Origin of the sequence: Bradyrhizobium sp. LB14.3, assembly GCF_040547985.1 — a bacterium.
GTDB lineage: Bacteria > Pseudomonadota > Alphaproteobacteria > Rhizobiales > Xanthobacteraceae > Bradyrhizobium.
Genome location: NZ_JBEPQT010000030.1, coordinates 1 through 56,293, shown reverse-complemented (window position 1 = coordinate 56,293; position 56,293 = coordinate 1). Strand labels below are relative to the sequence as shown.

Sequence of the window (56,293 nt, the reverse complement as noted above, 5' to 3'; positions counted from 1 at the left end):
GAGCTCGGCGCAGCGGTGCAGGGTCGGAAACACCTTTCCGGGATTGAGCAGCCCCTGCGCGTCGAAGGCGCATTTCAGGCGCTGCTGCTGGTTGAGGTCGATCTCGCTGAACATCTCCGGCATCAGATCGCGCTTCTCGATGCCGACGCCGTGCTCGCCGGTGAGCACGCCGCCGAACTCGACGCAGGCGCGCAGGATGTCGGCGCCGAAGGCTTCGGCGCGCTCGATCTCGCCGGGCTTGTTGGCGTCATAGAGGATCAGCGGATGCAGATTGCCGTCGCCGGCATGGAACACATTGGCGCAACCGAGCTGATATTTTTCCGATAGCTCGCGGATGCGCGCCAGCGCCTTCGGCAGCGCACCGCGTGGGATGGTGCCGTCCATGCAGAGATAGTCGGGGGAGATGCGGCCGACGGCGGGGAACGCAGCTTTCCGGCCGGCCCAGAACAGATTGCGCTCGGCCTCCGAGGTCGAGATCTGGCAGGTGGTCGAGCCGCAAGCATTCGCAATCGTCTCGACGCGCGTGATCAGCTCGTCGACCTCGATCCTGGGACCGTCGAGCTCGATGATGAGGAGCGCCTCGACATCGAGCGGATAGCCGGCATGGACGAAGGCCTCCGCGGCGTGGATCGCAGGCTTGTCCATCATCTCCATGCCGCCGGGAATGATGCCCGCGCCGATGATGCGCGCCACGCATTCGCCGGCCGCCTCGACTTGCGCGAACCCGACCATCAGCGCGCGCGCCGTCTCCGGCTTTTGCAGGATGCGCACCGTGATCTCGGTGATGACCCCGAGCAGCCCTTCGGAGCCGGTGATGACGCCCATCAAGTCATAGCCGGTGTTCTCCGCCGACTTGCCGCCGATGCGCAGGATCTCGCCGCTCATCAGCACGATCTCGCAGCCGAGCACGTTGTTGGTGGTCATGCCGTATTTCAGGCAGTGCACGCCGCCGGAATTCTCCGCGACATTGCCGCCGATCGAGCAGGCGATCTGCGAGGACGGATCCGGCGCGTAGTAGAACCCGGCATGGGCGACGGCCTGGCTGATCGCGAGGTTGGTGACGCCGGGTTCGGTGACGACGGCGCGGTTGTCGAAATCGATCTCGCGGATGCGCTTGAACTTGCCGAGGCCCAAGAGCACGCCGTCTTCCAGCGGCAGCGCGCCGCCGGACAGTGAGGTGCCGGAACCGCGCGGCACCACCTTGATGCCCTGCCCTGCACAATATTTCAGGACGAGCGAAACCTGCTCGGTCGTGTCGGGCAGCACCACGACCATCGGCGGCTGCCGATAGGCCGTCAGCCCGTCGGATTCATAGGCCCGCATCTCGGCGGCGCTGTCGATCACGCCTTCGCCTGGGACGATTGCGCGCAATGCAGCCACGATCTCAGCGCGGCGCGCGAGCACGGCTTGGTCGCTCGCAGGCATCATGATGGCCATATCACATCCTTCATGGCGTATCCTTCCCGCTGACGCCGCACGATCGATTTGTCGCGACAAATCAACCACGTCCGCGGTGGTTTGGGTAGGCCATCCGAAAGTCGGATCGACGATCTTGCGCGAGTTCGCTCTGGGACAAGTAGGAAATCGTGAAACCTGTCATGGTTTGGCGGCTTGTCCAAGCCGGGCAGGCCTGCCAAAACCGGCAGGTCCGACGATTGCCGATCAGGCAAGTAACTGACCAGACCCCCAGGGAAGAGACGAAGAGCACCCGATGACAAAACTGATTTTTGGCGCACTGACCATCCTCACCGCGATTGCCACCGCACCTGCCGCGATGGCGCAGGATGCCGCGGCCGGCAAGTCGTCGTTCAACAAATGCCTGGCCTGCCACGCGATCGGCGAAGGCGCCAAGAACAAGGTCGGCCCCGAGCTCAACGGCCTCGACGGCCGCAAGTCCGGTACCGCGCCGGACTACAATTACTCCGACGCGAACAAGAATTCGGGCATTACCTGGAACGAGGCCCAGTTCAAGGAATACATCAAGGACCCCAAGGCCAAGATCCCAGGTACCAAGATGGCGTTCGCCGGCATCAAGAACCAGACCGAGATCAACAATCTCTGGACCTATGTGTCGCAGTTCGACAAGGACGGGAAGATCAAGCAGTAAGCGCGTGAACGGCGGCGTCCTCGCCGCTAAATCCAGGGCATTTTCCTGAAAGAAGCCCCGCCGGTTATGAGCATTGCCATTGTACCACTATGTGGTACAATGCCTCAATCGGCGGGGCTTGTTGATGATCTCGAGTTTCCGTGACGAATGGCTGCGCGCCTTCTTCGTTGACGACGTCAGATCGAGACGGATTCCCGCCGATATCGAGGACAGACTTTTTCGCAAGCTTCAGATGCTCGACGACGCGACGTCGGATCAGGACCTTCGGGTGCCCCCAAGCAATCATTTCGAGAAGCTGCGCGGCAATCTGGTGGGACTGCATTCGATCCGCATCAACAGGCAATGGCGGCTGGTCTTTCGATGGTCCAGCAGCCGGGGCGAGGCCGAAGAAGTCTATTTGGACGATCACAGCTACAGATAGGCAGACCGCATGCTGATGACCAAGCGCAAGCCTGCAACGGTCGGGCAAATTCTAACCGAAGAGTTCATGGATCCCTTTGGCCTGACTCAGGGAGCACTCGCTGAGGCCATGGGCGTGCAGCGCAAGCACGTCAACGAGCTTTGCAACGATCGCCGGAACGTGACCGCGGCAACGGCCCTCATTCTCGCGCGCGTCTTTGGGAATAGTCCCGATTTCTGGCTGAACGTTCAGCGCCGCACAGATCTTTGGGAAGCAATGAATTCGCCGAGGGAGCGCAAGCGGATCGAGCGTGCCAGGCCTCTCGCGGAGAAGGCTGCCTAGCCGCTTACCGCGTTTACGGAAGCTATTTTCCCGATCATCGCCTCGATCTCCGTCTTCACGAGATCCGGCACCGCGTTCTGCACCATGTGGCCAAGATCAGGCAGCACGATCAGCTTCGCATTCTGGACAGTCGCGGCGAACGGGCGCGCGTGGATGTTGGTCTTCACCGTCTTGTCGGTTTCGCCGGCGATGATCGTGACGGGCGCCGATATCTCGCCGTAGCGGGCGACTTGCGCGGCGACCGCTTCCTTCAGCGTCACCAGATCATAGGCATTGGCGATGAACTCGCGCGGGCGCAGCAGCAGTGGCGTCGCGGAGTCATGCACGAAACCATCCGGCATCGTCTGTGGCAGGAAGACGCTGCGCGCGCCGGCCTCGGCAACGAAATACCCTAGCGGCAGCGTGACGGTGTAGGCGAGCAGCGGGCCGATCACGGGCGTTGCGATGATCTCGTTGTAGCGCCCGACGCCGCCGCGCCAGGGATGGGTGACGGGCGCGAGCATCACGAGGCCCGCAACGCGGGCGGGATGATCGAGCGCCAACCGCGCGCCGAGCGCGCCGCTCCAGGAATGCACCACGAAGACCGCGCGATCGATCCCGAGCTTGCCGAGCGCCTCATCGATCATCCGCGCCTGGACTTCCGGCGTCGAATCCTGCCGCCGCGCGCGGGTGCTCCAGCCATGGCCGGGACGGTCGATCAGGATGACGCGATGGTTCTGGGCGAGGAGATCGCCCAGCGGCCGCCGCATCACTTCCAGGTTGGAGCTCGCGCCGTGCAACATCACGATCGGCAGGCCCGAATCGCGCGGGCCGATATCGACGGCGTGAAGCACAGCACCATCGACCTCGATCATCCGGCCTTGCGGTGGGAAGGCGCGTTGCAGGACGAGGACGCCGGCCTGCGTAACCAGCGCCAGCAGAACCAGCGCGGTCACGACTGACATCACGATCATGGAGAGAATCCGGGCGATCGAGGGCACAGGGCAGTTACGGGGCTTGGGGGCGGCAGTTTCGCCCAGGGAGACCCGGCGCTCCACTGGAAATGCCGGGGCTGTGGATATGTGCATAATTCCAGCGGGAAAAACGCAACGAAATCAATGCTACTCCCCGCAGCGCGCAAGCTTCGAAACAGCTTCATGCACTCGTCATCGCGGCTTCCATATAATCGCCACGGTCGGTTCCGCCATTTGGACGCGGGTGGGCGCCGATCCTGCTCGCAACCCGAGGGGATGCGGGAAAGACCGGCAGGATTTGTCCTGATTTGAACCGGAGAATTTCGATGAGCTTGAGATCCAAAGACACTCCGATCGACGAGATCGTGGCAAGCTGCAACGGCGACCTGCGCGGTGCCGTGCGCGCGCTGCTGCTGATCAACGAGCACCTCGAGACGGAGCTTGCAAAGGCCTACGCCGCAGCGGTCGATCACGGCCTCGCCGAGCGCGAAGGCAGCGTTTTGCACTAGGTCGCTGTCGACCTAGTTCGTGCTGTCCTCGTCCTTTTGCTCGTCTGATGTGAGCGCGGGACAAGCGCGGATCGTCGAACGGGCAAGCTTGGCATCGGCCTTGGACTTGTAGGGGCCGTCACCGAACCAGACGTCGCCGATGATCACGGGATTACTGGTGACGATGCTGCATTTTCCGGTGGCGTTGTTGCCGACCACCCAGAACAGCCCGTCGGCGAGGCTCATCGTCCCCGACGCCAGCAGCAATATACCTGCAAAGATCAAACGCTTCATGGCTGTGCTCCCGCCGTGAAGGTAGGCCTGCGGCGGTGTCACCCATACCCCTCGTAACGCGGCGCGTGTCATCGTGGTTAATCCGCCTGCGCCGAATTCGCTCGAGCAATGATCGACTTGTCCGCTAAATATCGCGGCCTTCGACCTTCTCGGTTAGCGCCTTGACCTGATCGGGGATCTTCTCGAGATGCGGATTGACGGCGAGCGCCTTGCGGTAGGCCTCGAGCGCGCGCTTCTCGTCGCCGACCTCCTGCATGATCATGCCGAGGCCTGCGAGCGCGCCGAAATGGCGGGGCTCGCGGATCAGCACCTCGCGGATGTCGGCGAGCGAGCGGCCATAATCGTTCTGCATGTAATAGAGCGTCGCGCGCCGATTCCAGGCCTCGATGTAATCGGGCCTGAGCTTGACGACCGAATCCAGCAGCTTGATCGCGACCTCGATCTTCTTTGCGTCGACCGCGGTCTTGGCCCGCGCCATCAGCAGCGCCGCGGTGTCGCTCGGGGTCTGGATCCAGATCGCCCAGATCCGCGCCTCGACATGCTTGGCGCTGACTTCGTCGGGCGCAGCTTTCAGCGCGCCGAACAGGAAATCGAGATTCTTGGTGCGGTCGACCTTGGGCAACTTGGCCGGCGCTTCCGGAAGCTTCTTCTGCTTGCCGGGCGGAGGCGGCGGATCAATCTGCTGCGCCAGCGCCGGAGCGAGGCCGGCGGCTCCCAGCACAAGAGCCAGACAAAGGGTGCGCGCGAAGAGGAATCTCACTGCCATGATTGAAGTGTAAACGCGCAAAGCCGCCCTTGCATAGCAGGGGCGGCGTCAAACTCGTGTGAGGCCGTGGTCTTGCGGGCGCCGCTCGGGCGTCCGGCAGGGCAATATCAGCCGCCCAGATCAGCCTTGGCGAGCCTTGAAGCGGCGCTGCACCTTGTTGATCACATAGACCCGGCCCTTGCGGCGGACCAGGCGGTTGGCGCGATGGCGACCGCGCAGTGATTTCAGCGAGTTACGGACCTTCATGGCAGAATCCTGAACGTTCGAAAGGCCGTGTTCGGCACTACCGTTTCGGCACGCGCGAATGTGGCAAAATGAGATCTTTCCCGCTGGCGGACGACCGCCCGGGACGGGGCGGTTTCTAAGGCATCGCGGGACTGGATGTCAATGTTAACTGCCATGTTCCGAACCAGCAAATTCTGGAAAACAACCCCATGCAAAGTAAAAACGGCCGGATCGGCCTCAATCTAGTCGCTTGCCGGCCTCGCTTTTCACGACGCCTTGCCAATTTCGTTATATCATATAATCAATTCGGCCACCCGTCGGGAGGAAACCAATGCCGAAGCTGAAGCTGCCGAACATCGACGACGTCGTCGCCATCGACATCCACACCCATGCCGAGGAGCCCTGCGGCACCCATCCCGACGACGGCTATGACGACTTCCAGGCCCAGATGGCGGATTACTTCAAGTCGCCGCACAAGCATCCGCCGACCGTGCCGGAGACCGCGGCGTATTACCGCTCGAAGAACATCGCGGCCGTAATCTTCCCGGTCGACGCCGAGCGCGAGACCGGCTTCCGCCGCTACAAGAATGAGGAGATGCTGGAGATCGCCTCCGACCATCTCGACGTCCTGATCCCCTTCGTCTCGATTGATCCGCACAAGGGCAAGCTCGGCGTCCGCGAGGCGCGCAAGCTGATCGAGGAATACGGGGTGCGCGGCTTCAAATTCCATCCGACCATGCAGGGCTTCTACGCCAACGACCGCATGGCCTATCCGCTCTACGAAGAGATCAACAATGGCGGCGCGATCGCGCTGTTCCACACCGGCCAGACCGGCGTCGGATCGGGCATGCCCGGCGGTATGGGCATGCGGCTGAAATTTTCCAACCCGATGTACATGGACGACGTCGCGGCTGACTTCCCGGACCTCAAGATCATCCTCGCCCACCCATCCTTCCCCTGGCAGGAAGAGGCGCTGTCGGTCGCGACCCACAAGCCGAACGTCTATATCGACCTGTCCGGCTGGTCGCCGAAATATTTCCCGCCGATCCTGGTCCGCTACATCAACTCGATCCTGCAGGACAAGATGCTGTTCGGCTCGGACTGGCCGGTGATCACGCCGGACCGCTGGCTGTCGGACTTCGCCAAGATCGACATCCGCGACGACATCCGGCCGAAGGTGTTGAAGGCCAACGCGCGCAAGCTGCTAGGGATCTAGGCGCGTATTCGTCAGCGCATTGAGGGCTTCGGCGCTGCTATCGAAGCCCTCACGCTCAGGCCCTCAAGGCCTCAGACGGCGGATGGCGGCCTTGGCGCGGTGAATCCGATGGCCGCGTTGCGTGCGATCAGTTCACGCGACGAGATCCCCGAAGCATATGCTCATCTCCGGACCGGCTCACACTTCGGCAAGATCGTTGTAAAGCTTTAGAAGCCGAGGCCCCAATTCGCGTTTCCCCCTTGGATCGATACAGCTGCGCCGAGTATAGTCCATGCGCCCGCAGCGATCCGGAGGACCGGTCAATTGAGCCTGAAAGCCGTTATCTTCGACGCCTACGGAACGCTTTACGACATCCAGTCGGTCGCGGAGACAACCGAGGATGCGTTTCCGGGCTACGGCGAGATCATCACGCAGATCTGGCGCATCAAGCAGCTCGAATACACCTGGTTGCGCTCGCTGATGCGGCGCTACCAGGATTTTAACGCCGCCACGCGCGACTCGCTTGCCTATACGCTGCGCGTGCTCGGGCTCGCCTATGACAGCGATGCGTTCGAGCGGGTGATCGAGAAATACCTGCATCTCGATCTCTATCCGGATGCGGCAGCCACGCTCGCGGCGTTGAAACCGCGAAAACTAGCGATCCTCTCCAATGGCAGTCCGAACATGCTGGGTGCGCTCGTACGCAATTCCGGGCTCGACGCTCTGCTTGATGCCACGATCAGCGTCGATGCGAAGAAGATCTTCAAGCCGAGCCCGGAAGCTTACATGCTGATCGGCGAGGCACTCGGCACCGCACCTGACGAGGTGCTGTTCGTCTCCTCCAACCCCTGGGACGTCGCGGGCGCGAAGGCGTTCGGGCTGAATGTCGCCTGGATCGAACGGGTGACACCCGAGGCGATGGCGCTGGCTTGCGTCGAGAATGAACTCGTGGCACCGCTGACAATGTTCAAGGCGATCCGCACCCAGATGGATGAGCTCGGCTTCGCGCCGGACCACCGCGTCCGTTCGCTCTCCGAGCTGCCAAGGATCGCCGAAGGATCGCCCAAGGATCGCCGCCCGCCCGTGAGACCTGAATGAGCCTTCAATCCGTTCGCGATTTCTTCGCTGAAAAAGCCCCCGACATCACCGTCATCGAATCCCCGATCAGCTCCGCGACTGTGCCGCTGGCCGCCGAGGCCTATGGCGTCGAGCCTGGAATGATCGCCAAGACGCTGTCGTTGCGGATCGGCGAGCGCGTGCTCCTGATCGTCGCGGCCGGCACCTCACGCATGGACAACAAGAAGGTGAAGGCGGCGTTCGGCGGCAAGCCGAAGATGCTCGGTCTGGAAGAGGTCGCCGAGATCACCGGGCACGAGGTCGGCGGCGTCTGTCCGTTCGGGCTGAAGTCGCCGCTGCCGATTTACTGCGATGTGTCCTTAAAGGCGTTCGACATGGTGGTGCCGGCCGCAGGCTCGACCCATAGCGCGGTGCGCATCACGCCGGACCGCATGGCCGAGCTGACGGCGGCCGAATGGGTCGATGTCTGCGAGGTCAGGCCGTAAGGCAGCTGCGGGATGCCTGATGCATTTGCCAGTCAAGGAGGCTAATGTATGAACCATGCCCGACGATAAGGTAAAACGACGGCTGACCACCGTGCTGTGCGCTGATGTGCACGGCTATTCTCGCCTCATGGAAGCCGACGAGGCGGGAACGCTGGAGACACTCCGCCGCTACCGCACGGCCATTGCGGGATTGGTGGAGCGCCATGACGGGCGGATCGTGAATACCTGGGGTGATGCTGTCATCGCCGAATTCGCCAGCGTCGTCGAGGCCGTGCAATGTGCGGTTGAGATTCAGCAGGAAATTTCCAACCAGGATTCGGACCCACCTCCCCCGATGCGTTTTCGCATCGGCATCAATCTCGGCGATGTGATGGTGGATGGTTCCGATCTTTATGGAGACGGGGTCAATATCGCGGCGCGTCTGCAAGAGCTTGCCGAACCCGGGGGCATCGTGATCTCCAGCTCCACCTATGATCAGGTGCACAACAAATTGTCTGTTGGCTTCGACTGCCTCGGCCAGCGTCCAATGAAAAACATTGCTCCCGTGACCAGTTATCGTGTGACCATGAGCGGCCAAACCGCTCAAGCACGAAGCTTTCCGCCTGGCGAACGCCTGACTTCTCGGGGCGCAATTGCTGGCTCGCAAACTGACGCCGTACACCGCGACCGATACGAGTCATCCACGTGGATGGGCTTCGTTTCAGATGGACTAGCGAAGCTTCCCCGCCCGGTTGCAGCGGCCCTCACGGTGTCAGCCTTTCTGATTCTGATCAATATTTTCACCGGCATGCACAAGATCTGGTTCCATTGGCCGGTCGCGGCTTTGCTCTTCGGCGCCATCCTGCGGACGGCGCTCCGACATCGACCTGAGTCGGACAGCAAGGGGGAGCGCTGAACGAGGCACCGGCAGCATCTTTGCGCCTACCGCCAACCGCGCTCCGATCGTGCGCTAATCATTGTCATCGTCGTAAGGCCGCGGCTGCGCTTGCGGAGGTGGTGGCGGCGCATTGTTATAGCGCGGCGGCGCTGCAGCTCGATTGTTCGGGACCTGCTGCTGCGGCTGCATCTGGTTGTTGGACTGGAACACCGCACGGCAGCCGCTGGAAAGCTGTGGTGTGTTCTGCCGCAAGCAGGCCGTGATGCGGCTCACGTCCGGGATCTGGTCGCTGCACAGCCGCCACACATCCGGCGTACAGGCCATCTGCTGTTCCATGGTTCCGCGATATTCTTCGGCGGACGCGGCACTGTGTGCGACGATGCCGCCGATCGCGAGCGCTACACCCAGCACAATCCGCTCTGTCCGCATGTCCCGATCCTTCTTGGGTTTCTTGAATTGTCTTCAATCAATGAGACGCGGGGAGGTTCTGGACCAACAAAAAAACGTGAAAGCGCGATTGGAACTTACTCCACTTTGCCGATCTTCTTCACCGCCGCGATCAGCCGCATGCTGTCGGTGGCGACGAACTCGGCAAACGCCGGCGCGTCCTGATAGGCGACAAGACTGCCCGAGACCTCGAACGACTTGAGCACGTCGGGGCTCGTCATCACCTGCGCCATCGCTTCGCGCAGGCGGCTCGCGACCGGCGCAGGAAGAGCATTCTGTGCAAAGAGCCCGGCCCAGATGTACATCTCGACGTCCTTGTAGCCGAGCTCCTGGAAGGTCGGAACGTCGGGGAAGCTCGCGATGCGCTGCGCGCCGCAATTGCCGAGCACGCGCAGCTTGCCATCGTCAACCTGCGGCTTCAGCGTGCCGGGCGCGGCCGCAATCGCCTGCACGGTGCCGCTGAGCAGCGCGGTCAGCGCGGGACCTGCGCCGCGGAACGGCACATGCAGCAGCTTGATGCCGGCGCTGTTTGCGAACATCTCCATCGCCACGTGCAGCGTGCCATAGGGCCCGGACGAGCCGTAGGTGATCTGGCCCGGGCGCTTCCTGGCGTCCTCGACGAAATCCTGCGCCGTCTTCCAGGGTGCCGAGGCCGGCACTGCCAGCAGCGTGGGATCGGCCAGCACCCGCGCGATCGGCATGAACTGCGAGACCTCGTAGGCGACGGGACGGTCGAACAGCCGGTCGGCCTCAGGGAGCACCGCGAGCGAGGACAGCGTCATCAGCAGCGTGTAGCCGTCGGGCTCAGCGCGCGCGGCCGCGGCATTGCCGACCGATCCGCCGCCACCGCCGGCGCGGTTGTCGACGATGACCGCCTTGCCGAGGATTCGCTCCAGCGCCTGTGCGACAGGGCGCGCCGCGAGATCCGCCTGGCCTCCGGCCGGAAACGGCACGATCATGGTGACGTTGCGAGCGGGATAGGCTTGCGCGAAAGCCGGGCCCGACAACGCAGGCAACAACGGCAATGCGGCAGCGGCGCGCAGGACATCGCGTCGATCCATGGCAGATTTCCCCCCTGTTTTTCTTGTTTCGCTGCCAGCCTAGCGTGACCGCCCGCAAGAACAAGCCGTGCGGCGGGATTTACGAAGCATTATCCATGTTTCGCCCGGTCAGGAACGCCCCCCTGGACCCACCGTTGCCTCCCAGGGAGTCGAGCGATGAACAGACTTCGAACCATCGACGTGGCGTTGGACGAGATGCTGGTGAATCTCGCCGCTATCGTGTTGCGGCTTTCAAAGCCCGAAATGACGCGAACGCCGGCGGCACGGCGCGCATTGGCGCAATCGGTGCATCAATACGCGGTCTGCGCGAATCGCTCGAGCGATCCGCATGTTCATGAATTGAAGTCGCGGCTGGAACAAACGTTGAAGCCGAGCTTGCGAATTATCGCGAAGGATGGCGTGAAGGTGTCGTAGTCAAACTCCGTCGTTGAAGCCGCTCGCTCTACGACGACTTTGCTACGACGGCTTTGTCTTTCCGCGCACCCGCCGCTTGCACGTACCCGGCAGCTTCGCCGCGAGAAAATCGCCGAGCGCTTCGACACGTGCGGGGCGCGGGCCGCCGGGTGGTGTCACCAGATGCACGGCGCCTTCGGCCTGCTTCCAGTCTTTCAGGATGACTTCGACCTCGCCGGAGGCGATGGCCTCGCCGACGATGAACTCTGGCAGCTCGGCGATGCCGAGACCCGCGATCAGCGCCGGCATCACGGCTTCGCCATTGTTGACGCGAAGCTGTCCGCCCGGACGTACACTGGCCTGTTCGCCGGCCGAATTGGTGTAGTGCCAGACATTCGGCGTCGAGAGGTAGGCGTAGCTGAAGCACTTGTGCTCGGCGAGATGCATGGGATGCGTCGGCCGTCCCTGGCGTTTGAGATAGGCCGGCGCCGCCACCGTGAAGCGCGGCATGGTGAACAGCCGTCGCGCGATCAGCGAGGAATCCGGCAACCGCGCGATCCGCACTGCCATGTCGAAACCTTCGCCGATCAAATCGACGGTCGCATCACTCAGATGCAGATCGACGGAGACTTCCGGATAGGCTTCGAAGAACTCCGGTAGCAACGGCGCCACCGCCTTGATCCCGAACGTCATGGGCACGGCGAGCCGCACCAGCCCGCGAGGCGCTACCGATTGCGCCAGCGCCTCGTTCTCCGCCGCCTCACCGTCGGACAAAAGGCGCGTCGCACGCTCGGCGAGCTTATGCCCGGCATCGGTCAACGCGAGCCGGCGTGAGGTGCGGTTGAATAGCCGGGCGCCGAGCCGCTCTTCGAGGCGCGTGACCGCCTTGGACACCGTCGCCTTGGACATCGCGAGCTCGCCCGCGGCACCCGCAAACGACCGTAATTCCACGACTTTTGCGAAAATCGCGAGCGCCTCGAAATCGGGGAGTTTTGCCATGGAACCGGTCCGATTGGGTTATTAATGGAAACAATGTGTTTCAACAGTTTCTATTTCTATACCACAAGCGGAGGCTTATCCAAGGGTCATCAGAAATTCAGGAATGGAGAAATCCAATGACCAAGAAGCTCTCAGGCAAGATTGCGCTCGTCACCGGTGGCTCGCGCGGTATCGGCGCGGCCTCTGCTCGCGCACTCGCCGATGAAGGTGCGGACGTCGCCATCAGCTATGTCGCGTCACCCGAAAAGGCCGAAGCGGTCGTCACTGAACTGAAGGCAAAGGGCGTCAGGGCCCGCGCCTTCAGGGCGGACCAGGCCTCGGCCAAGGACGTGACGCAGCTCGTCAACGACGTGGCGAAGGAGTTTGGCCATCTCGACATTCTCGTCAACAATGCTGGCGTTGCGAGCGGCGGTGCGATCGACGATGCGAATGCCGACACCGAGGCGCTGGCCCGCCAGGATGCGATCAACGTGCATGGCGTGATCGCGGCGATCCGCGCCGCCTCGCAGTTGATGGGTGAAGGCGGCCGCATCGTCACTGTTGGTTCGATGCTTGCCGACCGCGCCTCGTTCCCGGGCCTTGCCGACTACGTAGCCACCAAGGCGGCCGTCGTCGGCTACACCAAGGGCGCGGCGCGCGACCTCGGCCCGCGCGGCATCACCGTGAATGTGGTGCAGCCCGGCTCGATCGACACCGATATGAATCCGAAGGACGGCGGCGAGTTCGCCGAGACCCAGCGCAAGCAGCACGCGCTGCAGCGCTTCGGCCGCCCCGAGGAGGTGGCGGCCGGCGTCGTCTTCCTCGCAAGCCCGGAAGCCTCCTTCGTCACCGGCACCGTCCTCAACGTCGACGGCGGTTTCGGCGCCTAGGCGCCCCAATATCCCAATATAAGGAACTACGCAGATGATCGAACTCAGACCCTTCGCAAACCTCGGCGGCGCCGATCACGGCTGGCTCAACGCCAAGCACCATTTCTCCTTCGCGAGTCACTACGACCCCAACAACATGGGTCACGGCGCCTTGCGGGTGTGGAACGACGACGAGATCGCGCCGAACACGGGCTTTCCCGCCCATCCCCACGCCAACATGGAAATCATCACCTATGTGCGCGAGGGCGCGATCACCCATCAGGACAGCCTCGGCAACGAGGGCCGCACTGAAGCGGGCGACGTGCAGGTGATGAGCGCCGGCAGCGGCATCCGACACTCCGAGTACAACCTCGAGCCGACCAAGACACGGATCTTCCAGATCTGGATCGAGCCGACCGCGCGCGGCGGACAACCGACCTGGGGCTCGAAGCCGTTTCCGAAAGGAGACCGCTCGGGCAAGCTCGTCACCATCGCGAGCGGCTTCGAGGGTGACACGGACGCGCTGCCGATCCGCGCCGATGCGCGGGTGCTCGCCACCACGCTGAAAGCCGGCGAGAGCGCGGAATACCAACCGCAAAAGTCGCGGCACCTCTATCTTGTGCCCGCGGCGGGTTCAATCGAGGTCAACGGCGTCCGCGTCAATGCTCGCGACGGCGCCGCGATCCGCGACGAGGACAGATTGAAGATCACGGCTCTGGAAGACACCGAGTTCGTGCTCGTCGACGCGGCGTAAGCGCCACTCACACGGAACACCTCAAATCACCCTTCAACGGAGACCATCATGACCAAAGTTCTCGTCCTCTATTACTCCGCCTATGGCCACATCGAAGCAATGGCCAACGCGGTTGCCGAAGGCGCGCGCGAAGCCGGCGTCACTGTCGACATCAAGCGCGTGCCGGAACTCGTGCCGGCCGAGGTCGCCAAAGCGTCCTATTACAAGGTCGATCAGGCTGCACCCGTCGCCAAAATCGATGACCTCGCCAACTACGACGCGATCATCGTCGGCACCGGCACCCGCTTCGGTCGCATGGCCTCGCAGATGGCGAACTTCCTCGACCAGGCCGGCGGGCTCTGGGCCAAGGGCGCGTTGCACGGCAAGGTCGGCGGCGCCTTCACGTCGAGCGCGACCCAGCACGGCGGTCAGGAGACGACGCTGTTCTCGATCATCACCAACCTCCTCCATTTCGGCATGGTCGTGGTCGGCATGAACTACGGCTTCGCCGGCCAGATGAAGCTCGACGAGGTCACCGGCGGCGCGCCCTACGGCGCCACCACGATCACCGGCGGCGACGGCAGCCGCCAGCCCAGCGCCAACGAACTCGCCGGCGCACGCTATCAGGGACGCCAGATCGCGGAGACCGCCAGGAAGCTACACGGTTAGGCTTCACGGCTGATGCGAGGGGCGGCGTCAGCGCCTCCCCTTGCCCATGGCCCGCGCCGCGAGGACGGCGAGCCTGGGGTGACGGCGCAGGCCCTGCGCGGCATGATCGCGCAACGCGAAGGGCATGCCGCGCCAGGACAGCGCGACGCTGACATCGGTCAGCGGCACCGGCTCGGCGCCAAAGCGGCGCTTGTAGTCCTGGTTGCCGATGCTGAGGTCGAAACGGCGCACGCCTTCTGCATGCAGCCCCGCCATGGTGCGCTCGATCACCAGCAGCCCCGGCGAGCAGCTCGACCATGAATTGCCGGCGTGGCTGATGCGCAGGAGAAAATAGGTCGCACCGAACCTGACGCCGAGCGTGGTGGCGACGATGGCCTCGTCGCACACCAGCGCCGAGATGACGGCGTAACCGTCCGCGACACCCTGGCGGGCGACTTCGCGATAGAACTGCGCATGGGTTTCGTCGTTGAGGACGAAGCGCGAGCCGAGCTTTTGCATGCGCGCCTGCTGCTGGACATCCATCACGTCCAGCAGCTCCCGCGCGCGCGTGACATCGGTGGCGATCTCGAATCGCGCGCCGGCATGACGGCTGAAGACGCGCCAGCAGCGCGGCATCTGCATGCGCTTGATCGAAGCCTGGTAGTCTTCATAATCGTCGCCGGTCAGCACGAGGTTGCCGTTGAGCGAGCAGGACCCGATCCGGCCGAGCGACGCCAGCGGATTCGGGTTGCCGCCGACATGGGCTGGCATCTTCTTCAGGCGCAGCAGATCGAATCGATCGGGCAATGCGCGCAATGCGTCGATCAGCGCCTTGCCGATCGCATCCGTTGCCGCCGCGTCCAACGCGGCATCGAGCGCCAGGATCGGCGCGTTGTTGTCGGAGACGCCGAAATCCGCGAATTCGACGATGCGGATGCCGCGCCTGAGGTGGCTGATCATCGGCACCACCGCAATGTCCCTGCCGGTCGCGGCATCGGAGATCAATGCAATCAGCGGTGCGAGGTCGTGGAACGCTTTGTACCAGGCGCCGAGCCAATAACCATGCTGAAACGCAGTGCGATGACCAGCGTTCAGGCGCGATGCGGCGTGCCGCCAATCACGCACGAAATCGACCGCGATTCCCGACGTGCTGGACACAAGACCATTTGGTTGCTCGACGCTGAGGAACGTCATCCGCGGTGCTTACGATTACTGAATGTTTCCAGATAGATTGTGTTTTGTCGCAGACCACAAGCGACGTCACTGCTTATCGTTAAGCCAATGCCACTGCCGCACCGGTTGCGACAAGCTGTCAGGCTTCAGGTTCCATTGGCGTCACACATTGGAACCTGGCCAGGAAGTGCAGGCCGGCCGCAGCAACAGCGAACATGAACCAGATCGGATTCTGCCGTTCGAGCAGGAAGGTCTCGGTCGCTCCGTAGTACAGGCCGAACAGCCACACGGTCAGGAACAGCTTTGCCAGCGCGCGACTGCGATTGTGTGTCCGGGCCGACTGGAAATTGCCGAGCGGCGCGAGCACGAAGACGAGGATCACGAGCACAAGACCCGGCAGGCCGATGGTGACCGCGAGGTCGAGATAGCTGTTGTGACTGTGCGCCGCGGTCGTCGCCCATTCGGCGCCCTGGGCAGTCTGCCGTGCGGTGACGTCGTCCCAGAAGGCCGCATAGCCGTGGCCGGTGATCGGCTTTTCGGCGACGGCTGCGAGCGCGAACTCCCAGATGGCGGAGCGGCCGGTGAAGGTGGGGTCGAGCGGAAGCAGCCGCGTCATCGCCCCGAGCGCCGGGCTCAAGACACTGCCGACCGTCAGCAAATTCATCACGATAAGCGGCACGAAACAGATGATCCGCTTCAGCCACAAGCTCGGCGTGACGCAGACCAGCGACGCGAGCGCGTAGATCGCTAGGCATAGCACCGAGGACGTCTTGCCGCCGGTGAAGATCAGGAAGAGTCCGGCCAGCGCGGCGATCGCCGGGCCCATCACGAACGATCCGACGGCGGACAGGTAAATGCCGACATAAACCAGGATGGTCATCACCGGCGAGGCGATGTTCTTGTGGCCAAAGCTGCCGCGCCAGTCGCCGGCCAGCTGCGGCTCCGTGACGTCGAGTGCGGTGTGGATCGAATATTGCGGCGCGAGGAAGACGCCGAGATAGCAGAGTGCGAGCAGGACGAGCGCGGCGCCACCAAGACACAGGTTGAAGCTGCGCTGCGTCGGCGGCAGCAACGGCAACAGCACGGCAAGCGACATCACGCTGGCCGCAAGCACGAAGCGCTGAATCGAAACGCCGCGGCTCTCGGAAAAGACGATGTTGATCAACAGCCAGCCGACCAGGCAGAGATGCAGCGGTGTCACCAAGGTCTTCAGCGCGGGCGCATCCGTTGCGGCGACGAACAGCACCGCGACCGCAGCCAACAGGCCCCAGGAGACATAGGTGAGCGCCATCCGTCCGCCGACGACGGTGATGACATCCTCGCTGCGCAGATCCGGAAACGGATCGAACGTTACCAGCACAAGGAGCAGCGCCGCGACTGCGACGAGGCAACGCCCCGCCCGCACGGCGTTGACCCCCGCAAGCCCATCGCGCAGGACGTAGCCGAACGATCGGGCCTCGACGTCAGTCATGTCAGCGACGCTGCGATCCATGGCTCAAGGCTGCTCGGGAAACTGGGGAAGCTCCAAGTCTTAGCCGATCCCTGTTAAGCATCCGTCAACCAGTACACCGGAACTCTGCGGCACAGCCTGCTGCCGCACGATGCTCCGCGCGATCTCGTAATATTGCAGCGCGCGCTGTTCCAACGTGAGATTGTCGAGCACGAAGCCGCGCGGATCGAACGTATCAGCGGCGCACCCGGCCCAGAAATCGTCCCAACCCGCCTCGAACCCCGCGGCGTCGACGAACTTGGCGCCGCAACGATCGTCCCAATACGGCACCGACGACACAGGCGCGAACTGGACACGATGCGGATAATAATCGGCGTCCCGCCAGGGGCCACCGGGATCCCAGGCGAGCACCGGCACGCCGCAGGACAACGCCTGCTGATAGGCAATGCCCTGGCTCTCGTTCTGGCACAGGAAGATCATCGCACGCGAGCGCGTGAGCGCGGCCTGATAGTCCTCCTCCTTGTAACTGCCGTAACGCAGTTCCGTGAACGAGCGGCCCTCTCTGGTGAGCCGGGCGCGAACCGGCTCAATCAGCTCCGGAGCATAGCGCTCGCGGTCCCAGTGGACCTTGTCGTAGATCAGGACGTCGACGGTCTTTTGCGACGTCAGCGACGGCGCCCAGAGATCCGTGTCGATGCCGACCGGCCAGGCCTCCGTTTCGGGCCAATGCGGCCGGTACATGTCGGCGTACCACGGGCCGGGCACCACCACCTTCTTGACCGGCAGGCGCTTGAACAGGTCGGGATCGTCGAGCGGATGATTATGGGCGGCGACGCCGAGCAGGATCGGATTCTTCCACGCAAACTTGTCGAGCAGGAAGGTGCGACCGATGATGCAGGCGAGTTCGTCCGGATGCTGCGCGATGTAGCCATAATCGTTGACGCGATAGCGGATGCCGAGCCGATCGAGCCCCGCACGGAGATTGAGGAACACGCGGAGCTGCCCGCTCATACGCGGCTCGCCGAGCAGCATGCGGCGCGCCATGCGCCGCAGATGCCGGTCGCCGGAAAACCAGCGATCGTCCTTGTCCTCGTAGAAGAGATTGAGAACCATGTCGTCGGGATCGTAGTCGAATGTCTTTGCGGGCACTGGGTCCATCCGCGGGAAGTTCGGTGCGCATTCTCGCATGGGACCGGCTGTCGCACTCTTCCAAATTTGCCACAGGCTTAATGCCGCCGGCTTAACGCTATTCTACAAAACCAGCGCCGCGCCGGCCTTCGCGGCAACGATTTCACCGGAATGCGAGTATCATTTGCGGCGCCCAAGGTTGCGATCAATCGCATTGCCAATGCGCAGACGCACCCTGGTTAACAGACCCTTAAAGGCGAGCCGTAACTTGATTACCGCCGAAGAAATTCTCGAACTACCGGCCACATCACGCGTCGCTCCGGCGGCGCGCTTGCCGCTGCAGATCAGCTCCACTACATCGGTGTCCGTCGTCATTCCGGCCAAGAACGTCGCGGCCTATGTCGGCGAAACCCTCGCCAGCGCACTGGCGCAAGCCGAAATCACCGAAGTGATCGTCGTGGACGACGGTTCGACCGACGACACCACGGCCATCGTCCGTGCCATCCGTGACCCGCGGCTGCGCCTGTTGACCAACGACGCCGCCGGCGTATCGGCGGCGCGCAATCTCGGCGCACGGCATGCGAGCGGCCAATGGCTGCTCTTCCTCGATGCCGACGATCGCCTGCGGCCCGGCGCGGTCGCCGCGCTGCTGGCGACCGCGCGTGGTGCTCCGCGCGCCGTTCTCGTTTACGGCGACTACAACACGATCGACAGCGACGGACGGCAGATCGGTCGACGGGATCTGCTGAAAGGACGCCGCAAACCGTCCGGTGATGTGCTGGCGCGGCTCGCGGCCGGTAACTTCATCGTCAATGGCGGCATCGCGCTCGCGCGTGCGGAGGCGTTTCGCGCCATCGGCGGCTTCGACGTCTCACTCAGATATTGCGAGGACTGGCACTGCTGGTGCCGTCTTGCCGCGATCGGTGAATTCGAGTTTGCGCCAAACCTTCTGCTCGACTACCGCCTGCACACGGCCAACACGATGAACGCGGCGGTTCGGACGCCGCAGGATTTCTTCCCGGCCATCGCGCGGGTGTTCGACGACGGGCTGATCATGGCGCGACTGCCCCCGGGCATGACAGCCGGGCTGCGCCAGGCCGCCGAGGTTCATCTCGTCACATATTCGGCGATGCAAGCGGTCCGCTTCGGCAGATATCGCCAGGCCTTCGCCTATCTCGGGATGGTCGGCCGCCGCTCGCTCAAATCGTTGCCACGCGCCGCGGTCAGGGTCGCCCTCGCCTGCTTCGGCATCTAATCCCTCGCTCCGGCGTCAGGATACGATCTTCGAGGCTTCATAGGGCTTCGGCTCGATGCCGAACGCCGCAAGCATGGAGCCGAGCGCGACCAGCGCGGGATGCATCGCGACGACGGGCTTTGACGTCACGAGCAGGCGAGCGGATCGGACCAGCGACAGCGGCAACCTCCCGAGCATCTGCGCAAACACCCGCGCCCGCGCTCCCGCGCCCTGCGCGGCCTTCGACTGCACACGATAATTGATTGCACCGATACGCAGACCACGCTTGGCGATCCAGCCGGGGCTGGTGCGGTTTTGCGGCACCGTCTCGGAGATGACTGCCTCCGCAGTCCAGTGGAACGTCATGCCGGCATCGCGGCATCGCACGAAGAAATCGCAATCGCCGCCGCCGAGGAAGTTGAAGCGCAGGTCGAAGGCGGGACGGTCGAACCGCTCGAACGCCGCGCGCGTGATCAGGCAATTGCCGCAGCCATAGATCAGCGGCACCGCGCCGCTGTAATCATAGGCGGGGCAGAAGGCGGGATGGCGCGAAAGCCAGGGCTTGCTGTCGTCTTCGAAGACCGGCAGCACCGGCCCGCCGACAACATCGGCGCCGGTCGCATCCGCGGTGCGAACCATCAGCTCGAGCCAGTCGGGCGAAGCGATCTCGTCGTCGTCGATCATCAGGAAGCGGGTCGCGGCGGGAAACAGCGCCTGCGCCGTCTCGAACGCGGCGTTGATCGCCTGGACGTTGCCTTGCCGTTTTTCGACCAGGCAGACGCCCTGGAGCCTTCCGCCGGCGAGATACTCCGCGGCCACCGGTGCGCTTTCGCGCCGTACTGCGTCGTTCTCGACCATGACGACGGCGAAGGAGCGCGGGGTACGCTGGCTGACGAGCGAGTCCAGCGTCAGCCGCAGATGCTGCGGACGGCGGAAGCAGGGGATGCAGACGACGATGCCGACCGACAGGTCGATAATTCGGGAGCTCGCCGCGATCTCCCGGTTGGGATCGCGCACGGCATCCGAGATACGCGCGGCGGACAAGTCTGTCGGGATCAATGTCATGACGTTCTAGATGCCCGATATAGATTGAAAAAGCCCTGCTTCGATCCCGCGGATCGGCGCCGTTTCGCAACGGCACAGCGCCGCGGGACAAATCCGCCCCAGAATGAACGGCTGGCGTGGGGCTCGCGACGCGCAAATCTCCGGCCATCACGGTGCAATACCATTCGCTTAACCGCCATCGCGTGTTTCTGCTGCAAAACCTTGCGCACGTGATAGTGCAATTCGCGGTCCATCGCGCGGGCGGCGGCCCGACATGGATGATGCCGTAGTTAACGCCCGTGCGCGTTAACTCGACCGTAAGCACCAAGACCGGTGAAGCTGCGCGGCATCAGATTTGCTCTTCGGGCATGCGAGATTTTTCCTGTAAATTTAAGTCGAACAAGCGCGGTCAGAAAATATGAACAAGCCAGCCACGATCGATTTCGCGACAGCCACGGCGGTCCAAATTCCCGCGGCCATTGCACCCCCTCAGGCGCTGCACGATCTCGTCCCCGGAGAAGCGCGCGACAGCCTGCTCGCCGTCCACGACGTACTGCGCCGCATATTGCCGCAGGGCCAGCTCGCCACCTACGAAGCCGGCGGCGGCTCGTGCAGCGTTCTGCCACCGGAATTGCTGAGCCGCAGCAAGGTCACCGTCGTCGACATTGACGAGGACCAGGTCCGCAACAACAGCTACGCGGACGAAGCGATCCTCGGCGACGTCCAGACGTACCGCTTCGGGCGCGAAACCTTCGATCTGGTGATCTGCTACAATGTGATCGAGCATCTGCCCCATGTCGACGCCGCGCTCCTTAATTTCCGCGATGCGCTCAAGCGCGGTGGGATGATCCTGATCGGCGCACCCAATCCGCGCTCGCTGTCCGGCGTCGTCACCAAATACTCGCCGCACTGGTTCCACGTCTGGTTCTACCGGCACATCCGCGGAATCAAGGATGCCGGCCTGCCGGGCGAGCCGCCGTTCCCGACTTTCTTCCATCCCCTGGTGACGCTGCCGAGGCTCGAAGCGTTCGCGGTCGCCAATGGCCTTGAGATGGTCTACCGCCGTGAGGTCGAGAGCCCGCGCTATCCCGAGATGCGCCGGAGCAAGCCGCTGTTCGCAACCCTGGTGGACGCCGGCGCCGCCGTGCTGAACGCCGTGCTTCCGCGCGGGACCGACGTCCGCCGCGGCGACTATCACGTCATCCTGCGGAAAAATTGACGGCCATGGTGAGCGCGCGGCCGATCGCACGACGAGCGAAGCCTCGTGGCCACGCCGCACGCGGTAACGAACCGTTAATCTCTGAAGGACCCCGCCGTCGCACGCGTCACAGCGACGCGTCGAAGAGTGGCATGCGTTTAAACGCTTTGTTTGCCATTTCGGTGAATAGTCCCTCAATGAGTATGGTTAATTTTCCCTGTTGCGTTGATTGGGCACCTATATCTCAGGTGCGTTGCGTAGAGCGAAGAGTAACCCCTCAGCACGCGACAGTTGGAATGAAAGCTGGGGATCATGCTTGACTATAACCAGCCGATAGACCCGGCCAGACCAGAGGCCCCGCAACAGCGGCCTCAGGCCGGCTTCAACGTGCTGGAGCTTGTCAATTTACTCTGGCGGCGGAAGATCGCGATTGCCGCTGCAGCCCTGCTCGGCGCGACCCTTGCCGTCACCGTGGGCAAGAGCCTGACGCCCCGCTACACCGCCACCGCCCAGCTCTATGTCGACCCGCGCGAGCTCCAGCTCGTCGATCGTGAGCTCACGCCCCGCGCGCAGGACGTCTCCGGCATGGCGATGGTGATCGAGAGCCAGGCGCGCCTGATCACCTCCAACAGCGTGCTGCTCAAAGTCATCCAGCAGACCGATCTGGACAAGGACCCCGAATTCGGCGGCGGCGGTGACGGCAAGAGCCTGATCTCGTCACTGCTCGGCCTGATCGGCCTTCAGCCCCGCGCGCCCTCGACCGCGGAGAAGAAGGAAGTGCAGCTCGCGGCGCTCGAGGCGCTGAACCGGCACATCACGATCCGCAAGACCGAGAAGAGTTTCATTGTCGACATCGAGGTCTGGTCGACCGATCCGGCGAAAGCAGCGATGCTCGCCAACGCGCTGACCAGCACCTACCTGACGGAATCCCGCAACTCGCAGGCTTCGGCAGCGCGGCGCGCCACCAACGATCTCTCCGGCCGCCTGAAGGAGTTGCGCGAGCGGCTGCGCAACGCCGAGACCGGGCTTGCGACTTACAAGGCCCAGAACAATTTCGTCGGCACCCAGGACGCCCTGATCAGCGACCAGCAGCTCTCCGCCAGCAACCAGCGGCTTTCCGCCGCCCGCGCAGCGACGATGGATGCGCAGGCGCGTCTCGACCAGATCGAGGCGAGCCGGCGCACGACAGCGGATGCAGGGGCGAATTCCGAGGCGCTGCAATCGCCGACCATCGCGAACCTGCGCGCACAATACGCCGACGCGCGCAAGAAATATGCGGAGCAGACCGGCGAGCTCGGCCCCCGTCATCCGGCGCTACGCCAGACCGAGAAGCAGGTCGAGGATCTCAAGCGCACCATCAACGAAGAGATCGACCGCTTCGCCCAGTCCGCCAAGAACGATTTGACGCGCGCCCGCGACTTTGAAGCCTCGCTCAACCGGGCGCTGGAGGCGCAGAAGCGGCAGAGCGTCCAGCTCAGCCAGGCCGCCGTGCGTCTGCGCGAGCTCGAGCGCGAAGTCGATGCCAGCCGCGACGTCTATCAATCCTTCCTCAAGCGCTCGCGCGAGACCGAGGAGCAGGAGACGCTGAACACTTCGGCGGCCCGCGTCATCGGCGAAGCGACGGTGCCGCAGCGGCGCTCGTTCCCACCGGCGATGAGCCTGTTCGCCATGATCGGCTTCGTCTTCGGCGCGATCGCTGCATCGAGCTGGTTCGTCGCGGCCGAACTGTTGCTCGCCGGTGCGTCCGTGCCAACACCCGCGCCGGCCCGTCCCAATCGCGCTCCGGTGCCGCAAGCTCCCCGAGTTCCAGAGCCTTCGCGGGCTCAGGAGACTGCACGACCTCAGCAGGTTTCGCGGACCCCGGAAGTCGCGCAGGCTCTCCCGGAGCTTGCCGCACCACCGCTGCAACCATCGATGGCTGAAAAGCCCTTGATCGAAAAGCCGCTGATCGCCCGCCTCCAGGAGGCCGACGTCATCCACACGCTCGGCGCCATTCTTGCCACCGGCAGCGGCGTCGACCTCACCCGTCTGGGCTGGCCGACGCTGCGCCCGGGTTTTCCGCTGACGACGCTGCTCAACGCCTGGCGCGACATGCGCGCCGCGGTGGCACGCCGTACGGACGGCAAGGCGATGCCGGTCATCGCGCTCGTCGGTGCCAGTGAGACCACCGGGCGCAGCGTAACCGCGCTGAATTTCGCGCTCGCGGCGGCGCGCGACGGCGCTCGCGTGCTGATGATCGATGCCGACCATCAGGCACACTCGCTCTCGAACAAGGTCAACCGTGCCGGCAAGAGCGAGCCGAGCAAGCTCGGCTGGCTTTCGATCGGCGGCAAGGCCGCGCGCGAGATCAAGACACTCAACGGCATCTCGGTATTGCCGGCCGCCGAAAGCGACGCCGGCAAGGCCACTGACGCCATCCGCAAGGCCATCGAGCAGGCGCGCTCCGCCGGCGGCTATGACCTCGTGATCCTCGACGGCCCCGTCGCGCCACTCACGGCCGCCAGCCGCAAACTGCTCGATGATGCCGACGCGCTGGTGGCGGTGCTGCCGACCAGCCTCGACATCAACGACGGCCTCGAGGAGATCTTGAACACGCTCGGCCGCGCGGAGCGCAAGCTCGTCGGCGTCGTGCTCGACGAGCTCACCCCCGCAACCCAAGCGCGCCAGCGAGGCAGACAATATGCTTGAGCGTCGCATCAATCTGGAGGGCCGGGCCGCAACCGCCGACGTGCCGCGGATCACGGTCGGCGGCCTTCGCATGGCCGCACTCGACCTGGAAGCGACCGCCGATTTCATGATCGAGGCAACCGATCCGCGTCATCGCATCGGCCGCCCGCTGTTCCTGACTTCGGCCAATGGCGAGGTGCTGGCGCGGTGTTCGACCGAGCCGCAGACCGAGCGTCTGTTCCGTGCCGCCGACCTGATCAACGCCGACGGCCAGCCGCTGGTGGCGGCCTCAAAACTGCAATCCTGGTTTCCACTGCCCGAGCGCGTCGCGACCACCGACCTGTTCCACGTCGTCGCGCGCAAGGCGGAAGCGCTGGGCCGCACCTTCTACATGCTCGGTGCCAGCGAGGCCGAGAACGCCGCAGCGGTCGAGAATGTTCGTCGCCTGTATCCGGACCTCAAGATCGTCGGACACAGCCACGGCTACCTCCGGGGCGAGACGCTGCGCGCGAAGGTCGAGGAGATCAATGCGCTCGCGCCGGACTATCTGTGGGTCGCGTTCGGCGTACCCAACGAGCAGGCATTCGTTGAGGAATTCACCCCGCATCTCACCAATGTCGGCGTCATCAAGACATCCGGCGGCTTGTTCAACTTCTTGTCGGGCAGCCGGTCGCGCGCCCCGCAATGGATGCAGAAGATCGGACTCGAATGGGTCTGGCGCACCTTGCTGGAGCCGCGACGCCTGTTCTGGCGCTATTTGACCACCAATCCCCGCGCGATCTATCTTCTCTTCAGCCGCAAACGGCCCTTCAATCGCTGAGAAACGTCGAGATGGCCGAGCGACGGACTGTCCGTCGGCCTGCTTTCAGGCGCGACCCGAGGGAGCACGGAACGAATGCATCAGGCCGCAAGCCTGCAATTCGAGCGCGTGATGGATGAACTCGTCCTCTGGCATGCCGTGCCGGAGGACGAACGATCGCCGGCGCCGGCCTGGTGGTGGGGTCCGGCAATGGCGTTGTTCGACGCGCACGAGCCGATGCCACACGCGTGGTGTTCTGAACTCGGTCTGAGCCACAACTCGAGCTTTGCCGAAGGCGCCCATGCCCTGCTCGCCCTGTTCGCCAAACAGACCTCGCTGACCTGGCCGGATGATTTTCCGCGCAAGGCGGAAATCAAGAAAGACGACGTCCGCGAGCTGCACCCGCAGCCGTTAGACGACAGCTCGTTTCAACCGTAGCGCAGCGGCTTCGGTGGCGGCCTGGTCCGGCTCCGGCTGGAGCGGCGGTGCGACAGCCAGCTCAATCGGTCGCAGCAACTCCGCCATCTGGCGCGCCGGCAACGGCTTGGCGATCAGGAAGCCCTGCATTTCGTCGCAGCCATGGGCGCGCAAGAAAGCTTCCTGTTCGACGTTCTCGACGCCTTCCGCGACGACGGTCATGCCGAGCGCCTTGCCCATGCTGATGATCGCCTGTGCGATCGCCTGGTCTTCCGAATCCTGCGGCAGGTCCCGCACGAAGGAGCGGTCGATCTTGATGGTGTCGATCGGAAAATGCTTCATCAGCGACATCGACGAATAGCCAGTGCCGAAATCGTCGATGGCGAGGCGAATGCCGCGACTCTGGATGGCGTCGAGCACCTTCAGCGCGCGCCCGACATTACGCATCATCATGCTCTCGGTGACTTCCAACTGGAGCAGCACCGGCGACATGCCGCTGGCGGCCAGCGCCTCGTCGACGTCCTGCAACAGATGTTCGTCGACAAACTGACGCGGCGACAGGTTGACTGCCATAGACACCGGCAACAAGCCGCGGCGCTGCCAAGCCATGGCCTGCGCGCAGGCCTCCCTTACCACCCAGCGGCCGATCGGCACGATCAGCCCGGTCTCTTCCGCAAGCGGAATGAACTGCGCCGGCGAGATGCTGCCGAGATCAGGATGTGTCCAGCGCAGCAGCGCTTCCACGCCGGTGATCTGGCCGGTCTCCATGTCCACCTTGGGCTGGTAGTTCAGCGAAAACTGTTCGCGCTCCAGCGCCCGGCGCAACGCGCTCTCCAGCGACAGCCGTTCTATCGACTGGGTCTTCACTTCCTTGGAGAAGAAGCGGTGGCCGTTCTTGCCGTCTTCCTTGGCGAGATACATCGCCATATCGGCGTTCTTGGTCAGCGTCTGCACGTCGGCGCCGTTGGCCGGATACATCGCGATGCCGATCGAGGCCGTGGTGTGGCACTCGTGCCCGGCCAGCTCCATGGGCTCGGCGAGCGCCTTCAGCAGCCCGGTCGCGATGCGCTGGACGTCGTCGATCTCACCGCACTGGTCGAGAATCACCACGAACTCGTCGCCGCCGAGCCGCGCCACGACGTCGCTTGCCCGCAGCGCACCGCGCAGCCGGTTCGCCACTTCGAGCAGGAGCAGGTCGCCGGCCTCGTGTCCCAGTGAATCGTTGATGACCTTGAAGCGGTCGAGGTCGATGAAAAGCACCGCGAAGCGGTGATCATGGCGCTGCGCCGCGTCGATTGCCTCCCGCAGCAGCCCGTTGAACGTCTCGCGGTTCGGCAGGTCGGTCAGGCTGTCGTGAGAGGCAAGGTATTCGATCCGCTCGTCCGCCTCGTCCTTCTCGTCCGCGCGATCGAAATTCTCCATCGCGAAGGAGACGTTGTCGGCGAGGCGCTGCAGCAGCTCGACGAACTCGATCGTGAAGGTACCCGGTTCGGTCGACATGTAGATCATGACACCGACGGCCTGATCGTGCACGACGAGCGGAAACGCCGCGCCAGACCGCGCGCCATCGTTGCGGACGATAGCGTGGAAGACGCGGACGCGGTCGTCGTTCAGATAGTCGTTGCTGATGCAGGGCTGGCGGGTGCGGAACGCCGTGCCGCTCATTCCGCGCCCCTCGGGTCGCTCGGGGTCGACGGAGAGACGGACGTTGCGCGTGGTGTCGGCGGACGGCCCGGCCGCCGACACGATCTCGAGCTGGTCGCTGCCTGACCTAGCCAGCGCAATCGTGGTCGAGGTGAACTTAGCGCCGTTCGACGCTGCCAGGCAAACGAGGCCGAACAGCTCGGCCCGCGACTTCGCCCGCATGATCGCTTCGTTGGTCGCGCTCAGCGCCGCAAACATGCGCGTCAGGCGCTCCTTCTGCGCATCGGTGCGGGCCTTTTCCTCGGCGCGCTCGAAATTGTCGAGCGCAAACGACACGTTCTCGGCAAGCCGTCCCAGCAGCTGGATGAGATCCGGCGTGAACGTGCCTTCGTCCGGCGAGAGGAACAGCAGCACGCCGATCGCCGTACAGCCATTGCTGAGCAACGGGAAGCAGGCGCCCGATTTCGTGCCCTGGATGCGAGCGATCTGATGCCAATGGGCCGTGCGGATGTCGGTAAGAAGCTCGTTGGCGACGCAAGGGGCGCGCGTACGGAACGTCGTGCCGGCCAGCCCTCGGCCTTCCGGATCGCCAGCCGACGTCGAGAACCGCCATTGCTTGACCTGATAGCAGCTCTCGCCCTTGGTCATGGCAATGTCGAGGTAGTGCCCGGTCTCGTCCACGAGTGCGATGGTCGCGGAGGAGAAGGTGTCGCCGAGCACCGCCGCCTCGCAGATCACCTCGAACAGTTCGGCGCGGGTCTTCACCCGCATGATCGCTTCGTTGGTCGCGGTCAGCGCCTCGAGCATGCCGCGCAGACGGTTGCGCTGCATATCGGCCTTGGCCTTCTCGTCGGCCCGGTCGAAATTCTCCAGCGCGAAGCCGACATTAGCCTGGAGCTTGCGCAGCAGCTCGATGAATTCGCCCGTGAAGGTGTCGCGCTCCGGAGAGTTGAACAGGAACACGCCTTCGACCTGGTCGCCGTTGAAGAGCGGCAACGCCGCGGAGGACGCGATCCCGTTGCGGCGGGCGCTGGCCTGCCACGGCGCAATGCGATCGTCGGCGAGCACGTCGTTGCTGACGGCGGGCTGGCGCGTGCGGAATGAGGTGCCGGTCAGCCCACGGCCTTCGGGCACATCGTCGCAGGTCGAGAATTTGAAGTTGCGAACCTGGTCCGCGTTCGGTCCGTAGCAGGAGACGACACGCAGCAGTTCGGCGTGATGATCGGCGAGCGCAATGGTGACCGAAGTGAACTTGGCTCCCTTCGCCGTCGCCTCGCAGACAAGGTCGAACAGCTCGGAGCGCGACCGAGCGCGCAAGATCGCCTCGTTGGTGGCGCTGAGCGCCGCATACATGCGTGCCAGGCGCTCTTCTTCTCTGGCGATCTTGGCTTTTTCAGCCTCGCGCCCGAAATTCTCGAGCGCGAACGAGACGTTCTCAGCCATCCGCAAGAGGAGCGCGACGATCTCCTCGTCCTTGGCCCAGGATCGGCTGATGAAGAACAAGAGCACGCCGACACTTTCACCGCGCCTGATCAGCGGCGCGACCACGCAGGCGGCAACGCCGGTGTTGACGTTGGCGCGCTCCCACGGAGTGCCCCTGGTGCGGCGAGCGAGATCGTCCTCGACGATCGGCTTTTGCGTCCGGAACACCTCGCCGGATATGCCCTTGCCGCAGGGATTTTCCGGATCGATCGAATAGCGTGCCTGGGTGACCAGCTCGAGGTTCTGCCCGGTGGAGGCGACCGGCTTCATCCAGTGAGAAGCCGGCTCGCGAAGCAACACGATAGTCGCCAGCGATTCGCCGCTGTGCACGGATGCGTCGCACACGAGCTGGTACAGCTCCTGCTCGCTCTTGGCGCGCAGGATGGCCTCGTTGGTTGCGCTGATCGCGCCGTACATGCGGTTGAGCCGGCGCATCGCCCGCACGCCGGTCTGCCGTGCAGTCTCGCGCGCGAAATTGTCCAGAGCATAGGAAATGTTGGCCGACATGCGCTCGAACAGCGACACCATCTGATCGCTTAGCGAACCGGCCTCACTGCGGGTCACGAGCAGCACGCCGACGCTCTTGCCGCTGCACAGAAGCGGTAACGCCGCCGCGGCGCCGACATGCGCCTTAAACGCGCCCTCGCGCCACGCGAGCGAGCGCGGGTCGTTCAGAAAATCGTTACTGATGCAGAGCTTCCGGCTGCGGAAGGCCTCCCCGCTGACGCCCGATCCCTCGGCAGTTCCGGCTTCCGTGGTGATCTCGATTGCGCTCAACCGCGCGACGTCGTCGCCGCGACCGGCGGCAAAGCGCAGCAGACGGCCGTCCGAATCCACGAGGAACACGGCGACCGCCATGAAGTCCCCGCTCGAAAACCCGGCGTCGCAGACCTTCTGGTACAGCTCGTCGGGCGATTTCGCGTAGAGGATCGCTTCATTTATGGCGCTCAACGCCGCAAAGGTGCGCGCGAGTGTCGTCGTCACGATCTCAACTCCCCGGGCATTTCTGCCTTTTTTTCCCGGGTGACGTTATGACCGGCGATCGCCTAAGTGGTCGTTATTGCGCGCAGCAAACCCTCGATCAAAGTGAATGAGCTGCGAACAACCGGTGGAAAACTGTCGAAAATGCCGCCGCACGGGACGAATCTTCAACCAAAGGCGCGTGCTCTCTACGAATTTGCAGCCCTGTATTGGTTTACGGGAGATTGATATCGCTCGCGCGCTTTGAGACGATGGCTCTCAGCAACCGCCCGCCAAGGGCGATGACCGAGGAAACGCGATGCCCATCGTCAAGGCCGACCGCCTCACGCGAGTCAGCGCCGTGCTGCTTCGTGCCGCCGGAGCTTCCGAGGAAGAGGCTGACGCGGTCGCGATCGGCTGCGTCAACGCCAATCTCGCCGGCCATGATTCCCACGGCGTGATCGCTGTTCCCACCTACATCGACCGTATCAAAGCTGGCCACATCGTGCCCGGCGCCAAATGGAGCATCGTCCAGGAATCGCCGACGACGACCGTGATCGACGGCCATTGGGGTTTCGGCTTCCACGTCAACGCCAAGGCGATGGCGCTGACGATCGAGAAGGCGAAGACGGCGAATGTCGCCGCTTGCACCGTGTTCCGGCAAAGCCATGTCGGCCGCCTCGCCGCCTATCCGCTGATGGCGATGCGCGAAGGCATGATCGGGATCGCAACGGCAGATTCCGGCCGCTCACCGAAACACGTGGCGCCGTTCGGCGGCAAGGAGGCACGGCTTGGCACCAATCCGATCTCGATCGCGGTGCCGTCCGATCTCGATGCGCCCTTCTACCTGGACATGGCGACCTCGGCGGTGGCGGCCGGCAAGATCCAGCTCGCGGTCGCCCGCGGCGAGGAGATTCCGACGGGATGGATCATCGATGCCGAAGGACGACATACCACCGATCCGACCCAATACCGCAAAGGCGGCGCCCTGCTGCCGCTCGGCGGCACCGAGGGCTACAAGGGCAGCGGCCTCGCCGCCATGGTCGAGGTGCTCTGCGGCCTGCTCACCGGCCTCGGCTTCGGCGTCGAGCCGACGGGACGGCACAATGACGGCTGCTTCATGGCGGTGTTCAACGTCGCTGCGTTTCGCCCGCTGAAGGAGTTCAAGCGTGAGGTCGCGGATTTCGCGCAATACCTGAAATCAACTCCGCCCTCCGAGGGCAGCAACGGCGTCTACTATCCCGGTGAGATCGAGGGCGTGCGCGAGCAGCAGCGCCTGCGCGACGGCATCGAGATCGAGGATGCGACCTGGGAAAAACTGCGGGCGCTGGCGCGCGAATACAGACTCGATACGGTCCTCGATCTGGCCTGACGGTATTTTGGAGAACAGCAGCATGACGCGGCAGATGGTACTGGTCGGCTTCCTCCAGGCGCAAAACTGCACGAATCTGCCGAGCTCGTGGCGACATCCGGACTCGCGCGACGATTCGATGTCGGCGGACTATTATCAAGAGATCGCCAGGGTCCTCGAAGCCGGCAAGTTCCACATGGCGTTCTTCGACGATCGCCTGGCGATGCCGGACCGCTACGGCAACGATCACGCCCACACCGTCGAATACGGCATCCGCTGCGTGAAGATGGACCCGCTGATCGTGCTGACCACGATGGGTATGGTTACAGAGAAGCTCGGGTTGGGGGCGACCGGCTCGACGACCTATTTCGAACCTTTCGACATCGCCCGCCGCTTCGCAACGCTCGACCTGATGTCCGGTGGACGCGCCGGGTGGAACGTCGTCACCTCGCTCAACGACGGCGAGGCACATAACATGGGCCGGGATTCCCATCCCGAGCACGACTCCCGCTATGACCGCGCCGACGAGTTCATGGATGTCGTGCTCGGCCATTGGGATACCTGGGAAGACGGCGCGCTCATCATGGACAAAAAGAGCGGCCGCTTTGCCGATCCGGCCAAGGTGAAGCGGCTCGATCACAGGGGACCGGCGTTCAAGTCCCGCGGTCCGTTCACCGTGCCGCGTTCGGACCAGGGCCATCCCGTGATCATCCAGGCCGGCGCGTCCGGCCGCGGCCAGCGCTTTGCAGGACGATGGGGTGAGGTGATCTTCACCGCCGCGCGCAACCTCGCCGCCGCCAAGGAAGGCTATGCGGCGGTGCGTAACGAGGCCGCGAAAGCCGGCCGCGATCCGGAAGCGATGTTCCTCTGCAACCTGACGACGCCGGTCTGCGCCGCGACCAAAGCCGAGGCCGAAGACAAGATGGCGCTGATCAACAAGCTGCCGCTGCAGATCGACGCGCTGTCGCTGCTGGCCGAAGCGCTCAACTACGATTTCGCCTCCAAGGATCTCGACGCGCCGCTGACGACGGAAGAGCTGAAGAGCATGCAGGGCATTCTGGGCATCCGCGACGGCGTGCTCAAGAACTCTGGAAAGAGCAATCCGAGCGCGCGCGACTTCGTCACCTTTTCCGGCCGCGGTCAGGTCCAGGATGCGATGGTCGGCGGTCCCAAGGAGATCGCGGACAAGCTCGAAGAGATGTTCGTCGAGCGCGGCTGCGACGGGTTTGTCATCGCCGCGACCTATGTGCCCGGCTCCTATGCCGACTTCGTGCAACATATCGTACCGGAATTGCAGCGGCGCGGCTTATTCCAGAAGGAGTATCGCGGCAAGACGCTGCGGGAAAATCTCGGGCTCAAGCGGCCGGCCGCCGGCGCCTGGAAAATGCAGCCGCGCCATGCCGCGGAATAGCAACGGAGACACGGCATGCGCTGGCTGAAATTCACCGCCTCGGACAAGGCTTCATGGGGAATCGTCGAGGGCGACCAGGTGATCGCGGTCACCGGCGATCCGTTTGGCGAATGGCAGCGCACCTCGCGCACGCATCCGCTGTCGCAGGTCAAGATCGAGCTGCCGCTGATCCCGCGCACGTTTTACTGCGTCGGCCTGAACTACCTGAAACACCTGAAAGAGGCCGCCGACAAGCGCGGCGAGGTGCCGGCCGTGCCTGATCGGCCCGAGATCGGCTATCGCGCACAGAACGCGCTGATCGCCCATGACGAGGAGGTCGTGATCCCGTCTTTTGCGACGGACAAGATCCACTATGAAGGCGAGCTCGTCGTCGTCATCGGCAAGAAGGTGAAGCATCTCACCAAACAGACCGCGATGGATTGCGTGTTCGGCTACACCATCGGCAACGACGTCAGCGAGCGGAGCTGGCAGAAGGCCGACCGCAGCCTGTGGCGGTCGAAGAACGCCGATACGTTCAAGCCGATGGGCCCATGGATTGAAACCGAGGCCGATCTTGCGAAAATGGAAACCGTCGTCCGGGTCAATGGCAAGGAGACCAACCGCTTCCACACCAACGACATGATCTTCGGCGTGGTGGCGTTCCTGGTGGAGCTGACGAAATACTTCACGCTATGGCCCGGCGATGTGATCTGGATGGGTACCGACGGTGCGTCGCCGGACATCAAGCACGGCGATGTCGTGGAGATCGACATCACCGGTGTCGGGACGCTGCGGAACAGGTTCGTGCGGGAGGAGCGGTAGGCTGCTTGCGTGGTGGGGCACGGCGCAGGAACACTTTTGCGCACCCTACGCAGCTCGATCAAAACGGCAGCGTCAGTTCGTTAAATCCGGACTCGGATCAGCTTGTGGCTCCTGAGCGGCCCTTCACATGATCGATAAAGGCTCGCAACTTCGGCATGATTTGTCGATGGCCGGGATAGTAGAGGAACACCCCCGGCGTCATCGGCGCGAATTGCTCCAGCACGTGGACGAGTTTTCCCGTCGTCAAGGCACCGGCGGCGAGCGGTGCGGGCACTTGCGCAAGACCTACACCCTCGACGGCAGCGCCGAGCATCGTGGGAAAGTCGTTGGCGATGAAAGGTCCCGAAACGGCGATCTCGATCGAACGCCCGTTGTCGTTGAGCGACCATGATGCAAGCGCACCGTTCGATCGTCGCAATCTCAGGCACGCGTGCTCACGCAGATTGTCCGGGCGCTCGGGCCAGCCGCGGCGGTCGAGGTAAGCCGGGCTGCCCACGATGATGAGCGGCAGCGGCTTCGTCAGCCGCACCGCGATCATGTCAGGGGTGATGAACTGGCCCATTCTGATGCCGGCGTCAAAACCTCCGGCAGCGAGGTCGACCAGCTCTTCGCTTGCAGCAAGCTCCACCTCAATCTCGGGAAACGCCCGGCAGAACGACGCGACCACCGGCTCCAGCAGGATCGGCACGACCGAGCGCGGTACGGTGAGACGCAGGAGACCGGCCGGCCGCTGTCCGAGCTCACGCGCCGCCCCGCTTGCTGCGATGAGCTCTTCGAAGGCTGGTCTTGCGCGAGCAAAGAACCTTTCGCCGGCTTCGGTCAGACCGACGCTGCGGGTCGTGCGGATGAAGAGCGCCGCGCCCACGCGCGCCTCGAGCGCTCGTACCGCCTGACTGATGGCCGATGGCGTGACCCCGAGTTCAGCGGCCGCCCGGCGGAAACTGCGGTGCTGGGCGACACTCAGGAACGCCTCCACGCCGTCGAGTGCACCGTGCCTGACTGTGAAGTTCTGCTTCATAACCCATCAACATTATCGCGAATAGTCGCCGGTGCAAAGCAGACTTACATCCAGCCTGCAAGCAGCACCGCTGCATGCGCTGACAGTCGCGACACCACGGCGACCGCCGTGATCGGAGAAATGAGACCGATGAAAGCAATCCGTCACGCCATCTTGGCACTCACCCTCACATTGATAGGTGCGACTTCCATGGCCGATACATCCCCTGCCCAAGCACAAGCCGCATCGCCCACAACCGGGGTGATGGTCATCCTGTCCGTCAAGCCAGGCGTCACACGCGAACAGGTCATGGCCGTCATGCCCGATGAAATCAGGCAGACCGTACAGCTCTATCTCAATGGAAAGGTTCGTGAATGGTATTCGCGGTCCGACGGGCGCGGAGCCGTCTTCCTGCTGGATGTCAAGGATGTCATCGAAGGGCACGCCATCATGGACGGCCTGCCGCTCGCCAAGCAGGATCTCATCGATCACGAATACATTGCAGTCGGTCCGCTGATGCCGCTCCGCCTGCTCATGACCAAACCCTGAGCGCGCGTCGACGCCGGATCGAAACGACCGGCTTCGACTCACTCGACCGGACGGACAATCACAAGGACATCCGAACGTGCCACCGAGCTTTAACCTTCCGTTCGTTCTCAGCGTCGCCGGGGCTTTCCTGACAAGCTCGGTGGTGGCCGCCATCTATGTTTGGCCGGCGCTCCGCGCCGTGACGCGCCATGACGCCCTGAGACTTCTCGCTGCGTTCCATGCGTTCAGGTTCTTGGGGATGAACTTCATGGTTGCCGGATTCGTCTCTTCGGAGTTGAGCCCGGATTTCGCCAGCGAGGTCGGATGGGGAGATCTCATCGCCGCCACGCTCGCGCTCATGTCGATGGCAGCGCTGTCCTGGCGATGGTCGATCGCCATTCCGATGGTCTGGATATTCAACGTCTGGGGCACGCTGGACCTTTTAAATGCGTACTACATGGGCGTAACCAAAATCCAGAATCCGGGCCTGTTCGGCGCCGGGATTTATATCCCGGCCCTCTACGTGCCGCTGCTGCTCGTCAGCCATATTCTCGTCTTCATGCTTCTCTTGAGGGCCGGATCAGCGGAAGAAAGCACCGTGACGCAGCGGGAGGAACGCCGATGAACGCCGATGCTGTTTCCGCTGGCGTGATGGCCCCGCGGCCCGCCTGGCTCACCCTGACGTGGATCGTTGCATTCACGACGCTGTGGACCTGGTTGATCTACGCGCTACCCGCGCTTCCGGAGAGCGGCTTTCCGGCCCTTGGCGTTCGGCTGATGGTCCATGGGTTCATCGCGCTTGGATTGTGGCTCGGCCTCGAAGGCACAGCGTTCACGCCAAGACAACGCCAGGCGACCTGGCTAGCCGTCATGGTCCCTTTCACGCTGTGGGCAGCCGTCACCTGGACGGCAGCCATTAACGGCGCATTCCGCACTGGTGCCTCCTCCCTGCCGCTGCTTCCGGCGGCGATGCTGCTGCCCGTGATCGTCGCTGCTCCGGTGTTGCTGCTGTCGAAGCGGGTGGGACAGTTGCTTGATGCAATGCCGATGACGTGGCTCATCGCCCTGCAGGTTTACCGCGTCTTTGGCAGCCAATGGCTCGTTTACTGGCTGTGGGGGGTGATGCCGGGCCTATGGGCGCTGCCGGCAGGAACTGGCGATGTGCTGACCGGCCTGTTCGCGGTACCGGCGGCGATTGCCGTGGCGACCGGAACGGCTGAGGGTCGAAAAGCGGCGATGCTTTGGAACATCTTCGGCCTCGCTGATTTGGCCGTCGCGATCACCTTGGGGATGATCATGTCGCCCGGCCCGTTCCAGCTCATCATTCCAGAGGGCCCGGCCATGGCTGTAGACACCTTTCCGAATGTGCTGACCCCTGCCTTCGTGGTGCCGAGCTCGATCCTGTTGCATATGCTGTCGCTGCGCCAACTGCGGCGCGGATGAAGTTGCCTCAAAACGGCAGTGCGACGCTGGTCTTGATTTCCTTCAGCACCACGTTGCTGCGGACGTAGCGAATGCCGGGGATGCGGAACATGAACTCGTCGAGGAATCTGTTGTAGGCCGCCATGTCCTGCACCACGACACGCAAATGATAATCGGCATCGCCCGTGGTCGCAAAGCACTCCAGCACCTCACGCCGCGTGGTCACCCGCGCGACGAACTCGTCGACGAATTTTGCGTCGTGCCGTTCCAATGAGACGTGGAGAATCGCGGACATCGCAAAGCCGGCCTGCTCGCGCGCGACCAGGGCCGCATAGCCCTGGATGGCTCCGCTCTCCTCGAGCGCCCGCACCCGGCGCCAGCACGCCGAGGTGGACATGCCGACCGCGTCAGCGAGTTGCTGGTTGGTGGCGCGGCCGTCCCTCTGAAGGTAGGCGAGAATCCGCGCGTCCTGGTCTTCGATCATGCAAACCACCAAGATGGATTACCCAACCACCTTATGGACCGTATCGGATAATTCTACCAGAACAGACGCGTCATCGGGTAAATCAGGTAAGACCTACCAATCACCCAAGCCTACTCTTCTCCCATTCGGCAAGGATGCCGCGGGAGGTCCGCCATGGACGCCATTCCGTCACTCGACGCCTACGAGCTCTCCGACCGCTACGATCGCGACGAGGGACGCGTCTTCCTCACGGGCACGCAGGCCATCGTCCGCATTGCGCTGGACCAGATCAGGCGTGACCGTGCCGCGGGGCTGAACACGGCCGGCTTCATCTCAGGCTATCGCGGCTCGCCGCTCGGCGGCGTCGATCTGGAACTGTGGCGGATCCAGGAGCGGCTGAAGCGCGACCGCATCGAATTCCTCCCCGCAGTGAACGAAGATCTTGCCGCGACCGCGGTGCTGGGCTCGCAGCAGGTCGAGACGCAAGCCGACCGCGAGGTCGATGGCGTGTTCGGGCTCTGGTATGGCAAGGGTCCCGGCGTCGACCGCTCCGGCGATGCGCTCAAGCACGGCAACGCCTACGGCTCCTCGCCGCATGGCGGCGTTCTGGTGGTCGCCGGCGACGACCATGGCTGCGTCTCATCCTCGATGCCGCACCAGTCCGACGTCGCCTTCATGAGCTGGTTCATGCCGACGTTGCACCCCGCAAGCGTCGCCGAATATCTCGAGTTCGGCGCATATGGCTATGCGCTGAGCCGCTTCTCCGGCATGTGGGTGGGCTTCAAGGCAATCTCGGAGATCGTGGAATCCGGCGCGTCCGTTGCGCTGCGCCCGCCGCGCGCCTTCCACACGCCGGACTTCGCGCCGCCACCGGGCGGGCTGCACTATCGTTGGCCCGATCTGCCGGGGCCGCAGATCGAGGAGCGGCTGGAGGCGAAGAAGCACGCGGTCTACGCCTTCGCAAAGGCCAATCCGATCGACCGTCACATCTACGACATCCCCGGCGCCGCCTACGGCATCGTCACCACGGGCAAGGCGCATCTCGATTTGATGGAAGCGCTGCGTCTGATGGGCCTGGACGAAGCGGCCTGCCGCAGCATCGGCATCGACATCTACAAGGTCGGCATGGTCTGGCCGCTGGCGCTGCATGACGCGATGGCGTTCGTGAAGGGCAAGCGCGAGATCCTCGTCGTCGAAGAGAAGCGCGGCATCATCGAGAGCCAGTTCAAGGAATATTTTTACGATTATCGCGGCGCAAAGCCCGAGCGCATGGTCGGAAAGCATGACGAGACCGGCGCGCGGCTGATCTCCTGGATCGGCGAATTGTCACCGCGCGCGTTGGCGTCTGTGCTGGCGCGCCGGCTCGATCCGATGTTTCCGGGGCTCAATCTTGCCGCGCGGGCAGCGACCCTGTTGCCGGAAGCCGCCCGCACGATCAACGTCTCTGGTGCGACGCGCACGCCGTATTTCTGCTCCGGATGCCCGCACAACATTTCGACAAAAGTGCCGGAGGGGTCGAAGGCGCTGGCCGGCATCGGCTGCCATTTCATGGCGAGCTGGATGGACCGAGAGACATCGTCGCTGATCCAGATGGGCGGCGAAGGCGTGAACTGGGCGGCCTCGTCACGCTTCACCGGAAAAAAGCATGTCTTCCAGAATCTCGGCGAAGGCACCTATTATCATTCGGGCTCGATGGCGATCCGGCAGGCGATCGCCGCTCAAGCCAACATCACATACAAGATCCTGTTCAACGATGCGGTCGCGATGACCGGCGGCCAACCTGTTGACGGCCCGGTCAGCGTGCACGCCATCGCGCACAGCGTCCGCGCCGAGGGCGTTGCGCGCATCGCGCTGGTGTCGGACGATCCCACGCAATTTTCGCCAGGGGACCTGCCTGTCGGCGTGTCCATCCATCCGCGTAACGAGATGGACAGCGTCCAGCGCGAGCTGCGCGAAATCTCCGGCGTCTCGGTGCTGATCTATCAGCAGACCTGCGCCACAGAGAAACGGCGCAGGCGCAAGCGTGGTGAGATGGCCGACCCCAAACGCTTTGCCTATATCAACGATCTCGTCTGCGAAGGCTGCGGCGACTGCTCAGTCGAATCCAACTGTCTCAGCGTCGAGCCCAAAGAGACGCCGTTCGGCCGCAAGCGCCAGATCAATCTCTCGTCCTGCAATAAGGACTTCTCCTGCCTCAACGGGTTCTGCCCGAGCTTCGTCACCGTTGAGGGTGCAACGCGGCGGAAGAAGAGCGCGAGCCGGATCGACGCGGTCGGCCACGCGGCCACGCTTCCCCTGCCCGCGCCCGCAACGCTCGACCGTCCATATGATCTGCTCATCACGGGCGTCGGCGGCACTGGCGTGATCACGGTCGGCGCGCTGATCGGCATGGCTGCGCATCTCGAACGAAGCGGCGTCTCGGTGCTGGATTTTACCGGCTTTGCGCAGAAATTCGGGCCGGTGCTGAGCTATATCCGGCTTGCGCCAACCCCCGAGGCGCTGCATCAGGTGCGTATCGACCAGGGCGCGGCCGATGCGCTGATCGGCTGCGACCTCGTCGTCAGTTCTTCGCCAAAGGCGTCCGGCACCTATCGGAAAGGCACGCGCGCCGCGGTCAACACCGCGGAGATGCCGACCGGCGACGTCGTCCGTTTCCGCGACGCCGATCTCGCTTCACCCGCTCGCCTGCGCGCGATCGGCCAGGTGATCGGCGACGGCAATCTCGACACCATCAACGCCAACGCGCTTGCCGAGCGCCTGCTCGGCGATGCCGTCTATGCCAACATCATCATGCTGGGCTTTGCCTGGCAGCGCGGGCTGCTGCCGGTCTCGCTGTCGGCGCTGTTGCGCGCGATCGAGCTCAACGGCGTCGCGGTCCAGCGCAACAAGCAGGCCTTTGCCTGGGGCCGGATCGCGACTGCCGATCCGGACTTTCTGCCGAAGACGGACGAGTCGCCCAAGACCGAGACGCTCGACCAGTTGATCGACCGCCGCGCCGAATTCCTCACTGCTTATCAGGACCGCGTCTACGCGACGCGTTATCGGACACTCGTTGCAAACGTTCGCAATGCCGAAGCCAATTTGAACAGCAAGGCGTTGACCGAGGCCGTCGCGCGCGCCCTTTTCAAGCTGATGGCCTACAAGGACGAGTACGAGGTGGCGCGGCTGCACATGCAGGGTGGTTTCCTCGACGCGTTGAAAGGCGAGTTCGAAGGCAACTTCAGCATCCAATATCACCTCGCCCCGCCGTTCCTGCCGTCGAGGCGCGACGCCCGCGGACGTCCGCGCAAACGCGCCTTCGGGCAATGGATCCAGACACCGCTTGCCATGCTCGCGCGGATGAAGGGATTGCGCGGGACGCCGTTCGATCCGTTCGGCTACACGGCGGAACGGCGCGCCGAACGGGAGCTGATCACCTGGTACGATCGCGTCATCAACCGGCTTCTCAGCGGGCTCGACGCAGCGCATCTGCCTGACCTCATCGCCATTGCAAAAGCCCCGATGGATATCCGCGGCTACGGGCCGGTTAAGGACGCCGCGATTGGAAAGGTGAAGGCCGAGGTCGAACGGCTCTTCGCCGAGCGCGATGCACCTTCACCTGCAAAGATGCGCGCCTACGGTTGACGGGGCGCCGATGAGGCTTCAGCCTCTGAAGCTGAGGGGCGCCCTGATGGCGCTCCTGCAATCGGGTGACGCATCATGGATTTCGACCGGTTAACCCTGACCCAGGCCGTGGCCGACCTCCGCGCCGGAAAAATCACGAGCACCGCGCTCACGACGGAAGCTCTTGCCCGCGCTAAGGCCAATGCCGATCTGAATGCCTTCGTCACCCTGGACGAGGCTGGTGCCTTGAAGGCCTCGGCCGCATTCGACGCGACGGGCGACAGCAAGCCCCTCGGCGGCGTGCCCATCGTGATCAAGGACAATATCGAGGTCGCGGAGCTTCCCTGTAGCGCAGGAACACCGGCGCTGAAGCAATACGTTCCGAAGGCTGACGCGCCTGTTGTCGCAAAGTTGCGCGCGGCGGGCGCGATCATCATCGGCAAGACCAACATGCACGAGCTCGCCTTCGGCATCTCCGGCTACAACACTGCGTTCAAGACCGGCACGGAGTTCGGCGTGCGCAACGCCTATGACCGTGCCCTGATCGCGGGCGGCTCCTCGTCTGGCACGGGTGCCGCGATCGGCGCGCGGATCGTTGCGGGCGGGCTCGGAACCGACACTGGCGGATCGGTCCGCGTACCCGCCGCACTGAATGGATGTGCCTCGCTGCGCCCGACGGTCGGACGCTATCCGCAAGCTGGCATCGCGCCGATCTCGCACACCCGCGACACCGCGGGCCCGATGGCCGCGACCATGGCGGATGTCGAACTGCTCGACCGCGTCATTGCGGGCGGCGACGCCGTTCAACCGGCTGATCTGAAGCAGATACGAATCGGCATCGTGAGGTCGATGCTGATCAATCTTGATACCGACACCGATGCCGCCTTCCAGGCGGCGGTCGCGAAAGTGAAGACACAGGGCGTCACGGTCCTCGAGATCGAGATGCCGCAGTTGGCCGAACTCAACGGCCAGGTCGGCTTTCCCATCGCGCTGTACGAGGCCTATGACGACATGGTGGCCTATCTCGCAGGCACCGGCACCGGCATCACCATCGACGCACTGGCGCGGGAGATCGCGAGCCCCGACGTCAAGGATACCTATGATGGCCTCGTGATCCCGCGCAAACTGCCTGGTCCCGACAATACCCTGGTCGATGCCGGCCCGATCTATGAGGCCGCCATCAAGTCCGCGCGTCCCGCCCTGCAGGCGCTCTACGGCAGGACCTTTGCGGACAACCGGCTCGACGCCATCGCCTTCCCCACCACGCCGCGCGTTGCGATCGCTTCCAACCCCGACGCCAGCAGCCTCGAAAATTTTGGCCTGTTCATCCAGAACACCGATCCCGGCAGCAATGCCGGGATTCCCGGAATCCAGATTCCGATTGCGCTCGGCGCGGTCAGCAAACTGCCGATCGGGCTTGAGCTGGATGGTCCCGCAGGCAGCGATCGCCGCCTGCTTGCGGTCGGCATGGCGCTCGAAAAAGTGTTCGGGCGGCTGCCGGTGCCGCGCCGGTCATGAGTAGGGATTGATCAGCTTCTGCTGCTCGGCGCTGTGATGCACGAGCATGTCGATGAAGGTCCTGACCTTCGCCGACAGATGATGCCGGTGCGGATAGACCGCGTTCATCGACATCTCGACGGGACGATATTCGGGCAGAAGGCGAACGAGGTGACCGGCTTCGAGATCGTCCTGGACGAGAAAACCCGCCATCAGGCAGACGGCAGCGCTTTCCAGCGCCACCTTTCGCAAGGCCTCACCGCTGTTGGTGATGAAGCTGCCGGAGATCCGCACCGATGCCGGCGTGCCCTTGCGATCGAAGAAGCGCCAATCGTCGCCGAAGGGATAATTCAAGTGACGGGCGCAATTGTGCGCGGTGAGCTCATCGAGCTTCTGCACGCGACCGTGCCTTTCGAGATAATCGTGCGAGCAGCACAGCACGTGGCGCCAGGTGGCGAGGCTGCGGACGATCAGGCTCGAATCCGGCGGTGAGGTCATGCGCAGAGCAACGTCATAGCCTTCTTCGATGAGGTCGATGTCGGCTTCGCCCACGCGCAGATCGATCCTGAGCTCTGGATAGGTCGACAGGAGCTTCGCCACCACGGGCGCGACGAACGGCACCATGTGCGTGGCGACGTGGATCCGCAGCGTGCCGCGAGGCACCGACTGCAACTCGCTCGCGATATCGTCGGCCTGTTCGATATCGGCGAGGATCTGGATGCAGCGGTCGTAATAGGCCCTGCCGATCTCGGTGAGGTTGACCTTGCGCGTGGTGCGCTGGAGCAGCCTCACGCCGAGCCGGTCTTCCAGCGCCTGAACGTGATTGCTCACCATGGTGGTCGACATGTTGAGCTTACGGGCCGCTGCAGAGAAGCCGCCGGTCTCGACCACCCGGCTGAAGACTTCAAGGCTGGTCAATCGGTCCATGCAGGTGGATTATCCGCTCTTGATCGATAATCGCAAGGAATTTAGTCGGATTATCCGTCCGATCGTCCCACGGTTCGCGCATGCATTAGCAGCAATCGCGCGACAGACGCGGCAATCGCTCTGGGGCAGTCGCCCGCCTGGCTCGGTACACCCCACACCCAAGCGATGGCCCCAACTATCCACTCAAAATGGATAATCCTTCCGGCATTTTGCCGATTATCGCGCGAGTCAGGAAGACCGATACTCTCAGTCAGCCGATAGGAGATCGCGATGTCCGAGATGCCCCGCACCGAAAACTTCCAGCAAGCGACTGAAATCACTCATGATAACCCCAAGGTTCCGCTTCCGGTGCCGGCGCGGAATATCGTCCGGCGCGCGGCATTGGTGCTCGCTCTTCTCGCGGGCACGGCAGCGATTGTCCATTACGGACACGATTACTGGACCACCGGGCGCTACCTCGAGACAACCGACGATGCCTATGTGAAGGCCGACTCCACGATCATCGCGCCAAAAGTCTCGGGCTATATCGCCAAGGTGCTGATCAGCGACAACGAAAAGGTCACAGCGGGCCAGGTGCTGGCAAAGATCGACGACCGCGACTTCAAGGCGGCGCTCGACCAGGCCCGCGCCGATGTGGCTGCGGCGGAAGCGTCGGTGCGTAACCTCGATGCCCAACTCGAACTTCAGCAGCCTATCATCGAGCAGAGCACGGCCGATGTGACTGCCGCGGACGCGAATCTGAAGTTCGCGCAGGAGGAGCGCGCCCGCTACGACGATTTGATGAAGTCGGGCTCCGGGACGATCCAGCGCGCCCAGCAGACTGACGCTGCGTTGCGCGCCAGCAACGCGCAACTGCAGCACGCGAAGTCGGGCCTCGTGGCCGCACAGCGCAAGGTCGACGTACTCACCACCCAGCGCGCGCAGGCCACAGCCCAGCTCGAACACGCGCGCGCGGTCGCGGAGCAGGCGACGCTGAATCTCTCCTACACCGAGATTGCCGCGCCGGTCGACGGCACGGTCGGCGCCCGCTCACTGCGCGTGGGACAGTTCGTGCAGGCCGGCACGCAATTGATGGCGGTGGTGCCGCTCGATGCGGTCTATGTGGTCGCCAATTTCAAGGAGACCCAGCTCACCCATGTTCGCGCCGGCCAGCCGGTCGAACTGCATGTCGACAGTTTCCGCAACCAGATCCTGCGCGGCCATGTCGACAGCCTGTCGCCGGCGAGCGGCCTCGAATTCGCACTGCTGCCGCCCGACAACGCCACCGGGAATTTCACCAAGATCGTGCAGCGCGTACCGGTGAAGATCGTGCTCGACGACCACCGCCTGACCGGGCTGCTGCGCCCCGGTATGTCGGCGCAGCCGACAGTCGACACCAAGGCGACCGTGCTGGCCGAGCGCGAGACGGCCAAGCGCCTCGCCGACAATGCGACGCGACCCAACGGCGGCTAAAGGCCAACTCCGGCAGCATTATCAAGTCCTGCCGGACGATCCTTCCAACGCTTCCTCGATTATCGAAAACACTCGCCTGATGCATCCTGTCTCCGTATCCGAGACGAGGCCTTCCATGAGCACTCTCCAACCCGCCCTGAACGCCGCTTCCGCCGCCGGCATTCCCGCTCGAGCCGCTCCCGCCACGCCGGCGGTTTCCGCCAAGACCTGGATCGCCGTGATCGGCGCGACGCTCGGCGCCTTCATGGCGGTGCTGAACATCCAGATCGTCAACGCCTCGCTCGCCGACATCCAGGGCGCGATCGGCGCCGGCATCGACGACGGCGGCTGGATCTCGACCTCCTATCTGATCGCGGAGATCGTGGTGATCCCGCTGTCCGGCTGGCTCGCGCAGGTGTTTTCGATCCGCATCTATCTCCTCACCAACGCGGTCCTGTTCCTGATCCTGTCGGCCGCCTGTGCGCTGGCGCAGGACCTGCCGCAGATGATCGTGCTGCGGGCGGTGCAAGGTTTCACCGGCGGCGTGCTGATCCCGATGGCGTTCACGCTGATCATCACGTTGCTGCCGCGCGGAAAACAGCCGGTCGGGCTTGCGCTGTTTGCGCTGTCGGCGACGTTCGCGCCCGCGATCGGCCCAACCATCGGCGGTTATCTCACCGAGAATTTTGGCTGGCAGTACATCTTCTACGTCAATGTCGTCCCCGGCGCGATCATGGTCGGCATGCTCTGGTACGCGCTGGACGCAAAGCCGATGAAGCTGTCGTTGCTGCGCGAGGGCGACTGGGCCGGCATCATCACCATGGCGATCGGACTGTCCGCGCTGCAAACCGTCCTGGAGGAAGGCAACAAGGACGACTGGTTCGGCTCGCCTTTCATCGTCAAGCTCTCCGTCATCGCGGCCGTCGCGCTGACCGCCTTCCTGATCATCGAGCTCACGGTCAAGAAGCCGCTTTTGAACCTGCGTCTGCTGGTCCGCCGCAATTTCGGCTTCGGCATGCTCGCGAACTTCCTGCTGGGAATCGCTCTCTACGGTTCGGTATTCATCCTGCCGCAATATCTGGCCCGCATCCAGGGCTACAATGCCGAGCAGATCGGCATGGTACTGGCATGGACCGGCCTGCCGCAGCTCCTGCTGATCCCGCTGGTGCCACGCCTGATGCAGAAGCTCGATGCGCGGCTCATCATCGGCGTCGGCTTCGTCCTGTTCGCGGCCTCCAACTTCATGAACATCTACATGACCGGCAACTATGCCGCCGATCAATTGCTCTGGCCCAACGTGGTTCGTGCGATCGGGCAGGCGCTGGTGATGGCGCCGCTCTCTGCGGTGGCGACGTCAGGCATCGAACCGGAGAACGCGGGCTCGGCCTCCGGCTTGTTCAACATGATGCGCAATCTCGGTGGCGCCGTCGGCATCGCGCTGCTGCAGACCCTGCTGACCAAGCGCGAGCAGTATCACTCCAACGTGCTGATGCAGTCGGTCTCGCTGTTCGAGCAGGCGACGCGGACGCGGCTGGAACAGCTCACGCAATACTTCGTCAATCACGGCATCCTCGACCGTGCGGACGCGTCGCATCGCGCCTATGTCGCGATCGGCCATATCGTGCAGAAGCAGGCCTATATCCTCGCCTTCAGCGACACCTTCTATCTGCTCGGCGTGGCACTGATCGTCGCGTTGATCGCTACCCTCTTCCTGAAGAAGGCCGGCCATGCCTCGGCCGGCAGCGCCCACTGACATCAACCCAGCAAGCAAGGAGAACGACCATGAAACCCCGCATGAATTTCTACCAGGCCGCACCCGACACGATGAAGGCGCTGATGGCGCTGGAAGAGCAGATCCAGTCGACGGGACTGGAGAAATCGCTGATCGAGCTCGTCAAGATCCGCGCGTCGCAGATCAATGGCTGTGCCTTCTGCATCAACATGCACACCGAGGACGCCCGCAAGCGCGGCGAGACCGAGCAGCGCATCTATCTGCTCAACGCCTGGCCCGAATCCCCGCTCTATACCGACCGCGAGCGCGCCGCGCTGGCATGGACCGAGTCGGTGACGCTGATCTCCGAGACGCACGCGCCTGATGACGTCTACGAGCAGGTCCGCGCACAATTCTCCGAGGCGGAGACGGTCAACCTGACGATGCTGATCGGGGCCATCAATGCCTGGAACAGGTTGGCGATCGCGTTCCGGGCGATTCACCCGGTGAAAGTGAAGGCGTCGGTGGCGTGAGCTGCGGCGCGCTAATACAAGGGTCGGCAAAGCGAAGCGTGCCCACCGTCTTTCAGCGAACGCGAGAGAACAGGTGGGCACGGCGCAAGCGCGCCTTTGCCCACCTACGGCAGCTTCGTCAGACCGCCGTCGCCTTGGCGAACTCCACGTAGATCTCGCGCAGCCTTGTTGCCATCGGGCCGGGCTTGCCGTCGCCGATCTTCTTGCCGTCGATCGCAACCACCGGCTGGACAAACAGCGACGCCGAGGTGGCAAAGGCCTCCTTGGCGGCGAGCGCTTCGGCGACCGTGAAGGAACGCTCCTCGACCCGGAGCTGGCGCTCTTCCGCAAGCGCCACCACCGCCTTGCGGGTGCAACCCGGCAGGATCGCGTTGGAATTCTTGCGGGTCACGATGACGTCGTCCTGCGTCAGGATGAACGCCGAGGACGAGCCGCCCTCGGTGACGTAGCCGTCCTCCAGCATCCAGGCCTCGCCCGCACCGGCTTCGGCCGCGGCCTGTTTCGCAAGCACCTGCGCCAGCAGCGCGACGCTCTTGATGTCGCGCCGCTCCCAGCGGATGTCCGGCACGGTGATGACGTTGATGCCGGTCTTGGCCGATGCCGCGTTGATGATGTCCTTCTCCGAGGTGAACATCACCAGGCTCGACTTGACGTCGCCCTTGGGGAAGGCGAAGTCGCGGCCCTTGTCGGCCCCACGCGTGACCTGGAGATAGACGAGGCCGTTCTCGACCTTGTTGCGCGCGATCAATTCCTTCTGGATCTCGGTGATGCGCTGGACCGTCTCTGGCAGCTTCAGCTGGATCTCGCCGACCGAGCGCTCCAGCCGCGTCAGATGCGAGACGTTGTCGATCAGCTTGCCGTCGAGCACCGCCGAGACCTCGTAGATGCCGTCGGCGAACAGGAAACCGCGATCGAGGACGGAGATTTTAGCGTCCGAGAGCGGGACGAATGAGCCGTTGACGTAGGCGATCGAGTCCAAGGCAGGTCTCCTGGCGGGAAGAGGAAATTGGCGCGGTTATACGCGAATCGGGGGCACCGGTCACCCCTCGTTTCATCATTCCGGGGCGTTCGCGCAGCGAGTGAACCCGGAATGACGGCGCTGGAGTCAGTGCGACAAAATCTTCGACAAGAACTTCTGCGCGCGGTCGCTGCGGGGCTTGCCGAAGAAATCCTCCTTCGGGGCGTCCTCGACGATCTCGCCGCGATCCATGAAGATCACGCGATTGGCGACCTTGCGGGCAAAGCCCATCTCGTGGGTGACGACCATCATGGTCATGCCCTCATGGGCGAGGTCCACCATGACGTCGAGCACCTCGCTCACCATTTCGGGGTCGAGCGCCGAGGTCGGCTCGTCGAACAGCATGACAATGGGATCCATCGCGAGCGCGCGGGCGATCGCCACGCGCTGCTGCTGGCCGCCGGACAGTTGCGCGGGAAACTTCTGCGCCTGTTCCTTCAGGCCGACGCGCTCCAGCAGTTGCATGCCTTTCGCCACCGCCTTGTCGCGCGACCGGTCGAGCACTTTCTGCTGTGCGAGGCAGAGATTGTCGATGATCTTCAGATGCGGAAACAGCTCGAAGTGCTGGAACACCATGCCGACCCGCGAGCGCAGCTTCGGCAAATTGGTCTTGGGATCGTTGACCTTGGTTCCATCGACGCTGATGTCGCCTTTCTGGAACGGCTCGAGCGCGTTGACGCATTTGATCAGCGTCGACTTGCCCGAGCCCGAGGGTCCGCAGACCACCACGACCTCGCCCTTGGTGACGCTGGTGGTGCAGTCGGTCAGCACCTGGAAGGTCGGGCTGTACCATTTGTCGACGTGGCTGATTTCGATCATGACCGATACGCTCTAACGGATGATGGCGATGCGCGCCTGGAGGCGGCGGACGCCGTAGGATGCGACACAGGAGATGGTGAAGTAGACGATTGCGGCGAACAGATACATTTCGACCAAACGACCGTCGCGCTGCGCGACCTTGCTCGCAGCTCCCAGAAAGTCGGTAATCGACAGCACGTAGACCAGCGAGGTGTCCTGGAACAGCACGATGGTCTGCGTGATCAGAACCGGCAGCATGTTGCGGAACGCCTGCGGCAGCACGATGTAGCGCATGGTCTGGGCGTAGGTCAGCCCCAGCGCGTTGGCCGCGGCAGGCTGGCCGCGCGAGATCGACTGGATGCCGGCACGCATGATCTCGGAGAAGTACGCGGCCTCGAACATGATGAAGGTGACGAGCGAGGACGCGAACGCGCCGACGCTGATGGGGCGCGACGAGCCGGTCAGCCACTGCCCGATATAGGGCACCAGGAAGTAGAACCAGAAGATCACCAGCACCAGCGGCAGCGAGCGCATGAAGTCGACATAGACGCCGGCGACGTATCCGAGCGTCTTGTAGCCGGACAACCGCATCAGCGCGATCGCCGTGCCGAAGACCAGGCCGCCGAGTGCCGCGAGCCCCGTCAGCATCAGCGTGAACGTCATGCCTTCGTAGAACAGATAGGGCAGTGCGCGGCGGATGACGTCGAAATCGAGATTGCTGAACATGGCGCTATTTCCCCGTGATGTAGCCGGGGATCGCGACCCAGCGCTCGAGGAAGCGCATCGCGGTCACGACGACGACGTTGACGAGGAGATAAAGCAGGGTCGCGGCGGTAAAGGCCTCGAACACCTGGAACGAGAATTCCTGCATCGAGCGCGCCTGTCCGGTGAGCTCGAGCAGGCCGATGGTGATGGCCACGGCCGTGTTCTTGATGGTGTTGAGGAATTCGGAGGTCAGCGGCGGCAGGATGATGCGGAACGCCATCGGCAGCAGCACGTAGCGGTAGCCCTGCACAGTGGTCAGGCCCAGCGCAGTCGCGGCCATCCTCTGCCCGCGCGGTAATGAGCCGACGCCGGCCTGCAATTGCACTGCGACGCGCGCCGACATGAAGAAGCCGATGCCGATCGCCGCCGTCCAGAACGGTGCGTTCGGCATTTGCTTCAGCCAAGTGCCGGCCGATTTCGGCAGCAATTCCGGCAGCACGAAGAACCACAGAAACAGCTGCACCAGCAGCGGCATGTTACGGAAGAATTCGACCCAGCAAAAGCCGATCCAGGACGCGGTCTTTGACGGCAATGTGCGCAGCACGCCGACGATCGTGCCGAAAATCAGCGCGATGATCCAGGCGAGCACGCCTGTCTTGAGGGTCAGCACCAGTCCCGACAGCAGCATGTCGAGATAGGTGCCGGTCCCCATCGGGTTGGGCTCGAAGAAAATTCCCCAGTTCCAGTGGTAGTTCACGTGTCCCCCGCGCGAACGCGCCAATCACAGATGTCCCGGGCGCCTATGCAAATGTCCGGCCACCCTGGTGTCAAGAGTGGCCGGACATCATTTTGATCCCCAAGTCCTGATTCCAGGACGGATCGGAGCTTACTTATAGTCGTCCGGATTCGGCGAGTCGCTCGGCTTGGCGAACTCGTGCTTCAGCTCGGGCGAGATCGGGGTGTTGAGGTTGAGACCCTTCGGCGGGATCTTGGCCGTGAACCATTTGTCGTAGATTTTCTGGCCCTCGCCGGAGGTGTAGACCGCAGCGGTCGCCGCATCGACCACCTTCTTGAACGGCGCGTCGTCCTTGCGCAGCATGATGGCGTAGGGCTCAGGCTTGGAGAACGCGTCCTTGGAGATAACGTAGTCGTCCGGCGACTTGGAGCCGGCAACGAGGCTCGCGAGCAGGATGTCGTCCATCACGAAGGCGACCGCGCGGTCGGTCTCGACCATCAGGAAGGATTCGGCGTGATCCTTGGCCGGAATGATGTTGGCGCCGAGGCTTTTCGCAACATTGGCTTCGGTGAGCTGCTTGATGTTGGTGGTGCCGGCAGTCGAGACCACCGTCTTGCCCTTGAGGTCGTCGATCGACTTCAGGCCGCTTGATTTTTTGAAGACGTAGCGGCTGGCGGTCAGGAAGTGGGTATTGGTGAAGGCGACCTGCTTCTGGCGTTCGACATTGTTGGTGGTCGAGCCGCATTCGAGGTCGATGGTGCCGTTGGCCATCAGCGGAATGCGGGTCGCCGAGGTCACCGGGTTGAGCTTCACCTCGAGCTTGTCGAGCTTGAGCTCCTTCTTCACGGCGTCGACGATCTTGTAGCAGATGTCCATCGCGAATCCGATGGGCTTCTGGTTGTCGTCGAGATAGGAGAACGGAATCGAGGAGTCGCGGAAGCCCAGCGTGATGGCGCCGGTGTCCTTGATGTTCTTCAGCGTACCGGTCAGCTCCTCGGCCCCAGCCTGGCTGACGGCGAAGGTCGCGGCGAGCGCGAGGCCGATGCTACGGAAGTGTTTCACTTTTTGGTCCCCTTTCAGGATGATGCCGGCGGGATGCAAGCACAAAACAAGCCGGAATAGAATGTGACTTTCGACTGGATGGCGGCTCAGGTTAACGCTCAGGTTAGCGGGCGTGTTAGCGGACGTGTGAGCGGTCCTGGCAATTCCCCGAGATCCCAGAACAGGCCGGCCATCACCGTCAAGGCCTCTTCGGTCAATGGCAGCAGGATGTGCTCATTGGGCGCATGCTGGGAGCAGCCGGGATAGGAGTGCGGCACCCAGATCGTCGGCAGGCCCAGGATTTCGGAAAACACGTCGTTGGGCAGCGAGCCGCCGAAGTTCGGCAGCACCGCCGGCACCTTGCCGGTGGTCTCCTGCACCGAATCCGCCGCCCATTTGATCCAGGGGCTGTCGAAATCGGTGCGCGAGGCGGCAAAGCTCTGCGCCGCCCGCACCTCGACCATCGGAAAACCCTTCTGGACCAGATGTGCGCGGACGGCGTCGATCAGGCCGTCGATTTTGGTGCCGACCACGAAACGCAGTTGCAGCACGGCATTGGCGTGGCCGGGAATGGCGTTGGCCGGCTTCTCGATATTGCCGGATGACATCGCCAGCACTTCGAGCGTGTTCCAGGCATAGAGCCGCTCGGCCGCCGACAGCCCTTCTTCGCCCCAGCTCTCAGCGAGCGCCGGCTCGTCCTCGGTCGGCACCACCTGCACGTCGGCAAGATAGCTGCGGATCTGGTTGGTGAGCCGGGGCGGCTTCAGCGCATCGAGCTGAAGGCGGCCGTGGCCGTCGACCAGCGTCGAGATCGCGTTGACCAGAACGGTCGCAGGGTTGGCAAGCACGCCGCCCCAATTACCGGAATGATGTCCGCCGTCACGAAGGTTCACATCGAGATGAATGCGTATGCCGCCGCGGCAGCCGAGGAACAGTGTGGGGCGGTCGGCGGACAGGCGTGGCCCGTCCGAGGCCATGAACAGATCGGCCCTGAGCGCATCGCGATTGAGATCGCAGACCTTGCCGAGATCGGGCGAGCCGATCTCCTCGCCCATCTCGACGACGAACTTGGCGTTGAAACCGAGCTTGCCGCCGCGGGCGTCGCGCACCGCGCGGAGTGCCGCCATGTTGATGCTGTGCTGGCCCTTGTTGTCGGCGGTGCCGCGGCCATAGAGGCGCGTACCCGCAACCGTCGTGCGCCAGGGATCGCGGCCGTCGCGCCACTCGCCCTCCATGCCGTCGACGACGTCGCCATGACCGTAGATCAGCACGGTCGGCGCCGTCTCGCTCTCGTGGTGCTCGGCGAACAGAAACGGCGCCTTGCCGTTGGGAGATTCGACCATGCGGCTTTCGAAGTCGAGCGCGGCGAAAGCGGGCACCATCTCCTGTTCCAGATAGGCGCGCAGTTCGATGCCCCGGTTCGGATTCTGGCTCTCGGTCCGGTAGGCGACGCGGCGGTCGAGTTCGGTGAGAAACGCGCCGGATTTGAAATCGTCACGGGCGCGGGCGATGGCATCGGCTCTGGTCATTATTTTCTTTTTTAGGTTGCGAGACGAAGGAGCATACCCGAGACGGGTGGGCCTCCGAAAGTGGCGGGGACTTCGATAGTCTTGGGATTTCGTTCTTGCTCTCTTGAGATTGGCTTGCCAAGCGCAGCAGCACCGCTGATTTTGGCCTTGCCAAGGTCGAGTTATATGCAAGAACTTCGCCAAGTTCGGGCGCAGCTCTATCATTCGAAGAGCGCCCGGTACAGGGCGCCGGGGGACCATCATGGCCAAGCAGATCAGGCTCAACGCTTTTGCGATGAATTGCGTCGCGCACCAGTCACCGGGCCTGTGGACCCATCCGCGGGACCGCACGGCCGAATATAACCGCCTGCCCTACTGGATCGATCTCGTCAAAACGCTGGAGCGCGGCCGCTTCGATGGCCTGTTCCTGGCTGACGTGCTCGGGGTCTACGACGTCTATGGCAACAGCCCTGACGCAGCCTTGCGCAATGCAGCGCAGACGCCGTCGAATGAACCGCTGCTGTTGCTCTCGGCGATGGCAGCGGTAACGCAAAATCTCGGCTTCGGCGTCACCAGCAATCTTTCCTTCGAGCCGCCCTATCCGTTCGCGCGGCGGATGTCGACGCTGGATCATCTCACCGAGGGACGGATCGGCTGGAACGTCGTCACCGGCTATCTCGACAGCGCCGCGCGCGGCGCCGGCAAGGACAAGCAGACCGGGCATGACGACCGCTACGAGATCGCAGACGAATATATGGAGGTCGTCTACAAGCTCTGGGAAGGGAGCTGGGAGGACGACGCTGTGCTGCGCGACCGCAAGCGCGGTATCTTCACCGATCCCACAAAAATCCATCGCGTCAACCACGAGGGCGCGAACTACCGCATCAACAACACCATTCACCTCAGCGAGCCGTCGCCGCAGCGGACGCCCGTGCTGTATCAGGCCGGCACCTCGCCGCGCGGACGGCAGTTCGCGGCGAAGCATGCCGAATGCGTGTTCATGTCCGGGCCGTCGGCCAAGGTGATCGCACCGCGCGTGTCGGCGATCCGTCAGGAGGCCGCCGCGTTCGGCCGCAATCCGGCGGAGATCCTGATGTTCTCGATGATGACGATCATCCTCGGCAACACGGAAGCCGAGGCGGCGGCCAAATATGCCGACTACCGGTCGCATATCAGCCCGGAGGGCGCGTTGGCCCTCATGTCGGGATGGACCGGCATCGACTTCTCCGGCTACGAACTCGATCAGCAGGTGCGTCATGTCCAGAACGATGCCGGCCGCAGCGCACTCGATAACGTCACCCGCGCCGATCCCGACCGCGTCTGGACCGTGCGCGACGTCATCGAGCATGTCGGCGTCGGCGGCGCAGGTCCCGTCGTGGTCGGCACGCCGGAGATGGTCGCGGATAAGATCGAGGATTGGTTCGAGGCGACCGATGTCGACGGCCTCAATGTCGCCTTCGCGATCTCGCCCGGCGATTTCGAGGACATCGCCGACATGCTGGTGCCGGAACTGACGCGGCGTGGGCGGTACAAGGCGGAATACGCGCAGGGCACGCTGCGGGAGAAGCTGTTCGGTGGCGGGCGTGCGCGGCTAGCTGCGCCGCATCCGGCGGCGGGGTATCGGGTGGGGAACGGGTAGCGCCGCCGCCTCCTCGTCATTGCGAGCGAAGCGAAGCAATCCAGAATCCCTCCGCGGAAACAATCTGGATTGCTTCGTTGCTTCGCTCCTCGCAATGACGGCGGTTGATGTGCCTACACCTTCCCGTCCACCATCACCTCGATCAGCTTCGTCCCCGGACGGTTGAACGCCGACCCCAGCGTCGCCTTCAGCTCCCGCGGATCGCTGACCTTGATCGCCTCGCATCCCAGCGCCTTCGCGATCCCGGCGAAGTCCACTGGCGGATCGACAAAATCCATGCCGACGTAATTATCGTCGCCATGGAATGCGAGCAGGCGCTGCTTGATGATGCGATAGCCGCCATTGTTGGCGATGACGACATTGAGCGGCAGCTTGTGATGCGCCGCGGTCCACAGCGATTGGATCGAATACATCGCGCTGCCGTCGCCGGAGAAACAGACGACGGGCCGATCCGGATTGGCAATGCTGGCGCCGACCGAGGCCGGCAGGCCCCAGCCAATGCCGCCGGAGGCGAGACCGTGATAGCCGAAGCGGTCGCGGTGCGCACGCAACGCCGTGATCTGGCGGCTGGAGGTAAGGCCTTCGTCGACCAGGATGGCGTTTTCGGGCATGGCCTCCACCATTTGCAACACCAGCCAGTCCGGATCGATGGGGCTACGGTTCGCGGCCTTGCCGATCTGCTCCACCAGCGCGCCGCGCCGCGCGGTCCAGTTCTGCGGTGCGAGCTCGGCGAGACGTTGTTTCGCGCGGCTCGCCAGGGCAACGCCGCCCATCTCCTTCAGCACCGGAATCAGCGCGCGCAACGTCTCCTTCAGATCCGCCTTCAGCGCGATCTCGGCGCCGTAGTTCTTGGCAATCTCCCAATCGGCGAGGCCGACCTGCACGATGCCGAGACCATCCGGCAGCGCATCGACCTCGCTATAGACCGACATCCGCAGGGGATCGCCGCCGAGCGCGATCAGAAGATCGTAGGGTGCCAGCGTATCGCGCGCGACCTTCTGCACGCGCGCCAGCGTGCCGACGAAGCTCGGGCTCTCGGAGAGAAAGTGCGAACCGTAGGGCGTCGAGGACTGATAGGCGGCCGCCCCCATCAGCTCGGCGAGCTCGGCGGCCTCCTTCAGCGCGTCACTCTTGACCACCTCATCCATGGTAACGATTACGGGGCGCTCGGCCTTGAGCAGGCGCGCGGCAAAAGCCTTCAGCGCCTCGTCCGACGGCCTTGTGCGGGCGTCGATGCGGGTGGAGCGGCCGAGATCGATGCCGGCCTCGCTGTTGAGGATGTCGCCGGGCAGCGAGATGAACACCGGCCCGGTCGGCTGCGTCATCGCAACCTTGGCGGCGCGGCGAACGATGCGCGGCAGATCCTCCAGCCGCGTCACCTCGACGGCCCATTTCACCAGCGGCTCGGCCATGCGCACCAGCGGCCCATACAGCACCGGCTCCATCAAGCCGTGTCCCTGCTCCTGCTGGCCTGCGGTGAGGATCATCGGCGTGCCCGTGAACTGGGCGTTGTAGAGCGAGCCCATCGCGTTGCCGAGGCCGGGTGCGACATGGACGTTGCAGGCGACAAGCTTGCCGGAGGCGCGGCTATATCCATCCGCGATCGCCACCACCAGGCTCTCCTGCATCGCCATCACATAGGTGAGGTCGGGATGGTCCTTCAGCGCATGCATGATCGGCAGCTCGGTGGTGCCGGGATTGCCGAACAGATGCGTGATGCCCTCGTCCTTGAGCAGCGCGAGAAAGGCGGAGCGGCCGGTGATCTTGTTCTTCATGTTTCCTCCAGGCCCGCGGGCGTTGCCGCGAGGAGGGGCGCATGATGGCCGAAATCGCGGGACGCGCGCAAGGAAGTGCGATCATGGCTGCGTTGCGTGGGACGGTCTCATGTCCCGGACGCGGCGCAACGTGCAACGTTGCGACGCAGAGCCGGGACCCAGATTTGCGCCGAGTTCGCTGACGCATGGGCCCCGGCTCAGCAGCGCGGCACTTCGCGCCGCACTGCGTCCGGGGCACGAGAGTGGAGTGCGCTACATCTCCGCGCGCCCCAGATCGAACGGATCTTCGCCGCTGGCTCGCTTTTTCTTTTTCGAGCGCTGCCAGACCACGCCCGGAAAACCCGTCAGCGGCACCAGCGGCTCGCCGGTATAGGCCCATTCTTGAAGCTCTTCGATTGCGATGTGATAGAGCGGCTGGCGGCCGGTGCGCTCCTTGAACAGCGCGCGGGGAATGTTGACCATGTGCGGCCCGCGTGGGCGCTCGTATGTGATCGGCGTGCCGCAATGCGCGCAGAAGCTGCGCGCGGTCTTGGTCGCCTTGTCCTCGTAGCGGCTGAGCGCGGTTTTCCCCGAAATGATGCGAAACCGCTTCTTCCAGCTGCCGACATAGGTCGCATAGGCTGCGCCGTGGGCGCGACGGCTGGCGGCGGAATGATCGTGCCAGGCCCAGCGTGCGGGGACGTCGATCTCGAAGGTGACCTTGCCGCAGAGGCATTGGCCGGTGGCAATACCTGCGGCGGTTGCGGCTTTGGCCATGGTGCTTCCCTCATCGTCATTGCGAGCGCAGCGAAGATTCCATGGGGAGTGGATAGCGACCAAGTCTGAGGCCAGACTGAGGTTGCAATACCACCCAACCTGGAGACG

At 63.7% G+C, this 56,293-nt stretch carries 53 protein-coding genes (1 of these 53 cut by a window edge); 29 read left to right on the top strand and 24 right to left on the bottom strand.

Annotation, left to right across the window (positions count from 1 at the left end; genetic code table 11):
- Positions 1-1,437: the 5' portion of an FAD-linked oxidase C-terminal domain-containing protein gene (locus ABIB00_RS33260; RefSeq protein ID WP_354052235.1), read on the bottom strand. The gene continues 57 nt to the left of window position 1, outside the view; only the first 1,437 of its 1,494 coding nucleotides appear in the window; its start codon is at positions 1,435-1,437; its stop codon lies beyond the left edge, outside the window.
- 274 nt (positions 1,438-1,711) lie between these two features.
- Here ABIB00_RS33260 and cycA point away from each other — a divergent pair, with 274 nt between their 5' ends.
- From cycA to ABIB00_RS33245, 3 genes are all read left to right on the top strand, one after another.
- Entirely contained in the window at positions 1,712-2,107 is a 396-nt protein-coding gene (gene cycA / locus ABIB00_RS33255; protein ID WP_247343671.1) for a cytochrome c-550 CycA, read from the top strand.
- A gap of 124 nt (positions 2,108-2,231) precedes the next feature.
- Positions 2,232-2,528 carry a type II toxin-antitoxin system RelE/ParE family toxin gene (locus ABIB00_RS33250; RefSeq protein WP_354107270.1) on the top strand — a complete coding sequence of 99 codons (297 nt, stop codon included), beginning with the start codon at positions 2,232-2,234 and terminating at the stop codon, positions 2,526-2,528.
- Between the two features lie 9 nt (positions 2,529-2,537).
- The gene (locus ABIB00_RS33245) at positions 2,538-2,849 is read left to right on the top strand and encodes a HigA family addiction module antitoxin (RefSeq protein WP_354107269.1); all 312 of its coding nucleotides are present in this window, start codon (positions 2,538-2,540) and stop codon (positions 2,847-2,849) included.
- Here the strand turns inward: ABIB00_RS33245 and ABIB00_RS33240 are convergent.
- A complete protein-coding gene (locus ABIB00_RS33240) occupies positions 2,846-3,802 on the bottom strand; it encodes an alpha/beta fold hydrolase (RefSeq protein WP_354107268.1) in 957 nt (318 codons plus the stop codon). The two genes, ABIB00_RS33245 and ABIB00_RS33240, sit on opposite strands and share 4 nt — an antisense overlap.
- Before the next feature lie 326 nt (positions 3,803-4,128).
- On the opposite strand from ABIB00_RS33240, the gene ABIB00_RS33235 reads away from it, so the two are divergent.
- Positions 4,129-4,311, top strand: a complete 183-nt coding sequence (locus ABIB00_RS33235; protein WP_247343677.1) for a hypothetical protein — start codon at positions 4,129-4,131, stop codon at positions 4,309-4,311.
- A 12-nt stretch (positions 4,312-4,323) separates the two neighbouring features.
- On the opposite strand, the gene ABIB00_RS33230 is transcribed toward ABIB00_RS33235, so the two are convergent.
- The 3 genes from ABIB00_RS33230 to ykgO form a co-directional block, all read right to left on the bottom strand.
- Positions 4,324-4,584: a hypothetical protein gene (locus tag ABIB00_RS33230; RefSeq protein ID WP_247446215.1), complete on the bottom strand. Its 261-nt coding sequence runs from the start codon at positions 4,582-4,584 to the stop codon at positions 4,324-4,326.
- Between the two features lie 124 nt (positions 4,585-4,708).
- The gene (locus ABIB00_RS33225; protein WP_354107267.1) at positions 4,709-5,350 is read right to left on the bottom strand and encodes a tetratricopeptide repeat protein; all 642 of its coding nucleotides are present in this window, start codon (positions 5,348-5,350) and stop codon (positions 4,709-4,711) included.
- Positions 5,351-5,470: 120 nt separating this feature from the next.
- On the bottom strand, positions 5,471-5,596 hold the full coding sequence (gene ykgO, locus ABIB00_RS33220; protein WP_006611362.1) for a type B 50S ribosomal protein L36: 126 nt from the start codon (positions 5,594-5,596) through the stop codon (positions 5,471-5,473).
- Positions 5,597-5,906: 310 nt separating this feature from the next.
- On the opposite strand from ykgO, the gene ABIB00_RS33215 reads away from it, so the two are divergent.
- The 4 genes from ABIB00_RS33215 to ABIB00_RS33200 all read left to right on the top strand — a co-directional run bounded on the left by ABIB00_RS33215 (position 5,907) and on the right by ABIB00_RS33200 (position 9,227).
- Positions 5,907-6,791: an amidohydrolase family protein gene (locus ABIB00_RS33215; RefSeq protein WP_247339808.1), complete on the top strand. Its 885-nt coding sequence runs from the start codon at positions 5,907-5,909 to the stop codon at positions 6,789-6,791.
- A gap of 303 nt (positions 6,792-7,094) precedes the next feature.
- Positions 7,095-7,868 (top strand): haloacid dehalogenase type II, encoded by a 774-nt coding sequence (locus ABIB00_RS33210; RefSeq protein WP_354107266.1) that lies wholly within the window; start codon positions 7,095-7,097, stop codon positions 7,866-7,868.
- Positions 7,865-8,332, top strand: coding sequence for a YbaK/EbsC family protein (locus tag ABIB00_RS33205; protein WP_247339806.1), 468 nt, complete (start codon positions 7,865-7,867; stop codon positions 8,330-8,332). Before ABIB00_RS33210 ends, ABIB00_RS33205 begins: the two co-directional genes overlap by 4 nt.
- 55 nt (positions 8,333-8,387) lie before the next feature.
- Positions 8,388-9,227 carry an adenylate/guanylate cyclase domain-containing protein gene (locus tag ABIB00_RS33200; protein WP_354107265.1) on the top strand — a complete coding sequence of 280 codons (840 nt, stop codon included), beginning with the start codon at positions 8,388-8,390 and terminating at the stop codon, positions 9,225-9,227.
- A gap of 54 nt (positions 9,228-9,281) precedes the next feature.
- Here the strand turns inward: ABIB00_RS33200 and ABIB00_RS33195 are convergent, their stop codons facing one another.
- Positions 9,282-9,638 carry a hypothetical protein gene (locus tag ABIB00_RS33195; protein ID WP_354107264.1) on the bottom strand — a complete coding sequence of 119 codons (357 nt, stop codon included), beginning with the start codon at positions 9,636-9,638 and terminating at the stop codon, positions 9,282-9,284.
- A 95-nt stretch (positions 9,639-9,733) separates the two neighbouring features.
- On the bottom strand, positions 9,734-10,717 hold the full coding sequence (locus ABIB00_RS33190) for a tripartite tricarboxylate transporter substrate binding protein (protein ID WP_354107263.1): 984 nt from the start codon (positions 10,715-10,717) through the stop codon (positions 9,734-9,736).
- Between the two features lie 156 nt (positions 10,718-10,873).
- Between ABIB00_RS33190 and ABIB00_RS33185 the strand changes: the two genes are divergently transcribed.
- On the top strand, positions 10,874-11,131 hold the full coding sequence (locus ABIB00_RS33185; protein WP_354107262.1) for a hypothetical protein: 258 nt from the start codon (positions 10,874-10,876) through the stop codon (positions 11,129-11,131).
- A gap of 42 nt (positions 11,132-11,173) precedes the next feature.
- Here the strand turns inward: ABIB00_RS33185 and ABIB00_RS33180 are convergent, their stop codons facing one another.
- On the bottom strand, positions 11,174-12,109 hold the full coding sequence (locus ABIB00_RS33180) for a LysR family transcriptional regulator (protein ID WP_354107261.1): 936 nt from the start codon (positions 12,107-12,109) through the stop codon (positions 11,174-11,176).
- A gap of 116 nt (positions 12,110-12,225) precedes the next feature.
- On the opposite strand from ABIB00_RS33180, the gene ABIB00_RS33175 reads away from it, so the two are divergent.
- From ABIB00_RS33175 to wrbA, 3 genes are read left to right on the top strand one after another with little or no spacing between them, the layout of a single operon-like run.
- Positions 12,226-12,978 (top strand): SDR family NAD(P)-dependent oxidoreductase, encoded by a 753-nt coding sequence (locus ABIB00_RS33175; protein WP_247339799.1) that lies wholly within the window; start codon positions 12,226-12,228, stop codon positions 12,976-12,978.
- Between the two features lie 34 nt (positions 12,979-13,012).
- Entirely contained in the window at positions 13,013-13,711 is a 699-nt protein-coding gene (locus ABIB00_RS33170; RefSeq protein WP_354107260.1) for a pirin family protein, read from the top strand.
- Positions 13,712-13,759: 48 nt separating this feature from the next.
- Positions 13,760-14,359, top strand: coding sequence for an NAD(P)H:quinone oxidoreductase (gene wrbA / locus ABIB00_RS33165; RefSeq protein ID WP_354107259.1), 600 nt, complete (start codon positions 13,760-13,762; stop codon positions 14,357-14,359).
- Positions 14,360-14,386: 27 nt separating this feature from the next.
- On the opposite strand, the gene ABIB00_RS33160 is transcribed toward wrbA, so the two are convergent.
- The 3 genes from ABIB00_RS33160 to ABIB00_RS33150 all read right to left on the bottom strand — a co-directional run bounded on the left by ABIB00_RS33160 (position 14,387) and on the right by ABIB00_RS33150 (position 18,110).
- Positions 14,387-15,532, bottom strand: a complete 1,146-nt coding sequence (locus ABIB00_RS33160; RefSeq protein WP_354107258.1) for a GNAT family N-acetyltransferase — start codon at positions 15,530-15,532, stop codon at positions 14,387-14,389.
- A 118-nt stretch (positions 15,533-15,650) separates the two neighbouring features.
- Positions 15,651-17,003, bottom strand: a complete 1,353-nt coding sequence (locus ABIB00_RS33155; RefSeq protein WP_354107257.1) for an O-antigen ligase family protein — start codon at positions 17,001-17,003, stop codon at positions 15,651-15,653.
- A 39-nt stretch (positions 17,004-17,042) separates the two neighbouring features.
- Positions 17,043-18,110 carry a glycosyltransferase gene (locus ABIB00_RS33150; RefSeq protein WP_354107256.1) on the bottom strand — a complete coding sequence of 356 codons (1,068 nt, stop codon included), beginning with the start codon at positions 18,108-18,110 and terminating at the stop codon, positions 17,043-17,045.
- Between the two features lie 247 nt (positions 18,111-18,357).
- On the opposite strand from ABIB00_RS33150, the gene ABIB00_RS33145 reads away from it, so the two are divergent.
- Positions 18,358-19,344 (top strand): glycosyltransferase, encoded by a 987-nt coding sequence (locus tag ABIB00_RS33145; protein WP_354107255.1) that lies wholly within the window; start codon positions 18,358-18,360, stop codon positions 19,342-19,344.
- A gap of 15 nt (positions 19,345-19,359) precedes the next feature.
- On the opposite strand, the gene ABIB00_RS33140 is transcribed toward ABIB00_RS33145, so the two are convergent.
- Positions 19,360-20,388, bottom strand: coding sequence for a glycosyltransferase family 2 protein (locus ABIB00_RS33140; RefSeq protein WP_354107254.1), 1,029 nt, complete (start codon positions 20,386-20,388; stop codon positions 19,360-19,362).
- A gap of 397 nt (positions 20,389-20,785) precedes the next feature.
- Between ABIB00_RS33140 and ABIB00_RS33135 the strand changes: the two genes are divergently transcribed.
- From ABIB00_RS33135 to ABIB00_RS33120, 4 genes are all read left to right on the top strand, one after another.
- Positions 20,786-21,586, top strand: coding sequence for a class I SAM-dependent methyltransferase (locus ABIB00_RS33135; protein ID WP_247446226.1), 801 nt, complete (start codon positions 20,786-20,788; stop codon positions 21,584-21,586).
- A 291-nt stretch (positions 21,587-21,877) separates the two neighbouring features.
- Positions 21,878-24,253 carry an exopolysaccharide transport family protein gene (locus tag ABIB00_RS33130; RefSeq protein ID WP_354107253.1) on the top strand — a complete coding sequence of 792 codons (2,376 nt, stop codon included), beginning with the start codon at positions 21,878-21,880 and terminating at the stop codon, positions 24,251-24,253.
- Positions 24,246-25,052 (top strand): WecB/TagA/CpsF family glycosyltransferase, encoded by an 807-nt coding sequence (locus ABIB00_RS33125; protein WP_354107252.1) that lies wholly within the window; start codon positions 24,246-24,248, stop codon positions 25,050-25,052. The genes ABIB00_RS33130 and ABIB00_RS33125 overlap by 8 nt, the downstream gene beginning before the upstream one ends.
- 75 nt (positions 25,053-25,127) lie before the next feature.
- On the top strand, positions 25,128-25,469 hold the full coding sequence (locus ABIB00_RS33120; RefSeq protein WP_247339773.1) for a hypothetical protein: 342 nt from the start codon (positions 25,128-25,130) through the stop codon (positions 25,467-25,469).
- Here the strand turns inward: ABIB00_RS33120 and ABIB00_RS33115 are convergent.
- Positions 25,443-29,558 carry a bifunctional diguanylate cyclase/phosphodiesterase gene (locus tag ABIB00_RS33115; protein ID WP_354107251.1) on the bottom strand — a complete coding sequence of 1,372 codons (4,116 nt, stop codon included), beginning with the start codon at positions 29,556-29,558 and terminating at the stop codon, positions 25,443-25,445. The genes ABIB00_RS33120 and ABIB00_RS33115 overlap by 27 nt on opposite strands.
- Before the next feature lie 295 nt (positions 29,559-29,853).
- Between ABIB00_RS33115 and ABIB00_RS33110 the strand changes: the two genes are divergently transcribed.
- From ABIB00_RS33110 to ABIB00_RS33100, 3 genes are read left to right on the top strand one after another with little or no spacing between them, the layout of a single operon-like run.
- Complete coding sequence (locus ABIB00_RS33110) at positions 29,854-30,906, top strand: Ldh family oxidoreductase (RefSeq protein WP_354107250.1); 1,053 nt, start codon at positions 29,854-29,856, stop codon at positions 30,904-30,906.
- Between the two features lie 22 nt (positions 30,907-30,928).
- Positions 30,929-32,296, top strand: coding sequence for an LLM class flavin-dependent oxidoreductase (locus ABIB00_RS33105; protein ID WP_354107249.1), 1,368 nt, complete (start codon positions 30,929-30,931; stop codon positions 32,294-32,296).
- A 15-nt stretch (positions 32,297-32,311) separates the two neighbouring features.
- Positions 32,312-33,097, top strand: coding sequence for a fumarylacetoacetate hydrolase family protein (locus ABIB00_RS33100; protein WP_354107248.1), 786 nt, complete (start codon positions 32,312-32,314; stop codon positions 33,095-33,097).
- 97 nt (positions 33,098-33,194) lie between these two features.
- On the opposite strand, the gene ABIB00_RS33095 is transcribed toward ABIB00_RS33100, so the two are convergent.
- Complete coding sequence (locus ABIB00_RS33095) at positions 33,195-34,115, bottom strand: LysR family transcriptional regulator (protein ID WP_247446234.1); 921 nt, start codon at positions 34,113-34,115, stop codon at positions 33,195-33,197.
- Between the two features lie 189 nt (positions 34,116-34,304).
- Between ABIB00_RS33095 and ABIB00_RS33090 the strand changes: the two genes are divergently transcribed.
- From ABIB00_RS33090 to ABIB00_RS33080, 3 genes are all read left to right on the top strand, one after another.
- Positions 34,305-34,643, top strand: a complete 339-nt coding sequence (locus ABIB00_RS33090; protein WP_354107247.1) for a hypothetical protein — start codon at positions 34,305-34,307, stop codon at positions 34,641-34,643.
- A 76-nt stretch (positions 34,644-34,719) separates the two neighbouring features.
- Entirely contained in the window at positions 34,720-35,247 is a 528-nt protein-coding gene (locus ABIB00_RS33085) for a DUF8737 domain-containing protein (protein WP_354107246.1), read from the top strand.
- A complete protein-coding gene (locus ABIB00_RS33080; RefSeq protein WP_354107245.1) occupies positions 35,244-36,065 on the top strand; it encodes a DUF8737 domain-containing protein in 822 nt (273 codons plus the stop codon). The genes ABIB00_RS33085 and ABIB00_RS33080 overlap by 4 nt, the downstream gene beginning before the upstream one ends.
- 7 nt (positions 36,066-36,072) lie before the next feature.
- Here the strand turns inward: ABIB00_RS33080 and ABIB00_RS33075 are convergent, their stop codons facing one another.
- Positions 36,073-36,528: an Lrp/AsnC family transcriptional regulator gene (locus ABIB00_RS33075; RefSeq protein ID WP_247339761.1), complete on the bottom strand. Its 456-nt coding sequence runs from the start codon at positions 36,526-36,528 to the stop codon at positions 36,073-36,075.
- A gap of 153 nt (positions 36,529-36,681) precedes the next feature.
- Between ABIB00_RS33075 and ABIB00_RS33070 the strand changes: the two genes are divergently transcribed.
- Both ABIB00_RS33070 and iaaH read left to right on the top strand, forming a co-directional pair.
- The gene (locus ABIB00_RS33070) at positions 36,682-40,131 is read left to right on the top strand and encodes an indolepyruvate ferredoxin oxidoreductase family protein (protein ID WP_354107244.1); all 3,450 of its coding nucleotides are present in this window, start codon (positions 36,682-36,684) and stop codon (positions 40,129-40,131) included.
- Positions 40,132-40,206: 75 nt separating this feature from the next.
- Positions 40,207-41,628: an indoleacetamide hydrolase gene (iaaH, locus tag ABIB00_RS33065; protein WP_354107243.1), complete on the top strand. Its 1,422-nt coding sequence runs from the start codon at positions 40,207-40,209 to the stop codon at positions 41,626-41,628.
- Here iaaH and ABIB00_RS33060 read toward each other — a convergent pair.
- Complete coding sequence (locus ABIB00_RS33060) at positions 41,623-42,534, bottom strand: LysR family transcriptional regulator (RefSeq protein ID WP_354107242.1); 912 nt, start codon at positions 42,532-42,534, stop codon at positions 41,623-41,625. The genes iaaH and ABIB00_RS33060 overlap by 6 nt on opposite strands.
- Positions 42,535-42,804: 270 nt before the next feature.
- On the opposite strand from ABIB00_RS33060, the gene ABIB00_RS33055 reads away from it, so the two are divergent.
- The 3 genes from ABIB00_RS33055 to ABIB00_RS33045 all read left to right on the top strand — a co-directional run bounded on the left by ABIB00_RS33055 (position 42,805) and on the right by ABIB00_RS33045 (position 46,209).
- Positions 42,805-43,986, top strand: coding sequence for an HlyD family secretion protein (locus tag ABIB00_RS33055; protein WP_354107241.1), 1,182 nt, complete (start codon positions 42,805-42,807; stop codon positions 43,984-43,986).
- A gap of 115 nt (positions 43,987-44,101) precedes the next feature.
- A complete protein-coding gene (locus ABIB00_RS33050; RefSeq protein ID WP_354107240.1) occupies positions 44,102-45,718 on the top strand; it encodes an MDR family MFS transporter in 1,617 nt (538 codons plus the stop codon).
- Between the two features lie 29 nt (positions 45,719-45,747).
- Positions 45,748-46,209, top strand: coding sequence for a carboxymuconolactone decarboxylase family protein (locus ABIB00_RS33045; protein WP_354107239.1), 462 nt, complete (start codon positions 45,748-45,750; stop codon positions 46,207-46,209).
- A 118-nt stretch (positions 46,210-46,327) separates the two neighbouring features.
- Here ABIB00_RS33045 and ABIB00_RS33040 read toward each other — a convergent pair whose 3' ends face one another.
- The 6 genes from ABIB00_RS33040 to ABIB00_RS33015 all read right to left on the bottom strand — a co-directional run bounded on the left by ABIB00_RS33040 (position 46,328) and on the right by ABIB00_RS33015 (position 52,036).
- A complete protein-coding gene (locus ABIB00_RS33040; protein WP_354107238.1) occupies positions 46,328-47,188 on the bottom strand; it encodes a D-amino-acid transaminase in 861 nt (286 codons plus the stop codon).
- 126 nt (positions 47,189-47,314) lie between these two features.
- The gene (locus ABIB00_RS33035) at positions 47,315-48,046 is read right to left on the bottom strand and encodes an amino acid ABC transporter ATP-binding protein (RefSeq protein WP_247339745.1); all 732 of its coding nucleotides are present in this window, start codon (positions 48,044-48,046) and stop codon (positions 47,315-47,317) included.
- A gap of 12 nt (positions 48,047-48,058) precedes the next feature.
- Positions 48,059-48,751, bottom strand: a complete 693-nt coding sequence (locus tag ABIB00_RS33030; RefSeq protein WP_354107237.1) for an amino acid ABC transporter permease — start codon at positions 48,749-48,751, stop codon at positions 48,059-48,061.
- Between the two features lie 4 nt (positions 48,752-48,755).
- The gene (locus tag ABIB00_RS33025; protein ID WP_247339743.1) at positions 48,756-49,487 is read right to left on the bottom strand and encodes an amino acid ABC transporter permease; all 732 of its coding nucleotides are present in this window, start codon (positions 49,485-49,487) and stop codon (positions 48,756-48,758) included.
- 129 nt (positions 49,488-49,616) lie between these two features.
- Positions 49,617-50,528, bottom strand: a complete 912-nt coding sequence (locus ABIB00_RS33020; protein WP_247339742.1) for an amino acid ABC transporter substrate-binding protein — start codon at positions 50,526-50,528, stop codon at positions 49,617-49,619.
- Between the two features lie 98 nt (positions 50,529-50,626).
- Positions 50,627-52,036 (bottom strand): M20 family metallopeptidase, encoded by a 1,410-nt coding sequence (locus ABIB00_RS33015; RefSeq protein ID WP_354107236.1) that lies wholly within the window; start codon positions 52,034-52,036, stop codon positions 50,627-50,629.
- Between the two features lie 241 nt (positions 52,037-52,277).
- Between ABIB00_RS33015 and ABIB00_RS33010 the strand changes: the two genes are divergently transcribed.
- Positions 52,278-53,654, top strand: a complete 1,377-nt coding sequence (locus tag ABIB00_RS33010) for an LLM class flavin-dependent oxidoreductase (protein WP_354107235.1) — start codon at positions 52,278-52,280, stop codon at positions 53,652-53,654.
- A gap of 113 nt (positions 53,655-53,767) precedes the next feature.
- On the opposite strand, the gene ABIB00_RS33005 is transcribed toward ABIB00_RS33010, so the two are convergent.
- Together ABIB00_RS33005 and ABIB00_RS33000 are read right to left on the bottom strand one after the other, a co-directional pair.
- On the bottom strand, positions 53,768-55,429 hold the full coding sequence (locus tag ABIB00_RS33005) for a thiamine pyrophosphate-binding protein (RefSeq protein ID WP_354107234.1): 1,662 nt from the start codon (positions 55,427-55,429) through the stop codon (positions 53,768-53,770).
- A 252-nt stretch (positions 55,430-55,681) separates the two neighbouring features.
- Positions 55,682-56,185: a GFA family protein gene (locus ABIB00_RS33000; protein ID WP_354107233.1), complete on the bottom strand. Its 504-nt coding sequence runs from the start codon at positions 56,183-56,185 to the stop codon at positions 55,682-55,684.
- Positions 56,186-56,293: the final 108 nt, after the last annotated feature.

Excerpts from the sequence above, each read along its gene's own strand:
- ABIB00_RS33125 (WP_354107252.1), top strand. The coding sequence starts at position 24,246 with ATGCTTGAGCGTCGCATCAATCTGGAGGGCCGGGCCGCAACCGCCGAC.
- ABIB00_RS33090 (WP_354107247.1), top strand. The coding sequence starts at position 34,305 with ATGGCCGATACATCCCCTGCCCAAGCACAAGCCGCATCGCCCACAACC.
- ABIB00_RS33235 (WP_247343677.1), top strand. The coding sequence starts at position 4,129 with ATGAGCTTGAGATCCAAAGACACTCCGATCGACGAGATCGTGGCAAGC.
- ABIB00_RS33080 (WP_354107245.1), top strand. The coding sequence starts at position 35,244 with ATGAACGCCGATGCTGTTTCCGCTGGCGTGATGGCCCCGCGGCCCGCC.
- ABIB00_RS33195 (WP_354107264.1), bottom strand. The coding sequence starts at position 9,638 with ATGCGGACAGAGCGGATTGTGCTGGGTGTAGCGCTCGCGATCGGCGGC.
- ABIB00_RS33205 (WP_247339806.1), top strand. The coding sequence starts at position 7,865 with ATGAGCCTTCAATCCGTTCGCGATTTCTTCGCTGAAAAAGCCCCCGAC.
- ABIB00_RS33105 (WP_354107249.1), top strand. The coding sequence starts at position 30,929 with ATGACGCGGCAGATGGTACTGGTCGGCTTCCTCCAGGCGCAAAACTGC.
- ABIB00_RS33050 (WP_354107240.1), top strand. The coding sequence starts at position 44,102 with ATGAGCACTCTCCAACCCGCCCTGAACGCCGCTTCCGCCGCCGGCATT.
- ABIB00_RS33175 (WP_247339799.1), top strand. The coding sequence starts at position 12,226 with ATGACCAAGAAGCTCTCAGGCAAGATTGCGCTCGTCACCGGTGGCTCG.
- ABIB00_RS33190 (WP_354107263.1), bottom strand. The coding sequence starts at position 10,717 with ATGGATCGACGCGATGTCCTGCGCGCCGCTGCCGCATTGCCGTTGTTG.
- ABIB00_RS33060 (WP_354107242.1), bottom strand. The coding sequence starts at position 42,534 with ATGGACCGATTGACCAGCCTTGAAGTCTTCAGCCGGGTGGTCGAGACC.
- ABIB00_RS33075 (WP_247339761.1), bottom strand. The coding sequence starts at position 36,528 with ATGATCGAAGACCAGGACGCGCGGATTCTCGCCTACCTTCAGAGGGAC.
- ABIB00_RS33225 (WP_354107267.1), bottom strand. The coding sequence starts at position 5,350 with ATGGCAGTGAGATTCCTCTTCGCGCGCACCCTTTGTCTGGCTCTTGTG.
- wrbA (WP_354107259.1), top strand. The coding sequence starts at position 13,760 with ATGACCAAAGTTCTCGTCCTCTATTACTCCGCCTATGGCCACATCGAA.
- ABIB00_RS33130 (WP_354107253.1), top strand. The coding sequence starts at position 21,878 with ATGCTTGACTATAACCAGCCGATAGACCCGGCCAGACCAGAGGCCCCG.
- ABIB00_RS33100 (WP_354107248.1), top strand. The coding sequence starts at position 32,312 with ATGCGCTGGCTGAAATTCACCGCCTCGGACAAGGCTTCATGGGGAATC.
- ABIB00_RS33185 (WP_354107262.1), top strand. The coding sequence starts at position 10,874 with ATGAACAGACTTCGAACCATCGACGTGGCGTTGGACGAGATGCTGGTG.
- iaaH (WP_354107243.1), top strand. The coding sequence starts at position 40,207 with ATGGATTTCGACCGGTTAACCCTGACCCAGGCCGTGGCCGACCTCCGC.
- ABIB00_RS33155 (WP_354107257.1), bottom strand. The coding sequence starts at position 17,003 with ATGGATCGCAGCGTCGCTGACATGACTGACGTCGAGGCCCGATCGTTC.
- ABIB00_RS33120 (WP_247339773.1), top strand. The coding sequence starts at position 25,128 with ATGCATCAGGCCGCAAGCCTGCAATTCGAGCGCGTGATGGATGAACTC.
- cycA (WP_247343671.1), top strand. The coding sequence starts at position 1,712 with ATGACAAAACTGATTTTTGGCGCACTGACCATCCTCACCGCGATTGCC.
- ABIB00_RS33135 (WP_247446226.1), top strand. The coding sequence starts at position 20,786 with ATGAACAAGCCAGCCACGATCGATTTCGCGACAGCCACGGCGGTCCAA.
- ABIB00_RS33230 (WP_247446215.1), bottom strand. The coding sequence starts at position 4,584 with ATGAAGCGTTTGATCTTTGCAGGTATATTGCTGCTGGCGTCGGGGACG.
- ABIB00_RS33045 (WP_354107239.1), top strand. The coding sequence starts at position 45,748 with ATGAAACCCCGCATGAATTTCTACCAGGCCGCACCCGACACGATGAAG.
- ABIB00_RS33140 (WP_354107254.1), bottom strand. The coding sequence starts at position 20,388 with ATGACATTGATCCCGACAGACTTGTCCGCCGCGCGTATCTCGGATGCC.
- ABIB00_RS33200 (WP_354107265.1), top strand. The coding sequence starts at position 8,388 with ATGCCCGACGATAAGGTAAAACGACGGCTGACCACCGTGCTGTGCGCT.
- ABIB00_RS33215 (WP_247339808.1), top strand. The coding sequence starts at position 5,907 with ATGCCGAAGCTGAAGCTGCCGAACATCGACGACGTCGTCGCCATCGAC.
- ABIB00_RS33170 (WP_354107260.1), top strand. The coding sequence starts at position 13,013 with ATGATCGAACTCAGACCCTTCGCAAACCTCGGCGGCGCCGATCACGGC.
- ABIB00_RS33160 (WP_354107258.1), bottom strand. The coding sequence starts at position 15,532 with ATGACGTTCCTCAGCGTCGAGCAACCAAATGGTCTTGTGTCCAGCACG.
- ABIB00_RS33180 (WP_354107261.1), bottom strand. The coding sequence starts at position 12,109 with ATGGCAAAACTCCCCGATTTCGAGGCGCTCGCGATTTTCGCAAAAGTC.
- ABIB00_RS33240 (WP_354107268.1), bottom strand. The coding sequence starts at position 3,802 with ATGATCGTGATGTCAGTCGTGACCGCGCTGGTTCTGCTGGCGCTGGTT.
- ABIB00_RS33035 (WP_247339745.1), bottom strand. The coding sequence starts at position 48,046 with ATGATCGAAATCAGCCACGTCGACAAATGGTACAGCCCGACCTTCCAG.
- ABIB00_RS33250 (WP_354107270.1), top strand. The coding sequence starts at position 2,232 with ATGATCTCGAGTTTCCGTGACGAATGGCTGCGCGCCTTCTTCGTTGAC.
- ABIB00_RS33000 (WP_354107233.1), bottom strand. The coding sequence starts at position 56,185 with ATGGCCAAAGCCGCAACCGCCGCAGGTATTGCCACCGGCCAATGCCTC.
- ABIB00_RS33245 (WP_354107269.1), top strand. The coding sequence starts at position 2,538 with ATGCTGATGACCAAGCGCAAGCCTGCAACGGTCGGGCAAATTCTAACC.
- ABIB00_RS33015 (WP_354107236.1), bottom strand. The coding sequence starts at position 52,036 with ATGACCAGAGCCGATGCCATCGCCCGCGCCCGTGACGATTTCAAATCC.
- ykgO (WP_006611362.1), bottom strand. The coding sequence starts at position 5,596 with ATGAAGGTCCGTAACTCGCTGAAATCACTGCGCGGTCGCCATCGCGCC.
- ABIB00_RS33010 (WP_354107235.1), top strand. The coding sequence starts at position 52,278 with ATGGCCAAGCAGATCAGGCTCAACGCTTTTGCGATGAATTGCGTCGCG.
- ABIB00_RS33055 (WP_354107241.1), top strand. The coding sequence starts at position 42,805 with ATGTCCGAGATGCCCCGCACCGAAAACTTCCAGCAAGCGACTGAAATC.
- ABIB00_RS33095 (WP_247446234.1), bottom strand. The coding sequence starts at position 34,115 with ATGAAGCAGAACTTCACAGTCAGGCACGGTGCACTCGACGGCGTGGAG.
- ABIB00_RS33005 (WP_354107234.1), bottom strand. The coding sequence starts at position 55,429 with ATGAAGAACAAGATCACCGGCCGCTCCGCCTTTCTCGCGCTGCTCAAG.
- ABIB00_RS33030 (WP_354107237.1), bottom strand. The coding sequence starts at position 48,751 with ATGTTCAGCAATCTCGATTTCGACGTCATCCGCCGCGCACTGCCCTAT.
- ABIB00_RS33110 (WP_354107250.1), top strand. The coding sequence starts at position 29,854 with ATGCCCATCGTCAAGGCCGACCGCCTCACGCGAGTCAGCGCCGTGCTG.
- ABIB00_RS33070 (WP_354107244.1), top strand. The coding sequence starts at position 36,682 with ATGGACGCCATTCCGTCACTCGACGCCTACGAGCTCTCCGACCGCTAC.